Source organism: Colwellia chukchiensis (assembly GCF_002104455.1).
GTDB lineage: Bacteria > Pseudomonadota > Gammaproteobacteria > Enterobacterales > Alteromonadaceae > Cognaticolwellia > Cognaticolwellia chukchiensis.
The window spans coordinates 692,057-749,727 of record NZ_NBOC01000001.1; the positions used below are offsets into that span (position 1 = coordinate 692,057).

Here is a 57,671-nt window from a genome sequence, read left to right on the forward strand (position 1 = left end):
GTATTTAAGTCAATGACAGTGGGTTTGTTAGCCGTAGAGCTCGGCTCTTGCAGGCGTTTAGTATCAGCCGTTGCGTTAGTCGTTGTGAGCTCAGCTTTTGTGTTTGTTGGTACACTGTTAACTGCTGCAGACGATGGTGAATTAAAGCTTGATAAGTCGCGTCGTTGCCAAACGGTAATGCCCATCTCTTGTAAGAGTGTAAACTGTCTTTTGCTGATGCTCATTGTTTTTAGTTGTAGATAAAAGTCGTTGTTATCATGACAGAGTTTTTTCATTTAGCAACACAATAATCTCGTTATCAACGATTAAAGAACAGTCATTAAAAAGATAAATTAAAGAAAAAAACTAAGAAAGGAAATGGCAGGGGTGGAGAGATTCGAACTCCCAACCGTCGGTTTTGGAGACCGCTGTTCTACCAATTGGAACTACACCCCTGCAACGGATTTGAATTATACTGATGCCTTGCTAAAGGTAAAGAATTAAATAACAAAAAAAGACTGTTCGCTCAAATAAACAGCATATTTACTCTTTGTAGCCCACTTTACGCTAACCCATCATTATGTTTAGTGTGCTACTTGGCGTGAAAATAGCAAAAACGTGACGCCTCTGGGTAAGGGTAAACATCAGCAAGCACTCCCTGAGCAACTTTCGTTTGGCAGTCTTGCCAGTATTTGGCCTCAAGCAAGTCGGCATGATGACGTAAAAACGCTTGTCGATAACGATTATTTGCTAGGGCAAAAGTAGCGATCTCTTCGGGAAAAACATCGCCCGGTGCTACCGAATACCAAGGCTCGGCCGCATAAATTTGCTCTTCGGTGACTGGCTCTGGTTTGACGCGAAAATTTACTTCGTTCATATAAGTGATTTCGTCATAATCATAAAAAATTACTCGACCATGGCGAGTAACACCGAAGTTTTTCAGTAACATATCACCGGGAAATATATCTGCGGCAATCAGTTCTTTGATGGCTTTACCATAGCCATACATAGCGTTGTCAACTTCCTCGTCAGTTGCTTGCGCCAAGTACAAATTTAATGGTGTCATCTTGCGCTCTATGTACATATGTTTGATAACCACTAAATCATTTTCAACTCTAAGTAGCGAGGGCGCTACGCTATTTAACTCGCTCAGCAATTGCTCAGAAAAGCGTTTTTTCGGAAACGCTACTTCAGAATATTCCATGGTATCAGCCATACGGCCGACGCGATCATGCAATTTGACTAAACGGTATTTACCCTTGACATCATCTCTGGTCATATTTTTACTGGGGGCAAATTTGTCTTTGATGATTTTAAACACATACGGGTATGAGGGCAGGGTGAACACTGACATCACCATGCCTTTGATGCCTGGCGCTAGTTCTAATTTATCATCGCTATTGTCAAGGTGATTTAAAAAATCCCGGTAGAACTGGGTTTTACCTTGTTTGTGAAAGCCAATGGCGGAATATAAGTCGGCACTGGTTTTGTGTGGTATTAATCGGTTGAGAAACTCAACTAAGGCGTGTGGGTGCTGACAATCAACAAAAAAGTAGGCGCGGGCAAAACCAAAAACCACCGCCATATACTCACCGTCAGTAATTAAAGCATCAATAAATAACCCGTCTTGCTCAGTATTTAACAGCGAGATAATAAACGGGGTTTCACCCGCTGGAGAGATCACTCGGCCAATAATGTAAGCGCCTTTGTTGCGATAAAATACCGAGTCCAGAATATCAAACTGTAAATCGGCTAGCTGATAACGAGTTTTATCGGCTTGTTGGCGAAATTTCGCAATTAGTATATTAATGTCTTTTTTTAAGTGTTGAAATGGCACGGAAAAATTTTGACGCTTTAAAATATGCGAGATGGTTTGAAATAAGCCCTGCTCCGCCGGAAAGTAACTAGTATAAATGCGTGGGGTTGGCAACGCGTCTAAGCGTGTTGCAGTTGACTGAACAAAAATATAGGTGTTATGAAAATACTCTCGGTCAAACAAGTGGCAAAAAATGGAGTTATAAAAACTTTCTGCTAATTCAGGCTGGGGGTGTTTACTGAGCAGACCAATATAGCTGGCTTTTACTTGTTGCCAAAGCGTGTCATTGAGCTCGGCAATACAAAAGTCCTGTTTAATGGTGGCTAAGGTTTCCTTTATTCGCAGGTCATAAAAGTCGGTTCTGGCTTTCGCTGCTGCTTGGATATCATCCCAGCGATGCTGCTCAAAGCGCTGTTTCGCCGTTTGAGTGATTTCACTATAAAGATAAATGTGGCGTTCAAAACCATTAATAATGGTTTTAGCTATCGCGAAAGCAAGATTTTTCATCGGCTTACCTAGAATAAGTATTTGGTTTTAGCATACCGTAAAATCGACAGGTTAGCGGCTAATTTTTAACTTATAGTTATTATTGATGCCATTAATAGCGAGACAGCTGCCAAGCCAAAACGAGTGGATGATTTTTACGATTTTCCGTCGCTCAGTTTTACAAGTTAGTACTTGCTATTGCGCCCGTGCAGCACTAAAATTACGCGTTTTTTATCTTTAAACTAGTTATATTTTGCCATGCGCGTAGCCGATTTTTCATTTGATTTACCCGAAGAGCTTATTGCTCGATACCCAAAAGCGAACCGTTCAGGCAGTCGTTTAATGACGCTTGATGGCAATACGGGCCAACGTCAAGATCAACAATTCACTGATTTAATTCAACATATATCCCCAGGTGACTTATTAGTCTTTAATAATACGCGTGTAATTCCGGCGCGTATGTTTGGTCAAAAGGCAAGTGGTGGCAAGCTCGAAGTACTCGTAGAACGTCTATTAGATGAACATAGGGTGTTAGCCCATATTCGCTGTAGTAAGTCCCCTAAACCGGGTAGTGAAATACTATTAGAAGGTAAAGTAAAAGCGACTATGGTGGCGCGACATGATGCCTTGTTTGAGCTTAAGTTTCATGCTCAGCAGTCGGTGTTATCAATATTAGATGATATTGGCCATATGCCATTACCGCCCTACATTGACCGTCCAGATGAAGATAGCGATCGTGAACGCTACCAAACCGTTTATAATGAAAAGCCAGGGGCCGTGGCTGCGCCGACAGCAGGTTTACATTTTGACGATGAATTAATGGCGCAGTTAAAAGCCAAAGGTGTCGAGTTTGCCTTTGTTACCTTACATGTTGGCGCTGGCACATTTCAGCCCGTTAAAGTTGACCAAATTGCTGACCATATTATGCATGCCGAATATGTTGAAGTGCCATCACAGGTGGTGTCACAAATTAAAGCAACTAAAGCGAATGGCGGTAAAGTGATTGCCGTTGGCACCACATCAGTACGTTCGTTAGAAAGTGCGGCAAAAGTAGCACAAACGCAAGGCCAAGTGATGAGTGAGTTCTACGGGGATACGGATATTTTTATTACCCCAGGTTATCAATTTCAGGTTGTTGACGCCCTTATTACTAATTTTCATTTATCGGAATCAACATTACTGATGTTGGTCAGTGCCTTTGCAGGCTATGACAATATTATGGCAGCCTACCGGCATGCTGTTTCGCAAAAGTATCGTTTTTTTAGTTATGGCGATGCTATGTTTTTAACAAAACAAGAAATACAAACGCAAGCATAACTAAGGCCATGATGCTGATGTTAGCTGTGAGTAAACGATAAGCTACTAGCCTGTTTCGCTAGTGGGCGAAGGAAATAAAATGACAGAAAAGAAAGATAACGCAACAGCGCAAGCCATGCAATTTAGCTTGCTTAATACTGACGGTAAAGCTAGACGTGGCCGTTTAACGTTTGAGCGCGGCACAGTAGAAACTCCCGCTTTTATGCCGGTAGGTACCTATGGCACGGTTAAAGGCATGAAAACGGAAGAAGTTGAGGCAACCGGCGCTGATATTTTACTCGGTAATACCTTTCATTTGATGTTACGACCAGGCACGGACATTATTGAGCAACATGGTGGCTTACATGGTTTTATGAATTGGCAGAAGCCGATATTGACCGATTCGGGCGGCTTTCAAGTATTTAGTTTAGGTAAAATGCGCAAGATCACCGAAGAAGGGGTGAAGTTTAGCTCGCCCGTTAATGGTGAAAAAATTATGTTAACCCCTGAGCGCTCTATGGCAGTGCAAAACAGTTTAGGCTCGGACATTGTCATGATATTTGATGAGTGTACGCCATACCCTGCAAGCCATGAAGCGGCTAAAGTGTCAATGGAGCTTTCTTTGCGTTGGGCACAACGTTCAAAAGATGCCCATCAAGGTAATAAAAATGCCTTATTTGGTATTGTTCAAGGTGGTATGTACGAAGATTTACGCGAAGTGTCGGTTAATGGTTTAACTGATATAGGCTTTGACGGCTACGCCATTGGTGGCTTATCGGTAGGTGAGCCCAAAGAAGATATGATACGAATATTAGATCATACCGCGCCCTTGATACCAGAAAATAAACCCCGATATCTGATGGGAGTTGGTAAGCCTGAAGACTTAGTGGAAGGTGTACGTCGCGGTATCGATATGTTTGACTGTGTAATGCCAACACGTAATGCGCGTAACGGACATTTGTTTGTGACTAATGGGGTAATAAAAATTAGAAACGCACGTCACAAAACCGATACTGGGCCACTAGATCCTGATTGTGATTGCTATACCTGCAAAAATTATTCACGCGCGTACCTACACCATTTAGACAAGTGTAACGAAATTTTAGGTTCGCAACTGAACACAGTGCATAACTTACGTTTTTATCAGCGTGTTATGCAAGGCTTGCGCGATGCTATCGAGCAAGGCAAACTAGAGCAATTTGTCGCAGAGTTTTATGCTTTACGCGACTTACCTGTGCCTCCTTTAGCCGGCACAGACCCAGCAACACAATAACGCCTATACAGGTTTCGTTTTTCAACATGTTGGAAAATTAATTACAAGTAATAATAAGAGGAATTTATGAGTTTATTTATTAGCCAAGCACACGCCGCTGCCGCACCTGCACAATCAGCAGATGGTACGTCAATGTTAATTATGTTAGCGGTATTTGGTTTAGTGTTTTATTTTATGATCTATCGCCCACAAGCCAAGCGAGTTAAAGAGCATAAAAACCTAATGTCAGCGTTATCTAAGGGTGATGAAGTACTGACACAAGGCGGCATTGTCGGTAAAATTGTGAAAGTTTCAGATGAAAAAGACTTTATCGTAGTAAGTATCGCAGAAGGCACTGAAGTAACGGTGCAAAAAGGCGCGATTAATGCGGTATTACCAAAAGGAACCATGAAATCTTTATAATAAGATTTTTGTATTATTAGCGATAGTTGCGTGCCAAGCGCTGATAGATTAGCGTCTTTCACAACCTTGACAGTGCAATAACGATAAAAATTCTAATAAATTTCACGCGCTGTGCACTAGCGCGTGATAAAAAAGACTACAGGGTGATTTTGTGTTAAACAAATATCCATTATGGAAGACATTACTGGTGCTGGTTATTGTCGCCATTGGGGCACTATATGCCTCTCCTAACCTATATGGCGAGGATCCGGCGGTACAAATATCTGGCTTGCGCGGCATTCCTACGGATGCGGCAACGTTAGATATGGTTAAGTCGCATTTAGATGACAATAACATTTCCTACGCGAGTATCGTGATGGAAGATGAGCAAATATTGGCGCGCTTTCGAGATACAGAGCAACAGTTACGCGCACGCGATTTATTGGACGACAATATTGGCGACCAATACTCAGTTGCGTTAAACCTAACGCCAGCAACACCAAAGTGGTTGGCAAGTATTGGCGGCACGCCAATGAAATTAGGTCTAGATTTAAGTGGTGGTGTTAGCTTCCTGATGGAAGTGAACATGAACGAGGCCATTAATAAAGCACAAGAAAGCTTAATCGATGACTTTCGTGCCGGCTTGCGTGGCGAAAAAATTCGTTATCGCACCGTTAAAAGAGTCAATGATGCCATCGAAATACAATTTCGTAATGCGGCCGACTTAGCCAGCGCAGAGTCGTTTTTAGAGAAACAAAATCGTGATTTACTTTTTCAAAGTGATGAAGATAGCTTAACCTTGTCGGTTAAGATGACTGAGCAAAAGTTAAAAGAAACTCGCGAATATGCACTACAACAAAATATCACCATTATTCGTAACCGTGTTAATGAGTTAGGTGTTGCTGAGCCCTTGGTACAGCGTCAAGGTAAAAAGCATATTGTGATTGAGCTGCCGGGCGTACAAGATACTGCGAAAGCAAAAGAAATATTAAATGCCACGGCCACCATAGAGTTTCGTTTAGTCGATACCGACGGTGACTTATCGGCCGCTCTAAATGGTCGTGTTCCAGGCAGCTCGCAGTTATTAAGAGAGCGTAATGGTCAGCCAGTGTTATTGAAAAAGCGGGTAATGTTAACGGGCGATCATATTATTGACGCTGGCTCAAGCTTTGATGAATACAGTCGACCACAGGTCAATATAACTTTAGACTCAGCCGGTGGCAGCAAGATGTCAAATGGCACCAAAAATAACATCGGCAAGCCAATGGCGACGGTCTTTATTGAATACAAGCCAACCGACAGAGTCGATGCCAACGGTAATACTATTTTCGAAAAAATTGAAGAAGTGATCAGTGTTGCCACTATTCAAGCGCGACTTGGCAAAACTTTTCGAATTACCGGCGCAGGTAGTCAATCTGAAGCGCATAACTTAGCCTTGCTACTGAGAGCAGGTGCCTTGATTGCGCCAATTCAAATTGTTGAAGAACGCACGGTAGGGCCAACATTAGGTGCTGAAAACGTACAACTGGGTTTTCAAGCCATTATGATGGGCTTTGGCTTAGTGTTCTTATTTATGTTGGTTTATTATCGCGCATTTGGCATCGTCGCGAACTTGGCCTTAGGGGCTAACTTAGTGATGATTGTTGGTGTTATGTCGATGATCCCCGGCGCAACACTCACCCTACCTGGTATGGCGGGTATCGTATTAACCGTTGGTATGGCGGTAGATGCAAACGTGCTGATTTTTGAGCGTATTCGAGAAGAAATACGCGCGGGTAAGTCGGTACAACAGTCGATTCATCAAGGCTATGACGCAGCATTTTCAACCATTATTGACGCAAACATCACTACCTTAATTGCTGCTTTAATCTTGTTTGCTGTGGGTACTGGGCCTATTAAAGGCTTTGCCGTGACTTTATCCATCGGTATTGTTACCTCAATGTTTACTGCGGTTATAGGTACGCGTGCGGTAGTAAATGCGGTTTGGGGTGGAAAGCGCCTCGACAAACTGTCTATATAGGGCTTCAACATTATGCAAATTTTAAAATTAAAAGAAACGGTTGCCTTTATGAAATACCGCAAGTTTGCGGTAGTCTTTAGTGCTTTATTAATGGCGGCATCGATATTTTCTTTGGTAACCAATAAGCTTAACTTTGGTTTAGACTTTACCGGTGGTACCTTAATTGAAGTTGGCTTTGAGCAAGCGGCGGACTTAAATGAAATTCGTGGCATTATGTCGGCGAATGGTTTTGATGATGCGGTAGTGCAATTATACGGCTCAAGTCGCGATGTGGTCATTCGCTTAGCTACGCGCGCTGACGTAAAGGCAGAGATGTTAGGTAACCAAGTGCTTGAGTATTTACAAGCAGGCACAGGACAAAACATCGATATGCGTCGTATTGAGTTTGTTGGTGCTAGTGTTGGTGATGAGCTTGCCGAGCAGGGCGGTTTAGCTATGCTTACCGCTTTGATCTGTATTCTAGTTTATGTTGCGTTTCGCTTTGAGTGGCGCTTTGCTTTAGGCTCTGTTATAGCGCTGTTTCATGACGTGCTATTAACCTTAGGTTTATTCTCGTTTTTACAACTCGAGTTTGACTTAACGGTACTGGCAGCGATTTTAGCGGTAATAGGTTACTCATTAAATGACACCATAGTGGTATCAGATCGTATTCGTGAAAACTTTGTTAAAATTCGTGTTGGTAGCCCTGAAGATATAATCAATACCTCGTTAACGCAAACCTTGGCTCGAACTTTTATCACCTCAATTACTACCTTATTAGTACTTGCTGCCTTGTTTTTTAAAGGTGGCGCGCTGATCCATGGTTTTGCTACCGCATTGCTTATGGGGGTTTTTGTTGGTACTTATTCATCAGTGTATGTTGCCAGTTCAATCGCCTTGGCATTAGGGATTTCAAAAGAAGACTTAATACCAGAAGTGATCGAAAAAGAAGGCGCAGACCAAGAGCAAATGATGCCTTAGTGTCGATACCCTATGATCAAGCATAAAAAAAACCAGCTTAAATCGCTGGTTTTTTATTGCTTAGCCGTTGGTGCTAAGCCTTGGTTATTTAGTTGAAAGTATTATCTCGCGGCATTGCAAGTGGCAAATATTATGTTAGCAGCGCAGGTGCTTTTGCCGCTAACATAATTAAACTAATTCGCGTTATAACTGCGACTGAATGTAGTTTTCTAAGCCGATAGTTTTAATCAGGCCCAGTTGCTGCTCAAGCCAGAATGCGTGATCAACTTCGGTATCGTCTAGTAGCTTTTCTAAAATTTCACGGGTGACATAATCTTTTTCTTGCTCACATAAAGCGATAGCTGATCGTAAAGCTGCCGCTACCGCATATTCAACGTCTAAATCGCTTTGCAGCATTTCAGGTACGGTTTTACCAATATTGATGGCAGAGCGGGTTTGCATATCGGGTGTACCTTCTAAAAATAAGATACGTTGAATCAACATAGAGGCATGCAGTTTTTCGTCGTCAAACTCGTGGTCGATACGCTCGAATAACTTCATGATGCCCCAGTCTTCATACATGCGAGAGTGAATAAAGTACTGATCCATTGCTGCTAATTCATAGCTAAGCAAGTTGTTTAATGCCGAAATAATTTGGCTATTACCTTTCATGTTCATTGTTCCTTATAGCAGTGCTAGCAGAGTTATAATTGCGCCTGTAGGTATTTTTCAATACCCATGGTGTCGATTTGGTATTGCTGCGTTTCTAGCCAGTCTAAGTGCTCTTCTTCGTCATTTAAGATGTTATCGAGTATTTCACGGCTGACATAATCTTGCTCTTGTTCGCAAACGGTAATGGCATTGCGCACTATGGCGATTTGTGCCGTTTGAAAGCCAAGATCGCAATTAATCATCTCTTGAGGATGCTCGCCTATTGCCAGTGGCGATAACTGTTGCAAATTGGGTAAGCCTTCAAGAAATAGAATGCGCTCAATGACTTTGTCGGCTTGTTTCATGTCTAAAATCGATTTTTTATAGCAGGCGCTATTTAAAGCGTCGAAGCCCCAATTTTTATACATGCGTGCGTGCAGGAAGTATTGATTGATCGAGGTTAGTTCGCTGGTAAGAACTTTATTGAGTATTGCCAGAACGTTAGCGTTGCCTTTCATGAGAGCCTCAAGTTAAAGGAAATAAATATTGCCTGTAATTATAGGAGGTATCTAAAGGAATGCAATGACTATGTTTTAAAAATCCTTTTAAAACAAGCGCTTGATAATGCTAATTGTTATCAGTTACAGCTAAAACTTGGTTGGAGCAAGTAGTTAACCGACATTTTCAAACAAGGTTTCATCCACTATCGTGTTATCAATAATGTTTTGTGCCACTTTCACACAAGTACCACATTGGCTACCAAGCGGTAAATGTTGTTTTAGTTCACGCATCGAGCCGACACCGGATTCAGTGACTAATTGCTTAATTTGGTGATCTGTGATGCCCTTGCAAATACAAACAAACATGGTGAAACTTCGCTCTTGGTTGATAACGCGATTGATAATAGTTCTTATTTGGGTTCGTTTCAATAGTTTATTTGCTTAAAATTGATACTGAAATTTAGCTTATTGAAAAATAAAGAAATAAATTTTAGTCAAAAAGTTATCAATTTAAGGCTAGTCGATAAAACCGTAATATTTTATCGGCAAGTGCATTTATTGGCAGGGAAATACGGGGGTAAAAGCTAGCCGAGTTAATTGAGATTATTTGCATACAGCTACTATATATAATTTTTTTCGTATATAAGTATTTTCATATGTAGTGGGTTTGTTATATAGTAGCGATCATATTTAGCCAATGAAGATATTCTATGTTACCAAGCGTGTTTTTTAAGCAGCTAAGCGATGATATACGACTAAGGTGTATTTTGTTGATTGCCCAAGAAGGGGAGCTGTGCGTTTGCGAGCTTATGGTTGCTCTAGCCGAGCCAAGTCAGCCAAAAATATCGCGTCATTTGGCGTTATTAAAAAACGCTGGCCTGTTAGTAAGCCGTAAACAGCAGCAGTGGGTTTATTATGATCTTAATCCTGCCATCGAGGATTGGGCGCAACAAGTGATAGTATTGACTTTGCAAGACAATTTACATTTTATTGCCCAGAACGTGCAGGCCTTGCATGAGATGGGCACTCGGCCAGCGCGGCTGACGAGTTGTTGCACTTAGCGACAAGAAGATAAGCCTGCTGCCAGTACTCTGGCTACGAAAGGCAAGCAAATCCCCCCTTAACAGAGAGTTAGTTATGACAATAAAAATAGGCATTAATGGTTTTGGTCGCATGGGGCGATTATTCATGCGTGTTGCTTATCAGTGGCGTGACGTTGAAATTATTCGTATCAACGATCCGGCAGGCGATGCCGCTACCTTAGCGCATTTACTTAATTTCGACTCGGTACATGGCATTTGGCGGCATCAAGCTCAGCATGATGAAAATAATATTGTGATTAATGGCAAGCGTATTATGTGTAGTAAAAATACTGCCATTGCCGATACGGATTGGTCAGACTGTGATGTCGTGATTGAGGCTTCAGGGGTAATGAAAACGAAAGCGCTATTACAAGCTTACTTAGACCAAGGGGTAAAACGAGTGGTGGTTACAGCGCCCGTTAAAGAGCCGGGCATTTTAAATGTGGTGATGGGGGTAAATCATCAGCAGTTTGATGCCAAGCAACATCCTATTGTTACCGCAGCCTCTTGTACCACCAACTGCCTAGCACCTGTGGTTAAAGTGTTACATGAAAAAATTGGCATTAAGCACGGCTCGATGACCACAATTCATGATATTACTAATACCCAAACTATTTTAGATGCACCGCATAAAGACTTACGCCGCGCGCGTGCTTGCGGCATGAGCTTGATCCCAACCACCACAGGCTCTGCAACTGCGATCAGCCATATTTTTCCAGAGCTTGCCGGTAAGCTAAATGGTCATGCAGTACGAGTTCCTTTGGCGAATGCGTCCCTGACCGATTGTGTTTTTGAATTGGAACGTGAAACCACAGTGCAAGAAGTCAATGCGCTGTTTAAAAAAGCTGCCGCAGGGGAGTTAGCCGGCATTTTAGGCTTTGAAACTCGGCCTTTAGTATCGATAGATTATAAAACCGATGCCCGCTCATGTATTATCGATGCGCCTTCGACCATGGTGATCAATCACCGGCAAGTTAAACTCTATGTTTGGTATGACAATGAGTGGGGCTATGCTAATCGCACCGCGGAATTGGCGCGGATGGTAGGACGTGCAGACAAAAAACAAGTTAATGCCGCTATATAAGCAAAACTTAGGTGTTGAATAAGCCATGAAGGCAATAAGAAACTTATCTTCGCAAGCGCGACAATACTTACTGATCACGGCAAATTATTGTGCCTTTACTTTAACCGATGGCGCACTGCGGATGTTGGTGTTGCTGTATTTTCATCAGCTCGGCTACAGCCCGCTTGCTATTGCGCTGCTATTTTTGTTCTATGAAATATTTGGCGTGCTGACCAATTTAGTTGGTGGTTGGCTTGGTGCGCGCTTTGGTTTGAACAAAACCATGAATATTGGGCTTGCGTTACAAATTCTCGCCTTAGCCATGCTAATGGTGCCTAGCCACCTGCTGTCCGTCACTTATGTTATGGCAGCACAGGCGTTATCCGGCATTGCAAAAGATTTAAATAAAATGAGTGCGAAAAGCGCAATAAAGCTCTTAGTGCCAGAGCAGAATAATCATCAGCTTTATCAATGGGTTGCGCGGTTAACCGGCTCTAAAAACACCTTGAAAGGGCTTGGTTATTTTCTTGGTGGGCTGTTATTAGCTTGCTTAGGCTTTACTGGCGCAATTAGTTTAATGGCGGCCTTGCTAACGCTCGTTTGGCTTATCAGTCTGATTAAATTGCCGACAGAATTAGGTAAAGCGACCGCGAAAGCTAAATTTAGTCAGTTATTTTCTAATAGCGCGGCAATTAACTTATTGTCGGCGGCACGACTGTTTTTATTTGCCGCGCGCGACGTTTGGTTTGTGGTTGCTTTACCCGTTTATCTAGCTAGAGAGCTGACTTGGTCACATACTGCAATTAGCGCCTTTATTGCCGTATGGATTATTTTTTATGGTGTGATGCAGGTCCTGGCACCTAAAATGACATTTAAAGCGTCAAATCGCGCGCCTACCAGCAAAGATGCCAGCCTCTGGGGCGCGGTATTGGTTATTGTGCCGGTATCGATGATATCGGCGCTGCAGTTTGAGCTTTCTAGTCAGTGGACATTACTGCTTGGGTTACTGGTGTTTGCGCTAATATTTGCCATCAATTCAGCTTTGCACAGCTATTTAATTGTTGCTATGGCGCGACGCGATGGCGTATCACTAGATGTTGGCTTTTATTATATGGCTAATGCCTGTGGCAGGTTACTGGGCACTGTGTTGTCAGGTTGGGTTTTTCAAGCCTATGGTTTGAGTGCTTGTTTAGTAATATCAGCAATATTTATTGCACTAGCGGCGCTTTTTGCCGCCCTGATCAAGCGCTTTAGTCTAACATCAGCATAGCGCTAAAATCTCTAGGCTACTCACTCAAATAGGGCAATTTACTGGCGCGCCCTTTATTGGTGGAGTCGACCTTTAAGGGCGATTTGATATCTTTCCAGGCGGTCACTTTACCGCCGACATTAAGTTTTTCAAACTGTGTGGTATGTGTGCTATCCAGCGCTAAAAAGCGCTGAAGTTGCGCGTGACTTTTAGGCTCACTGACATCAATAGAAAGCAAGTCTGTGCCTCGGCTTTTAAAATAGCTGAGTACTTGCTGTTGATGACGCTGATAACAGCGCGCTAAAAAATCATGATCTTGTATATTTGCAAAGCTATACGGATTAAAAACTTCTTGGTAGCAGCGTTTAATAATCGGGTTAAAGCCGCCATCGTGGCGACTCAGGTTATTATGCATACGCGCCAGTAACTGTGCAATTGACGGTAGCCAAGTCGCCATACTGCGCGTTAAATAAATAAACTTGGCGTTAGGGTAAGCAATATCAAGTTGCCGGTAATCGCAAAAAGTTGGTGTATCTGCAATCACCTGAGCTTCGCTAAAGGCACGTTCAGTATAGGCGGTATGTGCGACCCGAAAACCCAACACTAACATCGCAGCGCAAACACTGGTGGTGCCGGTTCTAGGTAAGCCGATAATAAATATTTTGCTCATCGCCAGCCATTACCGATCAGTCATTACCACTGGTTGAAACCTTTAAGTCTTTTAAAATACCGTCGTGTAAGTTATAGACAAAGCCATGGACAGTCACATTTTGTTTGCGATCCCATGCTTTGGTTAAAATGGTTGTGGTTGAGACGTTGGCCACTTGCTCTATTACGTTTAATTCACACAATAATTTAAGTTGTTGTGTTTTATCGGCTACGGCATCAAGCTGTGTTTTATGGAAACGATAGACATCTTTAATGTGATGAAGCCAATTATCAATTAAACCGTAACTTTTATCATCTAATGAGGCACTAATGCCACCACAACCATAGTGGCCGCAGACAATAATATGCTTTACTTTTAAAACATCAACTGCAAATTGGATCACCGATAGGCAATTTAAGTCAGAGTGAATAACTTGATTGGCGATATTGCGGTGTACAAACACCTCGCCGGGTAACATACCCAGTAATTCATTGGCAGGTACGCGTGAATCAGAGCAGCCGATCCATAAGTACTCTGGCTTTTGTTGTTCAGATAAATTTTTGAAAAAATTAGGATCTTCTTTATTAATTTGTTCAGCCCAATGTTTATTATTGTCAAATAAATGCTGTATTGAATTCATGGCGGCAGGTCTTTAAGAGATAGATAGCGCAATTTTAAGTGGTTGTGCCCACAAGTAAAGAAAAAAACACTTTTGTCGATACGCAATCTTGCTTGCTGGTTAGATAAAGTATTTATTCTGCTAGGGTCAGAATTCGCTATAATGCGGGTTTTTATTATGGGTAGGAGAAAGTTATGGCTACGGCTTGTGCTCGTCATATTTTAGTAAAAAGTGAAAAACTCGCACAAGAGTTAAAAGCAAAACTTGCCAAAGGGGCTGACTTTGCACAACTGGCAAAAAAACATTCCAGTTGTTCATCGGCTAAAAGAGGGGGCGATTTAGGTGAGTTTAAGCCTGGGCAGATGGTAAAGGCCTTTGATAATGTGGTGTTTAAAAAAGCCGTATTAGTTGTGCATGGACCGATAAAAACCAAATTTGGCTATCATTTAATTGAAACCATTTACCGTAGCTAATTTACCAGTATTGAGCGATTACTTTTGTTGTTGATCTTTTTTGAGTTGTTCGGCTTTACGGCGCTCAACCTCAGCTTGTTGTTGCTCAGATAATTTAAACTTGCGCGCTGATTGTTTAATTAGCAAAATTCCAGCAACTACAGAACCAATGACAATCACTAGAATTAACAGGAAGCTAAAGGACATATTTTCTAACCTTATATAGTCAGTTTGACGGTAAAACTTTGTTAACGAGGGCAAAAAAACTTTATCGAGAACAAAAAACAGATAGTAAAATAACACATTTGCATGTAATTTATTGATAAACCTCGCCCGTGAGGCCTACTAAAAATGGCACCACTAGTGCCATAAATAAAAATAACTATAATTTAGAGTAGTTTAGATTTTGCAATAGTTAAAACTATTACGGTCAATGATAACGGCTCTATACACTGGAAATCACTATGTCAAATCGCCTCAGTATCAAACTTTTAATACCGCCGATGTTAATTGGTGTTATCGCGCTGCTCTGCTTATTTTTTCTTAAAGACAGTATCGAGCAAAGCACGTTCTTATGGCTTGTATTGGTGATGGTGGTTATACAAAGCATGGTTAGCTACTTCTACAGCCAGCGAAAACTTAGTCAACGTTTGTCGCGCTTGCAACAATACATTAGTCAAGTTGCGAGTACCGATGAAGTACCAACAAAACTTGCCACTGATAATAACGGTGATGATCTCGCTAAACTAACCAATGAGCTAACCCATTTTATTGCCAACTTAGCAGATGTTATTCAAGAAATACGTACCGAGTCAGACAGCTTAAAACAAGGCGCTACTTCATTAGCTGCGCAAATGGGGGGCTCGGTTGCCGCGGTTGATGAGTCGGCAAATCAAATAGAGCAAATGGCCAATTCTATCGATCAGGTTGCCTTAACCTCGCAAACATTGTCAGATAGCGCCAGCCAAGTGAGCGAAACCAGCAGCCAAGTGTTAGCGATATTAGCGCAAGGGACACAAGCATCAAGTACGAGCCAGCAAACGGTGGAAAATTTTGCCGAGGAAGTTACCGCAATGGCCGCAGATTTAGCCTTGCTGCAAGAAGAGTGTTCACGCATCGGCTCAGTATTAGAAGTGATCCGGGGTATTGCCGACCAAACTAACTTGCTGGCGTTAAATGCCGCGATAGAAGCAGCGCGCGCAGGTGAGCAAGGGCGTGGTTTTGCTGTTGTTGCCGATGAAGTACGCGCACTTGCCCATCGAACCCAAGAATCAACAGTAGAAATACATGCGATGGTTGAAGGTTTACAAGAAAAGTCCACCAATGCCGTGAATGCCATTAGTCGAGGGCAAAGCTTATCGCAAGAAAGCCTAACTCACTCTGAACAGGTGGTTGATGCACTAGAGCAAATAGGGCAGGTTTTTTCCGATGTTGATAACTTAACCTCTCAAATAGCCCAAGGTACTACCGAGCAACAACAATCGACGGCGTCAATAAACGAAAATATGGCAATGGTTGTTAAGCTAAGCCGAGAATTAAATACTAGCCTGTTATCCGTTGCCGAATTAGCAGAAATGCAGCAACAAACAGCAGCTGAAGTCGACACGACATTAAATCGAATTTGTGTTTAACCGCCCAATATACTGTGGTTACAGGTTAGAAGACTGAGTGTTGATAGTGATATAGAGACAGAAAAGGCTCGCATGGCGAGCTTTTTTATTGCTCAGCCTTGGCATTAGCTTAATCAATTCTGACTTTAAATTGCCTGTCGTTTTATCCCCAAATTTTATAGTTAAGTAGTGATTTTTTGCCGCTTTAAATAGACTTAAATATAAGTTTTAATCGTTAAGCTAGGTTTTTTGTTAAATATCAATAAAAAGCACTTACCCATAAAAGATTGAAAAATCAACTGGTTGGCGAATATATTGAGTTTGATAATAGGGGGCAGGTTAAAATTAAGTTCAATGCCGGCTGTGATGAGCTCACGACAAGAGAGGCTCTAAGTGGGTTTGCCGTAAATGTTTGCTTAATGGCTCACTGGCATAACGAAGTAGGTGGATTTGCGCGTTGCTTAAGTAATTAGCTTCCCGGCGGCAGCTAAAACGAACCCTATCGACTATCAACGGGGGGAAGGCTTATATGTGTTAGATAAATGCAACTCCATCGTTTTTTCAATCCACTTTTTGAAATAAGAAATACGAGCATAGTTCTCAATCACTCCATATTTCGCTTCTTGCCATCTTGTTGCTTCTGCGTTTTGCCATGAACTAACACCGACAATATAAAGCGTGTTATTCAACGCAATTAGTGCTGGGCCACCAGAGTCCCCTGGACCACTGATTCCTTCTAATGGTAGAGCCTCCTTGTCAATATCAAACTTAAACCGAATCCATTGTTCAAAAGTTGCAGTGACAACATTTTGCGCAGCCCTTAAACGATCATCTGCACCAATAATTCCCGCCTCACCAGTGCCAAAATCCCCACGACCGATAAAGGTCAAGGTTTTATTAAGCTCATCCTTTTTATGATATAAAGCAACAGTTTCACTGTTAAGGATTGGTGATTGTAACTGGATAAGCGCGATATCATTTGGAAACTGTTTATCCTTCCACTGTGGATGTTTAATTACTTTTTTGATCTGGTAATAAGAGTTTCTAAATCTGACTTTTCCATCAACTAATAAATAATTAGCAACATGAGCAGCGGTAATTACCCAATCTTTGGCAATTAAAGTCCCAGTACCTTCAACAACTTCCTTATCTTTATAATTGCCGTAGAAAGTAACTATCGATTTATTATTTTTTGCAAATTCGCGATACTTAGATTCATCTACATCATGTCTCATTATTATTGCACTGGATGAAAGTGAAAATACTAAAAGGATTAAGAAACTCCATTTCATGAGTTATTCCTCTTGCACCTAAATAACCGGCAAAGTAATGGTTGGATAAAATGTATAGTAAGGCATAACGTAGCCAAAGGTTACGAATCTGCCTTAAAGGCTTTGTTAGCGCACTCTCTTTGTAGGATCGCTACCATATTTCCAGTTTTACCTGTCCATACTCCCTGCGCTATTTCAGGGGTTAGCACTTGAACTAGCATCCAGCCCTTTTGGCCTTCTTTATTTAAGATGCCTACAAGATTTGGCAGTTTGTTTTTTTTAAACCGGAAAGAAACCCCTCGTTACTTTCAATTTCTATCGTTTTAAACTCATATTTTTTCATTTTTAATGATTCTTCATAATCGAGATCATTGATATTTATATCAAAAGCTGACGCAAGAGCTTTTTTAGATTGAAGCGATGCTGATGCCTCGTTTTCAATTCGTTGTACTGTTCTAAGATTGAGACCTGTTGCTATAGCTAACTCATCTTGAGACCAAGACTTTTTATTTCTTAATTCAATGACTAAATTTGCATTAATCTTCATAACTACCTTACAACCTATTCGTTTGAGACAATTAAATTATCCGCAAAAATATAAGATCCTTTTACGGCAACTCAACGAGATATTAACGACAACTATACGACACTTTAACGACATTGGCGGAATGAGTGCTCTAACATTAAGCGGAAAATACAGTTTTGCTTAAATACCTGAGACACAAACGAAAAGCTAACTGTTATTAATCGGTTTGAATGCCTTGGTCTGTTTATCTACCCTAGGTAGCTTAATTACTATTAGATATGTCATTGCAAACCCGACAATTAATATTTTTGCGATAATTATAGTAGCGCCTAATAGCAAAAACAGTTACCGATACCCATGCCCACAATACACCAAACTCGATCGAATACTCTAGCGTTCGACCTTTGAAATATTGGATGCTAGCTAGTAAAACAAAAATAATGGGCAGAGCTATAACATATTGAAATATCCATTTTTTTATCGGCATAATAATTCTCATAGATGCAATGCGGCATTTAATTCAACCTGACCCTTATTATTTTACATAGTAAATGGCTAGAGACATTAAAAACACGCTTACAATCCTGTAACCTGACTGGATTAACAGGAGTTTATTACCCCACCCACAAAACAAGCTATCTGAGAGAAAGGCTGGGAATATAATTAAAAAGCCAAGTATCAATCCAATACCACCTGCAGTAATTATATCTACGACATTTAAGAGAGAAAATAACAATGACACCCCGATAGCACTTAGTAAGCTGGCAAAAACACTGCCGATCATTGGTACTGTAGATTTGCCTAATGTTTCAGGGGTTTTTCCTATACAAGTCAGCCATGCATTACCAAATAAAACGGGAGAATACCAAAGCGCGCCAAGGACCATACCTATAACAGTTGCTACAATTATGGCTAATATATTTAATTCCATTATCTTTCACCTTTGCCAATATACTTGGGGTAATTCGTATAGCATTGTAATAGTGCGAGAATTGCGCATTTTCTTGCTAACGTAACGATCAGCTTTACACTTTTACTACTAATAGTAAAATAAAAAAGTTTGCTAGTTAAAGTACTTATAAGAATATTTAACAATAATTACCAGACAAATTGTGGGATTTACATATTTTCTTAAATATAAGGGGACGCAGGCTAAACAGTTTGTACACAGAATTTGTTGCAGACTCCATAACCTCGTGTTAGACACGCTAGTAGCGTCATTGTGATGAGCATGGGTGCCATTTTTAATTTATTAATTTTGCAACAATGTTGAAAAGTAAAACGCGCTTAGCTAGATAAAATTTAGCAAACTTTAGTTACTTCAAAGGGAAAACTGGCACTAATCATCTGGTTAGCGCCAATTATGCTATCTTGCTTTTTTGCAACTTAAGGTTATCAATCCTTAAGCTGTTGGTAATAACTTCGACTTTGCTCTGCTTGCTGACATAAATCTTGCAATGCTTGTAAGCTGCGGGTGGTCATGCGATGAACGACATCGGCATCTAGCATCAGTAACTGTTGATGCTTGACCGCTGGGAGAAGCGGCCATTGTTGCCAATTATAGCCATTGCTATTCGCTTGCTTTTTCGCAAAAGCTTGAATGACGACCTGAATATTTGCCTGTAAGACTTGTTCTATATTAACTTGTGGGTAGCCAGTGTTGACATGTTGAAACGGGTTTTCTATCCGGCATAGCGCTAAAAATTGTTGTGGCCAACTGCTGTTTGCGACTGTGGTCAGGGGTCTTGACCAAACTTCATAAAACCCGGTAATTAAGGGTTTGTCGGCATAATGCTGTTTAATATTGGCTAAGTCAGTTAAAAACTGTGCGGCAATGCGCTCAGCTTGTACCTTGTGACCGGTAAGTTCGCCAAATAAGCGTAATTCTTTGGCGACATCAGCAAAGGTATCAGGTTGTGAGTACACCACCTTAAAACCTAACTGTTGCAAACGGGCTAAGTCATCACTAGGGTTGCCACTTTGCCAGGCAATGATCAAATCCGGTTGCAGCTCAATGACCCGTTCTAATTGAATGCGTACCGAGCTACCTATTTTCGGAATGCTTTTTGCTGCTAACGGGTAGTCAGCGTGCTCCGTGGTGGCGATAATTTGCGCGCCGGCGCCAATATCAAAGAGCATTTCAACAATATGGGGCGCCAGTGCAATAATGCGCGGTTTCGGCGTGTCTGTGACGTTTGCATGCGCCTGTCCAAAAAACATCACGCTCAATAGGCTAATGCCAAGGTATGTGTAAAACTTCATGTTTTTCCCTAGAATTCTGCGCAGCTAGCGACTTACCAATCAATGCCTTTTTGCGCTTTGATACCATTGTCAAAAGCATGTTTTAACGGTTGTACTTCACTAACGGTATCGGCAAGTTCAATGATGCTACGATGACAAGCGCGGCCGGTAATTATAACGTGCTGCATAGCGGGGCGGTTGACAATGGCTTCAATCACTTCATCTAAATCGAGGTATTTGTATGACAACATATAAGTTAATTCATCAAGCAAAACAACGTCGACGCTTTCGTCTTTAAGTAAGCGCTTTGCTTCTGCCCAAACTTTAGTGGCAGCGGCAATATCTTTGGACTTATCTTGGGTATCCCAAGTAAAACCTGTCGCCATTACATGGAACTCAACGCCGTTTTTCTCCAGTAAATTGCGTTCACCGCAAGCCCAATCACCTTTGATAAACTGTAACGCGGCTGCTTTGTAACCATGGCCAACCGCACGGGTAAGGGTACCAAATCCTGATGTTGACTTGCCTTTGCCGTTGCCAGTGATCACAATCAATAGTCCGCGCTCTTCCTGTGCTGAATTAATACGCGCATCAACTTTTTCTTTAATGCGTTGCATACGCTCTTGATGTTTCTGGTTTTTATCTTGCTCTGTGGTCATGTTGATTTATCCTGTATTACGATTGCGATACATGATCGCTAAAAAGAAAATACTACCAATAGCTGAGGTAATAATACCAATGGGTACTTCGACATTACTGAGTGCACTGCGTGCGAGTACGTCGACCCAAACTAAAAAACAGCCGCCCACTAACGCGGAACCGAAAATGAGTGGCATGGTGGTAACGCCAACCAGTTGACGAACAATATGGGGGATCATTAAGCCTACAAAGCCAATGCCGCCGCAATAAGCAACAATAGTGGCGGTGACGGCTGCACATAAGGCCAGTAGAATGATCCGTAATTTATCGACATTAACCCCTAAACTTGCTGCGCTTTCATCACCCAATAGTAATGCGTCTATTTGCCGGTGTAAGGCGAATATGGTTATTAAGGTCAGCAGTACCATGGCACTGATCAGGTAAAAATGAAACATTTCAACGCGGGTTAAGCTACCCATTAACCAAAAGATAACGCGATTGGTGGCAAATGGATCGCCTAAGTAAAGAATAAAGTGGCTGATGGCCCCTAGCATGAAAGAAACCGCTACACCGGTTAGCAATAAGTGATTCATATTGCGCAATAAGGTGGCGATGCCAAATACTATCACCACAGCAAATAAAGCGCCAAGAAAAGCCGCCAAAGGTAAGGCTAACATTTGCTGCTCAGGAACAATTAGTGTGGCAATGGTTGCCCCTAAGCCTGCGCCTGAAATAATGCCAAACAAATAAGGGTCGGCCAGAGGGTTACGGGTGACATTTTGTAATATGGCGCCGGCGCAGGCAAGCCCCATACCCGCCACTAAGCCTACTAACACGCGAGGAATACGAATTTGCCATATCACCATCTCCTGTGTCGGTGTGGCGCAGTCTGCCAGTACGCAGTGTAAAATGTCACTGTTACTGATGTTGGCCGGACCAAACGTAATTGCCATTACCAGTGTGCACAGGGTGAGGAATATTAAGCCTGAAAATATCCAAGTATGTTTGCCTTTAAGGGCGCTAATTCGGGTCATTTAGTTGTGCCTGTTACCTGCCAACGCTGCGTCACAGCGTGATTATGGTTGTCATCGCTTGGCGGATAAAAATACACTCTTGGCACGCCGTTAGGTTGGGCGTCATCGCGATAGCAAGGCAGTGCAAATACCTGACTTAATAGTTCAGGGTTAAGTACCTTTGTGACGCTAGCATTGCTCACTAAATGGCCTTTATTTAACAGCAATAAGCGGCTGCAGTACTGCGCTGCTAAGTTGAGATCATGTATGGTCATAATCACGGTAATATTTAATGCTTTAACTAATTGTAAAATTTGGTGTTGATAAAATATATCTAAGTGATTGGTCGGCTCATCTAAGATTAATACCTGAGCCTTTTGTACCAGCGCTTTGGCAATTAAAACTCGTTGCTGCTCGCCGCCCGATAAAGTATTAAAAAATTGTTGCTGACTGGCTAACAAGCCCACTTTTTCTAACGCTTGTGTAATGGCTTTTTTATCCGCTTGGTTGTCATGGGCAAATAACGCTTTATATGGCAATAGTCCCATGCGTACCACATCATAAACCTTCAGATCAAAAATCGCTGGCGGATTTTGACCAACTAAAGCAAATATTTGTGCCAATTGATGAGGTTTATATTGTTTAAGGGCTTTATTTTTTAATTTTATCGTACCTTGCCAATTTTTATGTTGGTTCAGAAGGCACTTTAAAAGCGAGGTTTTACCCGCACCATTTGGGCCAATAATGCCAATAATGTCGCCCTGGCAAATATCAAAAGATATACCGTTAAGTATGTTGTGCTTGTTGACCGACCATGAAAGCGCGTCGACGCTAATCAGCTTGTTCATTAACGCTTGCCAAACACTGTGTTGTGCTGCGCATGTGTTAATAAGCGTCTTTTCCAGGAGTTCATTTTCAGTACCGCCTAATGTGCATTCAAACCAGGTTAGTTAAAATAGCGAGTTAATTAAGGTGCAGAAAAACAAGAGTCGAATGTCTTGAGGACAGTTGTAACTCACGTGTATTCCCGCACGGTGTTATCATCGTTTATTGGCTAAATTATAAGATACTAGGTGTCCTGACTTGTAACGTACAATATGACGCTACTTACAGTTGCGGGTACAGTCACGGCATTTCACCGTGTTCCCTATTAATTAGCCAGAGCTGAAACGTTGGCTGTTTGGCTAAAGGTATCTCTTTTAATTGCGCCTGATTTTACGGCTAAGTCCTGCGCTTTACAATCAAAACCTGACTCTCGGTGCTTGATAATGAAAAAATGGCGCCGATGCGCCATTTTTTATCTTTGCTGCTTGTGTTTAGGCTACCAAATTTTTACCCTTTGCTCTGGTGCAATATACATAGCATCACCGGCTTTAACGTCAAAGGCTTGATAAAATTCAGGCATATTCGATAGCGAACCTAAAGCGCGAAATTCGCCGGGTGAATGTGGGTCGGTTGCCACGCGGTTACGCAGCGACTCTTCTACCATTTTTACGCGCCAAATTTGTGCATAACCCATAAAGAAGCGTTGGTCGCCTGTTAAGCCGTCAATAACCGGTGCAGGTTTACCCTTTAATGAAGCTTTATAAGCTTTATAGGCGATAGTTACACCCGATAAGTCACCAATGTTCTCGCCTAAAGTTAAGGCACCATTAACGTTTAAGTCATCAAAAACGGCATAATTATCGTATTGGTTAACTAGATTATCCGTGCGCTCTTTAAAGGCGGCTAAGTCTTCGTCTGTCCACCAATTGCGCATATTACCGTCACCATCATACTTACTGCCTTGATCATCAAAACCATGGCCCATTTCATGACCGATCACCGCGCCAATACCGCCGTAGTTTACCGCGTCATCGGCATTTAAATTAAAAAATGGCGGCTGTAATATTGCGGCAGGAAAGACAATTTCATTTTTTGTTGGGTTGTAATAAGCATTGACGGTTTGCGGCGTCATGCCCCATTCTTGTCGATCAATAGGACCGCCTAGCTTGGCGATTTGCCTTTGATGCTCGACGGCATTAGCGCGCATTTTATTACCGACTAAGTCATCCGCTTTAATCACTAGCGCAGAGTAATCTTGCCATTTATTTGGGTAACCAATTTTCGGATCAAAACTGGCTAATTTGACTTGCGCCGCTTGTTTAGTGGCATCAGACATCCATTCAAGTTCGTTGATGCTATCGCCATAGGCGCTGCGCAAGTTTTCAACTAATTGCGTCATGCGTGCTTTCGCTTCGGGCTTGAAATGACGACTCACATAGACTTTACCAATAACCTCGCCTAAATTGCTATTGACGACAGCGACGCCACGACGCCACATAGCGCGTGGTTCTTGACGACCGCTTAATTGCTTGGCATAGAAGTCAAAATTTTCCTGATCTAATTCAGTGGTTAGGGCGTCGGCAAAGTTGCTTAAGGTGTGAAAAGTTAAATAGGTTTGCCAGTCTGCTAACGAGGTGTCAGCAAATATCTCGCCAAAGCCCTGCACGAACGAAGGTTGGTTGACGATTAGATCAGGCTGTTTTTCTGCTCCTTGTGCTTTCAGGTAGGCTTGCCAGTTAAAGGCATCAGTGACAGTGTTTAACTCATCGACATTAAATTTGTTATAACGCTTAGTGCTGTTGCGCGACTCCACTTTTGTCCAGTGAAAGCCTGCAAGTTTTGTTTCAAGCGCCATAATGGTTTCGGCGGCGGCTTTTGGGTTGTCTAACCCCGCTAGGGTGAACATGTTTTCTATATGGCTCAGGTAGCCGTTGCGCAAGTTAACAAAGCGCTCAGCCTCGTTGAAATAGTAATCTCTATCGGGCAAGCCTAAACCACTTTGCCAAACATGTGTGGCGTAGCGATTAGAGTCTTTAGCGTCAACACTGACATAGAAAATTAACGGGCTTGGTAAGCCAAACTTTTGGGTTTCGCCAAAAAATGCCGCAAGCTCATTTTTATCTTTTAAGTTGTTTATTTTTTCAAACATAGCTTGCAGTGGTGTAATACCTAAGGCATCGCGTGTTTCGGTATCCATAAAAGAACGAAATAAATCGGCAACTTTTTGTTCGTCGCTGCCCATTTTCAGATTTTTTGTTGCGGCAAGCTCTTCAATGATGGCTTTAACGTTATCATCGGCTTCATCGCGTAAGTCATAAAATGAGCCTATGGCGGTTTTATCACCCGGAATGTCATTGTTTTTTAGCCAAGTTCCGTTTACATAGCGATAGAAATTATCTTGGGGGCGAACCGTTAGGTCCAAGTTGGCTTTATCGATACCAGAAGCTAAGGCGGTTTTTTCTAGAACCGGCGTAGCGGTTGATGATTGACTATTATTGTTGTTAGTTTGTTCGCTACAACCGCTGATCAGCAGTATAGACGTGCAAACGGCACTTGTTATTATGTTTTTCATTCCACACTCACGAAGTTATTGAAAGTTAATGCTATAACAGAAAAGTTTTTGCTTAAGTACTCGATAGTAAAGACAATCTGCGAAATTTACTAGCGCAAGGCGGCATTTTTTAACAGTTTATTAACCTGTATTGTACGTTAACATTTACAAGAAAAGTGTCTGCTTCAAGCGCGTAGAATAACGTATGTGGTGTGAAGCGACAGACGTTGCAGCGATTAGATTAGTGTAATTAGCTGCTCTAAATGGGCTTTTTGATAAGCAAAGTTGAAAACTATGTCTCTGGTTCGTTAGAAAAATTACAGCGAAAACGCAATCAGCTGTGCTATGCTTCGACGCTCTATAATTTTGCTATATGCCATTGCCAGTTTAAGAAAAGTTTATGTTTCAGCCCGTTAGTGTTTTCATCGGCTTACGATATAGTCGCAGTAGTCAAGGTAAGGGGTTTATCTCTTTTATTACCTTTTTTTCCATTGTTGGTATTGTACTCGGGGTGGCATCCTTGATCACTGTGGTGGCGGTTATGGATGGTTTAGAGCAAGAGCAAAAGCGGCGAGTGCTGGGGTTAGTGCCTCATGTGCTTATGTCTAAACCTGATCAGCAACTGAGGAATTGGCGCACATTACAAGATGAAATTTCAGCCTCTGCTGAGCTAATTCACGTTACCCCCTATCAAGAAAGTGAAGCCTTAATTCAGTCAAAGTCGGCATTACAAGGGGTGTTGGTACACGGTATTATGCCAGAGTTTGAGCAACACAATATTATCAATGCCGCTATGGTGCAGGGGCAATTATCAGGGTTAACTGAACAGGGTTTTGGCTTGATATTAGGGCAATCACTCGCACGCAGTCTACAAGTTAACTTAGGGGATATTGTGCGTTTAACCTTACCCAACAAAACGCTTTTTACTCCCATGGGGCGAGTGCCGGTACATAGAAGCTTTACCATTGTCGGTATTTTTAATGTCGGCTCTCAAGTTGATGAGAATATGGTGTTTATTAACATTAAAGCCGGCGCGAAATTACAGCGCTTAACGGCTGATGGTGTCAACCAGTTACGCTTATACTTAGCCGATGCTTTTCAAGCGCCGACTGTGATAGCACAACTTTCAAAACAATACCCTGAGTTTCAGTTTGTTAGCTGGCAGCAAAGCCAAGGCGCGCTATTTGCAGCCGTTAGCATGGAAAAAAATATGATGTGGCTGATGTTAAGTTTAATTATCGCAGTGGCAGCATTTAATATTGTCTCGGCACTGGTGATGGTGGTTATTGAAAAACAGGGCGAAATTAGTATTTTACAAACATTAGGCTTAGATCGTGCAGGTATTATGAAAATATTTATCACCCAAGGGCTAACCAATGGCGTTTGGGGCGTGGTTATTGGTAGTGTGCTTGGCATTAGCCTGACCTTAAATTTAAATAGTTTGTTAAACTTTTTTGGTGTGTCTTTATTAGCCGCAGGCCAAGCGCTACCTATTACGCTAGCACCAGCTAATATCTTAGCCATTGTGATGGCAGCACTGAGCATGAGCTTGCTTGCTACGCTTTACCCTGCATATCGAGCCGCGCAAACGCAGCCAGCTAAGGTATTAAGAAATGAATAACATAGTAGAAAAAACCATGTCAAATTCCGCCCAACAGCACGAGACGGTAACAACGCCAAGCATAGCGTTAGAGTGTCGCCAATTATGTAAAAGTTATCAGCAAGGTCCGGTAAAAACTAAGGTGTTGTCAGATCTTAACCTAAGGGTTAAAACCGGTGAGTTAGTGGCTATTGTCGGTAGTTCGGGCTGTGGTAAAAGTACATTTTTGCATTTAGCTGGCGCCCTCGACTCACCTACAAGTGGTGAAGTGTATATTAACGGTTGTAATATTCATCAATTAACAGAAAAGCAGCGGGCCAAATTCCGCAACCAGCACATTGGCTTTATTTATCAATTTCACCATTTAATGATGGAGTTTACCGCCATGGAAAATGTCGCTATGCCTTTATTAATTCGTGGTGAAAAACCGAAAGCAGCCCAAGCAAAAGCTCAAGCTATGTTAGCGCAAGTGGGGCTTGCCCAACGTAGTCATCATCGTCCTGGTGAGCTTTCAGGTGGTGAGCGTCAGCGTGTGGCAATCGCACGCGCGTTGGTCACAAAACCTGCTTTAGTGTTAGCTGATGAACCTACCGGCAATTTAGACGTTGAAAATGCAGCGCAAATTTATCAATTACTACAAGAATTAAATCGTTCGGTAAATACTAGCTTTGTCATTGTTACCCACGATTTAAGTTTAGCGGCAAAAATGGATCGACAGTTACGCTTAGCAAGTGGCCACCTAGAGCCTTTGCTAGATCATAATGCTAGCAAAGGAGAGGATGGTTAAGTGTTACAACCACTTAGTGTATTTATTGGTTTGCGTTATGTCAGAAGTCGGCAAGGTAAAGGTTTTTCGTCCTTTATATCGGCTTCTTCAACCTTAGGTATTGCCATCGGCGTAATGGTATTGATTGTGGTCTTGTCGGCCATGAATGGTTTTGAGCGAGCACTGGCAAAACACTTGTTATCAATAGTACCACATGGCGAGATAGTGGCGGTTAATTCGCCAATTGCTCAGTGGCAAAACAAAGTGACGTCACTTGAGCAGCACCCTGATATTATCGCTGCCGCGCCATTTATTAAAACCCAAGCCATGATGCAAAAATCTGCATTGCTTAAAGGGGTTGAGTTACGCGCCGTAGATGTCAGCTTAGAGCAAGAGGTTTCGGCAATTTCACGCTATATGGTGGCAGGAAAGTGGCAAGATTTAGCGCAAGAAAACGGCGTGATTATTGGCGCTGGTATTGCTCAAAAACTTGCCGTGCAAGTGGGTGATAAGGTACAGCTTTTATTGCCACCGGCCAGCGCAGTAAACCCGGTGCAGGGGGCAAAGTCGCAATTTCCAGTGCCAGTTGTACAACAGGTACGCGTCGTTGGGGTGTTTAAATTTGGTGGCACTATCGATGAGCAGCAAGTCTTTATTAACCTAGCAAAAGCCAGTGCAGTTTTGGGGTACCAAAGTGGTGAAGTACAAGGTATTCGCTTGCAAGTAACGGATGTTTTTGCAGCACCTCAAATTGTTAGAGATGTTGCCTATACACTTGATTACTATGTTTATATGCTAGATTGGACTCGAAGTCATGGTCATTTGTTTAATGATATTCAGCTGGTGCGTTTAGTGATGTTTATCGTGCTTGTGTTGGTGATTGCGGTGGCGAGCTTTAATATAGTGTCGACGCTGATCATGGTGGTCAATGAGAAAAAATCAGATATTGCGATCTTGAAAACCATGGGCGCAACACCAAGCACCATTATGGGCAGTTTTATGCTACAAGGCTTGGTTAATGGCATTGTTGGTAGTTTATTGGGGGCGAGTCTAGGCGTGCTTATATCGTTAAATTTAACGGCAATTATTCGTGCCATTGAAGCGAGCTTAGCGGTAGAGTTTTTATCTGCCGATGTTTACTTTATCGACTACTTACCAACGCTGTTGCGAGAGCAAGACGTTATCAATACGGTGTTAACTGCCTTGCTGATGAGTTTGTTAGCAACGCTTTATCCGGCGTGGCGCGCAACTAAGGTAGAGCCAGCACAAGTGTTAGGGCAATCTTAAGGCTAGTGCTAGGAAAGCTTACGCATGACCTTGGACGTTAAATGCTTTTAGCGGCTTGCTTGGGTTTTGAGTTAGCCGGACTACGGGTGTTATCGTTAGTCGCGACTTTGCTGGCGCTTTTTCCACTCTTTACGCACTGAAAAGCGCCAAAAGCTGTTGATGGTGATAAAACCTAGAAACGAAAACAGCACAGCTAACACTCCGCAGCCAATAATAAAGGCGGGCCCGATAGTCGAAACACTTTCAACCAACCATTGCCAACTCGCCTCAAAGGCGAACTTTCTCGTTGGTACACCAATAATCCAAGTACCAACAAGGTAGCAGGCATAAAAAATAGCCGGCATTGTCAATGGGTTAGTGATCCAAACTAACGCAATAGATAAAGGAAGGTTGGCATGTACTATAATGGCAAGACCAGCGGCTAAAACCATTTGAAAAGGTACAGGGATAAACGCAAAAAATAAGCCAACGGCAAACGCTTTGCTAACAGAGCGACGATTTAGGTGCCACAAATTAGCATTATGCAAAAGTGCACCGAACACTTTTAAATGCTTATTGTTTTTAATCGTTTGATGATCAGGCATCAGACGCTGGATCATTTTTTTCGGCATAAAATAACTAACTTAACTGGTTAACTGGAAATTGTTCACTATGGAATGGTGGCTTCTCACATTTTTTATCAGTGCTATTTTGGCACTGTTCATGCCTATAGTACCAGAGTTTTCTGTGTTGCTCACGCTATTGCTTTGTGCATTGTTACTGCTATGGGTGCGAAAGTACCGAATACTGGCAATTGCTATATTTGCTTTTAGTTGGGTGTTGTTAGCGGGGCAGCAATATTTAACTCGCATAAGCACTAATAATATTAATATTGCATTGCTGCACAAGCAAGCTTATCTAGTGCAGGGGCAAGTTGAAAATATAGTACAAACTAAGGCTGGTACCAGTCGATTTAATTTTAAAATTAGTCATTGGCAAGGGCAAAAGTTGGCGAAAACGTTTATTGTTCGCTTAACTTGGCAACAGCCAACTCAGCACTTGTTGCAAGGGCAAAGGTGGCAGTTGTTAGTAAAACTAAAACCCGCGCATGGCTTGGCCAACACAGGTGGCTTTAATTATCAAACTTGGTTGCTACAGCAACAAATTGTTGCCACTGGCTATGTAAAAAATGATGCTAAGGCAAAGTCGGTTAGCGCTAAAGTTATGCACAATAAACAGCTCAAGGGGCAAGTAAGTTGGCGACAATTGCTGTATCAACAATTGAGTTTATTGTTAACCGATGAGCCGCTTAGCGGGCTAATTCTGGCACTAGGGTTTGGCGAGCGGGGTGAGTTAAGTCGCCATCATTGGCAGGTGTTATCAGCAACGGCAACCCAACACCTTATTGCTATTTCAGGGCTGCATATTGGTATAGTGGCCATGGCAACCTTAATCGTGATGCGCGCAGTTGTTTGTTATTTACCTTGGTATCGGTTGCTGAGCAAGCCTTGGCAAATAAAGTTAACGAGCAGGAACATAACCTTCTTACCTGTGCTTATTAGCGGTGTTATGGCGTGGTATTACGCTTATTTAGCGGGGTTTGCCATACCGACGCTTAGGGCGTTAATTATGCTATTGCTGTTTTGGCTATGTAAAGCCATGGCCATTAAAATGACGCTGATGCGATGGTTATTAAGCGCTATTGTAGCTATATTATTATGTTGGCCGTTAAGTTTATTAAGCGCTAGTTTTTGGTTATCCATTATTGCTTTAACGATTATTTTTATCACCATAACGCGTTATAAAGCTTTCCTCACAGGCACAGGCACAGACACAATTACAGCGCCGAGCTCAATTGCCGCGACGACTAAGTTGCAAAGCGTCGTTAAGGTAAAATACCTACCTATTAAAATGCGAGCCGTGAATTGGTTAAAAGGTTTATTGCTGATCCAGTTAGTGCTGACGTTAGCTATGCTGCCCATTGCCGCGTTACTGAATTATCAGCTGCCATTAGCGGCGTTCTTTGCCAATATTGTTGCTGTGCCTGTGATGAGTATTACCGTGATCCCTTGCACGTTATTAGCCGTTATTGCCTTACCACTTAGCAAAATAGTGGCTATGTTTTTTCTCGATTTGGCTTTGTTTTTCTTAGCTAAGGTTTGGCAGTATTTAAGCGTTATTGCTAGCGTACAATGGTTGCAACTGCCGGTATCTTTTCAACAAATTCAATTACTCTTGCTCGTGTTAGTTTTGTGTCTGGGGGCTATATTTTTTCGTGTAGGCTATGCTAAGCGCCTGTTATTGTCGAGTATGTTGTTGCTGGCGCTCGGTAGAAGTCATCTTTTGACAAAACAAAGTAGCGACTGGCAACTCACCGTCTTAGATGCAGGTCATGGGCTAGCCATTGTGATTGAAAAAGATGAAGGTGTTTTTCTCTATGATACAGGCGCAAGTTATGCCAGTGGTTTTAGTATTGCTGATGCCGCGCTGATCCCTTACTTGAAACATCGGGGCTTTAATAAAATTGATGGTGTGATTATTAGTCACAATGACAACGACCATGCTGGCGGGCTGGCACAACTGCGCAAGCAATTGAGTATAGCTAAGGTGATTGCCAATGATTTTGCGCTGTTACCTGATAGTGTTTGTTTAGCTGGGCAAGGCTTTGACTGGCAAGGGTTACGTTTTGAAATGTTATCGCCAAGTGTTATCAAAGGCGATAAAAATGATGACTCTTGTGTGTTGACCATTAGCGATGGTCTGCACAAAGTGCTATTGCCAGGGGATATCTCTATAAAACAAGAAAGACAATTGTTAGCGATGCCGGGAATGCGCGAAAAGCTCCGCAGTGACTTGCTTATTGCCCCGCATCATGGCTCAAAATCATCGTCTAGTGCCCGATTTTTATCGGCAGTGGCACCGCAATATGCGGTATTTAGCACTGGCTATTTAAATCGCTGGCAAATGCCTTCCAAGGAAATCATTAATCGTTATCAAGCACTTACAACAACCATGTTTAATACCGCAGAGCAAGGTATGATCAGCTTTACTTTTCGTTTAGCAAGTCCCAGTCAAGTATCCGGTTTTGAACAAGATATCGAAACTAAGAGCTATCGAGCGGATAGACGTCAGTATTGGTATGTAAATTCATACTGACGTTGGCAAATTGTGCGGGTTAATATCAGCTTTTAAATGTTTATCAGTTGGTTGATTGTTAAAATAAGGCTAAAATACGCGACAAAGGTATTGATAGCCATCTATTTTAGGCGTTGTTGGCTTAAGTGCTAGCGTCTCAATAAGCGGCTCTGATAACAATGAACAATTACACAACGACTGTCAGCAAATGAGCAACGCGTTGCAAAACACTATATTACTTAGCTTGCCGCAAGCATTATAATTAGCTGCTGCGACTATTTTTTATTTGCCCTTTGCTGGCACTTTTTTATTGAACACGCATTGAGAATTGAATGTCGACAACACAAGTACAAACGGCTAGTGACCACAGCACACGAGAAAACTTTAAACGCCTTTTAGCGTATGCTAAAGCCTATAAAGCCGCGGCACTTGTGTCGGTGCTAGGTATGTTAGGCTACGCGGCAATAGACAGTTTTGTTTTTTCACAATTACAGCCCTTAATCGATAAGGGCTTAGATGGCCAAGACCCAACGTTTATGAAATGGGCGCCATACTTTATCGTGGTTATGTTTATTTTGCGGGGGATTTGCCATTTTGCCGGCAACTACTGCTTAGCTTGGTTAGGTAATAATGTGGTAGCAAATATTCGCCAAGAGCTATTTGAACATGTCATGTCAATGCCGGTGGCTTATCACGATAAAGAGTCTACCGGCAGTTTAATCTCTAAATTAACCTTTGATACCGAGCAGGTACTCAGTGCCGTTTCTAAAGCCTTGTTAACCTTAGTGCAACAGGGGGCTTTTGTGATTGGGCTGCTGATTGTAATGTTCTATAACAGTTGGCAGTTAGCATCAATTTTTTTACTTATAACGCCCGTGATCGCCGGCATAGTCACCTTAGTGTCACGACGTTTTCGCAGTATAAGTAAAGGTATTCAAAATGCCATGGGGGAGGTTACTACTGCTGCAGAGCAAACCTTTAATGGTCATAAGGTGGTCTTAACTTTTGATGGTCAACAACGAGAGTTTGAGCGCTTTGAACAAATAAATCGCCACAATCGCCAACAGCGGATGAAAATGGTGGCGACACAAGCAGCAAGCGTGCCTGTTATTCAAATAATAGCCTCTTTTGCCTTAGCGTTTGTGTTATATGTGGCGAATTTAGAGTCGATGCGCGCCGATATAACCCCTGGTATTTTTATGACCGTTTTAATGTGTATGGTTACCTTGCTGCGACCTTTAAAATTGTTAACCACAGTCAATAGTGAGTTTCAAAAAGGTATGGCGGCTTGTGTCAGTATTTTTGGCGTACTCGATCAAGAAACCGAGCGTGATACCGGCACTGTGACACTAAAACGTGCCCAAGGCACATTGGCGTTTAAACATGTAAACTTTTTTTATAATGACGGTGAAGAAAAACAAGCATTAACCGACTTAAGCTTTACGGCCAATGTTGGTGAAACCGTGGCCCTAGTGGGGCGCTCAGGCAGCGGTAAGTCTACTGCTAGTGCGTTATTATTACGTTTTTACGATGCATCGTCGGGGCAAGTGTTAATTGATGGTCGCGATATTACCGAATACAAGCTAAAAGACTTGCGTAAACAATTTGCCTATGTTTCGCAACAAGTGGTGCTATTTAACGACTCGATTGCCAATAATATTGCTTATGGTAAACCAGAAGCGAGTCGCGACGAGATTGAAGATGCCGCACGAAAAGCGCATGTAATGGAGTTTGTTGCTGAGTTACCTGATGGGCTTGACACTAACATTGGTGACAATGGTGCTATGTTATCGGGTGGCCAACGCCAACGTGTTGCCATCGCCAGAGCGCTGCTTTGCGACGCGCCATTTTTAATTTTAGATGAAGCCACCAGTGCTTTAGATACCGAATCGGAACGTCATATTCAAGAAGCGCTTGCGCTGTTGCAAAAAAATCGCACCAGTATTGTTATTGCGCACCGTTTATCGACCATAGAAAATGCCGATAAAATTATTGTGATGGAACAAGGGCAAATAAAAGAACAAGGGGATCACCACACTTTGCTAGCCAAAGATGGTGTCTATGCTCAGCTACATAAATTTCAATTTGGCGCTTAGCTAAATAACGCGGTGACAATCAATGCGCTTAATTGAAAAAGTTTGGTTTCACGGACATGCAGCAAAATGGCTACTGGTTCCGGTTTTGTTACCACTGACAGTTTTATTTGCCTTGGTTAGTTGGCTGCGCCGCCTTGCTTATCAACTTGGGGTGTTGTCGCAAGTTACCAGCTCCGTGCCGGTGGTGGTGGTGGGTAATATTGGCATTGGCGGTAACGGTAAAACGCCATTAGTCTTGTATTTAGTAGAGCAATTAAGCCAGCAGGGGATAAAAGTCGGCGTTGTAAGCCGCGGCTACGGCGCCAAAGCGCCGCATTATCCTTATCATGTCACTGCCGAAAGTAGTGCGATACAAGCCGGCGATGAACCCTTATTAATACAGCGACGCAGTGGCGTTGACGTGGTGATTGGTGCTGATCGTGTACAAGCTTGTCAGCGGCTTATCGAACTGGGCTGTGAGCTCATTATTGCCGATGATGGCTTACAGCATTATCGCTTAGCACGGGCTTTTGAATTTATTGTTGTCGATGGCAGGCGCTTATTCGGTAATGGGCTCTTGCTACCTGCAGGGCCGCTACGCGAGCGCATAGCGCGGATAAAGTCAGCAGACTGTGTAGTGGTTAATGGTGAGAGCACATGGCCCGAGCAGGCAAGTAAGTTGTCGGTACCTGTGGTAACTATGCAGCTTAGTGCGAAAAACCTTGTGCATGTTAAAAGCGGACGGCATGTTAAATTAGCGGATTTTTTACAACAACAGCAAGTGCAGGAAAACGGCATTAATGCCATTGCCGGTATCGGCGATCCGCAACGCTTTTTTAACTCGCTAACCCAGTATGGTTTTAAGCTGAATGACAAACAAGGGTTTGTTGACCACCAAGCGTATACCGAGCAGGATTTACGCGCATTTGCCGCGGATATGGCGTTGTTAATGACAGAAAAAGACGCGGTAAAGTGTGCTGAGTTTGCGCAAGAAAATTATTGGTATGTACCGGTGGATGCTATGTTTACAGCGCATCAGGGTAGTGACACTATGACCCATATCGTAGCAACGCTTGCAGCACTTGCTGATAAGCGACACCAAGACAGTTAATTAATCGTTTGGCATGATGATGTTTCATCAAGCCAAGAGCTAACAAGTAAAGAGAGAATAAAATGGCATTTGATACAAAATTAATGGAAATTTTAGCTTGCCCAGTGTGTAAGGGTAAATTAGCGCATGATAAAGAGCAAAAAGAGTTGATTTGTAAGTTTGACCGCCTAGCTTTTGCCATTGACAAGGATATTCCAGTACTACTGGAAAGCGAAGCGCGACGTATTGCCTTAGACGATGCATAACGCAACTGATTGCAAATTTTTAGTGTAAACAAGATTTAAAGAGGTTGATATGTCGTTTGTGGTTGTGATCCCCGCGCGTTTTGAGTCATCACGCTTACCGGGTAAAGTACTGGCCGATATTGCCGGCAAGCCCATGATCCAATGGGTGGTAGAAAAAGCACGCGATAGTGGTGCCGAGCAAGTGATTGTTGCCACCGACAATGATGAGGTGGCGCGTGTCGTGCAGGGCTTTGGTGCTGAGGTGTGTAAAACCCGCGCTGATCATCAATCGGGCACTGAGCGCCTTGCTGAGGTCATGGAAACTTACCAATTTTCAGACCAACAGGTCATTGTCAATGTACAAGGCGATGAGCCGTTTATACCAGTAGAAAATATTGCCCAAGTAGCAGAAAATTTATCACGTCAGCGTGATGCTCGCATGGCAACACTAGCGATGAAAATTGAAGATGCTGCCGAAGCAGTAAACCCTAATGCGGTAAAAGTCATATGTGATAAAGCTGGTTATGCTTTGTATTTTAGTCGAGCCACGATTCCTTACGATCGAGGACGTTTTCTTAATAACGATGCTATTGATAGCATAGGTGATTTTTACCTCAGGCACATTGGCATTTATGCCTACCGCGCTGGCTTTATTAAAGACTATGTAAAATGGCCGGCAAGTCAATTAGAGCAAGTCGAGTCGTTAGAGCAATTGCGGGTGCTTTGGCAAGGAGAAAAAATTCATGTCGCGGTGGCAAAAACACGACTGGCGGTAGAAGGAGTTGATACCCCAGAAGACCTAGCAAAAGCTCGGGCATACGCGCAGTCATTATCAAATTAGCGTTGCTCAAATCGTTATCAAAACATCACATGGTGTTGTTAAGCAATGCAGTGATAATTTCGCGGCTATGTGGCGCGTAAACATGGCACATCATGCACTCAAACAGTAAAGTAAGCGCATAATTTAAGGTTAGGTGAACAGTTCATGGCTTTAAGCAAACAAAAAGCCCGTTGGTTAATGGCACAAAAAGGCTTTTTAGATATGCTGCCGCTAAATCTAGCGGTGTTACCTTGGGGTATTCTTTGCGGCTCTTTGGCAATTCAACGTGACTTTAGTGTGCTTGAAGCGATTTTGATGCCGTTAATTGTATTTGCCGGCTCAGTACAGTTGGTCTCTATTGAGTTAATAGCGAATCAAACGTCTTTGCTAACTGTGTTATTTACTAGCTTTATTATTAGCTCACGGCACTTTTTATACGGTCTGGCACTACGAGATAAATTAAAAAAACTGCCAAGCAAGTGGCGTTATGGTATTGGCTTTTTATTAACCGATGAATTGTTTGCGTTATCAGGGCATCGTAAAGCCTGTGTTGGTCAATTGCGGTTAATTTACGCGCTAGTTGCCGGCGGTAGTTTTTATATTTTCTGGCTGTTATGGAATATTGTTGGTGTAGTTGCCGGTAGCTACTTACCTGACTTGACCCACTTAGGCTTAGATTTTGCCATAGCCGTGACCTTTATTGCCTTAGTGATCCCGAGCATTATTAACTTACCGGTGTTAGTGACTGTGCTATGCGCCGGGGTTTTATCGGTATTGTTTAAATTATTACAGTTTGAGTTAGACTTAGTTGCCGCGGCACTCATTGCTATGTATGGCGGCTATTTGACCGACCGCTGGCTACAAAGACGTGCGGATAAAAACGGCAACGTTGTCGACAAAAATAAAACTAAGCAGGGGATATCATGACATTGCTGACCATTTGTTTAATGGCCTTGATCACCTTTACGACGCGTTATTTATTTATTCATCCGCGATTGCCGGTGCGTTTGGGCGCTAAAATGGCGAAATTTTTAAGCTATAGTGCCCCCGCCGTGTTAACTGCAATTTGGGTACCTATTATTTTTGTGCAGCAAGGGCAATTAAATGTTTCTTGGCAAAACCCATACTTAATTGCCGCTTCTTTGTCTGTGCTTGCCGCGGCTAAAACGAAAAGTATTTACTTTACTATGTTTGTCGGGCTAGTTAGCTTTGTTTTAAGTCGTTACTTATTAGCCCTTTAAATGTGATGGCGTTACATTAACGCATTGTGCTGTGCGTAAATGAGTCACTTTTCAGGGCTTGATAGTTAAAAATGCTCTGTTTATCGAATAAAGCTTGTCAGGTTATATTGCGAGCTTTTATTATGCCTTACCGCTTTTTCCACACAAAACATGATCAATATTATTATGACCTTTTTAAAATCATTAACCACGATCGCTATTGTCAGCGCACTTACTTTTATCCCCAGCCTTGAGATTCATGGCAAAGAAAATAAAGCCCAGTCAAATTCTAGCTGGCTAAATCTTAGCGCGAAAGAACTAAAAGCCGTTGAGCAATATGCCGATGAATATAAAGACTATATTTTTAAGACGCCCACCGAGCTAACCTTTGTCAGTGAAACTATTAAGCGCGTTGAACAACAGGGCTTTAAAAGGTTGACTGAGCAAAGTCAATTAACCCCAGGTGCGCGGTTTTATGATGTTAATCGCGATCGCGCCATTACCTTAATTGTGATTGGCAACAAGCCGTTGCAGCAAGGAACCCGCATTGTTGGTGCTCATATTGATGCACCGCGCCTTGAGCTTAAAGGTCGTCCTTTGTTTGAAAAACAAGAGTTTGCGCTTTTTCAAACCTATATTCATGGCGGCATAAAAACCTATCAATGGGTTAATATCCCATTAGCCTTAGTAGGCAGAGTCGATAAAAAAGATGGCAGTACCGTAAATATTTCAGTTGGCTTTGATGACGATGAGCCTATTTTTATGGTGACAGATCTGGCGCCGCACGTTGACTCACCGCACCGTAAACGCACGGCTCGAGAAGTGATCGGCAAAGAAGAACTTGATGTAATAGTTGCCGCAAAGCCGGCACTAGATAAAAGCATAAAAACGCAGGTACGCGAGTATTTAAAGGCGGAATATGATATTTCATTGGCCGATTTGGTTTCCGCAGAGTTAGCGCTTGTGCCGGCAACAAAACCGCGCGATGTTGGCTTTGATCGCAGCATGATCGCGGCTTACGGTCAAGATGATAAAGCGTCAGCTATTGCGGCGGTCAAAGCTATGACAGCATTAAAAACGCCAGAGCACACCGCGTTGGCTTATTTAGTTGATAATGAGGAAGTCGGTAATATTAATAATACCGGCGCGAGCTCAACTTACTTAGTCGACTTGATCAGTAGCTTGCTCTATAACAAACAAGGGGCTAACTATAATGACTATCACTTACGTCAAGTATTGCGTCATAGCAAAGTGATTTCTGCTGATGTTAACCCAGGTGTTAACCCAACCTGGCCGAATGTTTGGGAGTTAGGCAATGCGCCTCGTCTGGGTTATGGCGTTAACTTAAAGCTCTATGGTGGCGGCTTTAATGCTAATTCAGAATATATGGCCTGGACACGAAACTATTTAGATAATGCCAATATAAAATGGCAAACCTCGACTTATAAAGGTAAGGCGTCAGGCGGTACTATCGGAAGTGACTTATCTAATGACAATATGGAAGTGGTTGATTTTGGTATTCCAATTTTATCCATACATTCGCCATATGCCGTAGGCTCGAAAGTGGACTTATACGCTTTGTATAAAGCGATGTCAGCGTTTTATCAGGCAAAATAATCTTGCAGCACGCACACAGTATGCGTAAAAACGAAAAAGCCATAACGACTAAGTTGAAGTTATGGCTTTTTTATATCAGTGGAGCTTTTGCTGTGCCTAGCAGGTACGTAACGGTTAAAGTTGCTGCTTAGCGGTTACTGGGTTAGCGTACATGGTTAATAACCAGCGTTGTTGCTCAGCGTTTAAGTTTTCCATACGTTTATCAAGTTGTGCCATGACCTTGCTATCAGCGGCTTGCTGATTAAGGCTAGCGTGGGCAACTAGGTTACTGTCGTAAAGTTTGTAGTTGCCAATAATTTCTTTATCTATCGCTGCGGCAATCGCTTTACTATCGGCAAAGTCACCTTGTATGGGTTGGCAAAACTCGATATGTACGCGGCCTTTCTGTCCGATTAAGCCTTGGGTGATACTTTTTAGGTCTTCACCTTCTTGTTTTTGATAATGCCCTGTTGCTGCTCTTTCTGCCAGTTCAATGGCTTTATCATGATCACAAGGATCATACTCGTAAGATATTGATACCGGTACTATATTTAGCTCGCTAAGGTAATCAGCAATCGATGTTTGCTTATCTTTATTGAGCAATAACATGGAAATTAACGCGGCATTGGTTTTATCAATACCGTCTTTGGCTCGCCCTTCACGTTGCGCTATCCAGATGTTTTGTTGACGGTTGACTATGCTGTCGTGGATATAGGCGGATAGTTGTTTTGATGCCTTCAACATGGCGCGTTTGTTTTCTTCACTGCGCTTAACAATAAAACTTTTATTAATGCGCATTAAATCAGCCACCCAAGGTTGGTGTAGTAAGTTATCACCCACGGCGGCTTCAACCGTATTGAGGCCATTTTTATGCAGTGCTAAATTTACCAAGGCAACGTCTAAAACAATATCTCTGTGGTTGCTAATAAATAATGCCGGTTTACTGCTATCAAAGTTTGCTAAGCCATTAAAGCTAAAGCCAGCAGTACTTTTTTTGATTAAATGATGTAAATACTTCGCCACTTCCATTTGGATTTTATCGATACTATGAAACTTTTTGACACGAAATTTTAGTGACCATTTCACCATTGCACAGGCCAATTGCGGCAACAGTTGATAGAGGCGTGGCATTTTTAAACTTGCGATCGAGGCTTGTAAACCGGGCTGGTTAATTAGATTTTCGATTACAGCAACTACCTCATCATCACGATAAGGGCGAATATCATCAAACATTAAAAAAAATCTCTTTTATCGGGCCGAAAAAAATAATTTATCGAGCAAGGATTATAACGAGTCAACGCATAAAATGCGCGTTGTTTTTGTATTTGCTTGATATTTAAACTGGGTGGCATTATCTGCTAAATTGATGGCCGTTATGGCGTTTTTTTTAAAAACTTAAAGTGTAAAGTATTTTTTAAAATATTTTTACAAGCGATGGCGGCGTAGCTAACAATGCAGCCATAAGCAGTTCATCAGGCTGCGACCTTTTCTTTATTGTTTTACGGTAAAAAACGTTAATATTACGTCACTCAGCGAAAAGCGCACATTATGATAATATTTTGCGAATTAACTTGCGTTTTTAACTGTTAGCCCCGAGTATTGATATGAGTAACTAAAAAAAAGGAATACCGAATGAAAATAAATCTTTCAGGTCATCATGTTGACGTTACTGATTCAGTTAAAGAACATATCAATGAGAAGTTTTCTAAAATTGCCAGCCACTTTCCTACTTTAATTTCGCTCGATGTTAATCTGTCGCTCGTGCATAACAAGCATAATGTTGAGCTGCGCACAACATATGAAGGAGGCCGTATCTCTGCGTCGGGTAATGATCCTGTTATGTATCCTGCTATTGCCATTGCCGCTAAAAAACTTGATGCTGCATTAAAACATCGCAAGGGGTTATTGAAAGCAAACCTACATACTAAGCCCGAAACTACTGCACCCGATATTGCACATGAGAAAGTGCAAGAAATGAACCTGAAATAATGGCGAATTAATCACTCAATGTTTGACAAAAAAAGGAGGTTTTGCCTCCTTTTTTGTTTGCAAAATCTTAGGTACATTTAAAACCAATGTACTCATTGTTGCTCGCTTTTTAAGTAGCGTAACTACTATTTATAGCTCGCGCGCGATTAAATCCGTTTTAAATTGAATGCATTCTAATCCTGAAAAATCAACAGACCCTATTATTAGGCAGAGTTTGTATCAGCTTCAGCTAAGTTTTCGCGTTGGTAACACAAAAAGTTACTGGCCATGGTATAGTTGGGTTATTACCGTATATCATCAGCACATACCTTATGTTAGAAATCTCTAATACTGTCACGCTTGCCGATTGGGAAATCGAGCTAACCGGTATTCGCGCGACGGGCAATGGCGGTCAGCGCGTAAATAAAGTGGAAACCGCTATTCATTTACGTTTTGATATTAACCGCTCTTCTTTGCCGGCCATTTATAAACAACGATTACTCAAGCTCTCAGATAGCCGTATTTCGCAAGATGGCATTATTATTATTAAAGCGCAGTCATTTAGAACCCAGTCAATGAATAAAGACGATGCTTTGCAACGGCTAAAAGCCTTGATTTTATCGGCCATGCAAGTAAAAAAAGTACGACGTGCGACAACACCGACTAAAGCATCAAAGCGCCGACGATTGGATGCTAAAAAAAGAGTCAGTGCTAATAAGGCTTTGCGCGGTAAAGTTTTATAATTCTTGTTATAGCAATAGCTCATGGTTAATCGGTAGCAAACTTATGCACCTTAGTGCGTAAACCCTGCAGTAGACATGATTGGTGAGCACGCTACGCTTAAATTAGTGGGGACTTACAACACGATAATGCAAATGGCTTACTGGGTGGCTTAGGTGTTTTACAAAGCAACGAAAAAGCGCTAGTTTGGGCTCTGCTAACCACAGTATATAAGCATGAGTGATAGTAATGGAAATTAACATTTAATGAATAATAACCTTTTAAAACAGCAAGTGAAAAATAACGAATTAACCTTTTGTCAGATGCCACTTGAGCGTGCATCTATGCTGAGAAAAGACCCCGCTTGGTTACAGACGCAGCAAATGGCAAGCAGCAGTCGATTCTACTTTTTTTGGCGCGGACATTACCTCTATGCTCAGCAAGATATCGCCATTTTTAGTGAGCAAGGGAGTGGTGGTTTTACTAATAAACACAGTCAAATTAGGTTTTTAAAGCAAACGTTAAGCGATCACGCGCTGCTGTTTTTGGGGCTAGGCGCAATGGGCGCTGAATTTGTTTGTGACTTGTCTTGTTTAAGCGCAACTGAAATTGAAACATGGCGGTTAAATACTGACATCATTGACGCACACTTTCATGAATTTAGGGGCGCTTTGCCGCTATTAAGTTCACCGCAAGCGGCAATATTAAGTTATGCGCAAGCGTTAAGCCATTGGCAACAGACGGCGCTTTATTGTGGTAGCTGTGGTGAAAAAACGGACTCACTTGACGGTGGTCATCGCCGCAGGTGCCTTAATTCACAATGCCAAAAAGAGCAGTTTCCGCGTACCGATCCTGTGGTGATCATGTTGGTAGAGCACCAACCTGCAACAGGGCCGGCTATGTGTTTACTGGCCGAACATCACAGAACACCATCACAGGTGTTCTCAACACTGGCGGGCTTTATCGACCCCGGCGAGTCGCTACAAGAAGCGGTTTATCGAGAAGTGTTAGAAGAAGCGGGGCTTAAAGTATCTAATGTGCGTTATTTTGACTCACAACCTTGGCCATTTCCAAACTCAATAATGCTAGGGTTTATTGCTCAAGCGGACGACATGGCGTTGTCGATAGAACCCGATGAGCTGCGCAGTGCTCAATGGTTTACCGCGCAACAATTAACGGAATTTAATGAGTGGGGCGACGTCATGCTCGGCCCTAAGTTACCGCGAAAAGAGTCAATTGCGCGACTGTTAATTGACTCATGGTGTCAACAGCAATTAATGGTGGCAAACGATAAAGCTGAGGCATAATGCTGTACCAAGCTGTCCTTATTTGTGACAGCTTGGTGGATATAGCACTTTATCGACGATAAAATGTTATCGCTTTATGCTTGAAGTCGGCGCTTAAAAGCAAGGGTGGCAGCAAACAATAAGCCAAACCATGTAATTGAACCACTACCACTTGTGTCTTTTGGCTCTGTTGTTGGTGGCGTGACGGTAATGGCGGTATTTTTAACGGCTGCTAAATTGCTTGCGGTATTAACACTGGCATCAAAGATGGTCACAGATTCAATAGTGACGAAGTTTTCTACTCCGGGTACATAATTACTATCAGCACACTGCTCTGTGGTTAAGTCCGGCATGGGCATACTGGCACAAAGTGGTAAGTCAGCAATGGCGTCAATATTTTCCATGCCCTCGATCACTTCGCCAAAAACCGTAAAGCCACCGTTTTGTAAATCTAATTGCGCAGAGCCGCCACTATTGTCGGCTAAATTGATAAACCATTGGCTAGTTGCACTATGTTCATTGCCGCTGAATTTTGCCATGGCAATGGTGGCGCGAACATTAGAATACACGGGTTCGTTCTTGATGGCGCTTGCGGTAGGAATTGCCGTTAACGGTAAGCTACCGGTAAACTGAAACCCACCTGCTTGCATAACAAAGCCTGGCTCAACACGATGGACTAAGGTGTTGTTATAGCTGCCTTCGTTAACATAAGATAGAAAGTTCGCCACTGTGATAGGGGTGGTTTCATCATGTAAGTTGACTTTGAAGTTACCGTGAGAGGTGGTGAATTCTACTATGGTAGCGCTTGCAGAAAGACTGGCAAAAGTCAGGGCAAGAAATGATAATTTAGCGAACATGAATACATCCTAATGGGTTGTTTAAGTGTAAAAAAAACATGGATAATAAGTCGCTTAGCGTTAAACAACAAGTGCTATTAACGTTTTATTTAATGGCAAGTGAGCATACAACAAAGCGCGCTTTACATTCAGTGTAAAATTCTGCTGACAGAGGCTTCGCGTTTGATTGCAATCGGTAAACACCAACTATGATCTTGATCAGATTTTCGCGCTAACTTTCTTAGTACAGTGCCCAACCAATGAGCAATGTTTTTAAGGACTACTGGTGTTAGATTCGTATGAAATGAACTTAGGCACTGCCTACAACCAAAGTTTACCAAGCTTAGGTGACGTAATTGGCGATGTCATTCAGTTTTTTGGTTGTGAGCGTGTTTACGGCGTTGGTGGTGATTTCGCGGCCAATTTAATTGCTGCCATTGCGCCTAGAGTAGCAGTATGCCCGTCGAGTAATGAAATGCACGCTGGCTTTTCCGCCTGCGCTAAAGCAGAAATAGACGGTATTGGCTTTTGCTTGACCACTTATATGGTGGGTAGCTTACCCTGTACTTCAGCGGCAGCTTTAGCCGTGACAGAAGGCTTGCCTGTGGTATTTATTTCAGGCGCTCCAGCTGAAACAGAAGTTGCGCAAATGGCCATTCATCATACGCTACATCCAAGCACGGCATGGAAAACTCAATATGATAATGCCCTGGATGCGTTTGCTGCGCTCGGAGTTAAAGTCGAGCGTTTACAAGGGCAACGAACCCCTGGCTACCCAAATGTTTCTGGCGAGCGATTTTATCAATTAGTACTGCAGGCCTATAAAACTAAGCAGCCGGTGTTTATTGAAATACCGCGCGATCAAGTGATACAAAAAACTCAAGCCATTAAACTCCCCATTAGCATCGATGCGCCTTGTATTTGCCAGCATGTGCTTAGTGGCGCTGAGTTAGTAGTTGACGCCATAGTGACTAAACTTGCAAGCGCTCAATACCCTTTGTTGTATATTGGCGATCGACTCAAGCATAACCGCCAATTGCAGCAATTGTTACTGAATTTTGCTCGAAAATTTAACATTCCCTTCGCAACAAGCTGGTTTGCAAAAGGGCTATTCGATGAAAGTGAACCGCTATGTTTAGGGGCCTACAATGGCATTTTTAGCCAAACTTCAGGGCGGCTGTATATTGAAGAAAAAGTTGATTATATTATCGATATTGCCAGTAGCATTGTACCGCAAGACAGTAATATCGCCTTTGCAACAGGTACCCACAAAGTAGAAACCTTTGCTAATAAAACCCTGTTAAAAGGGGGAGCGTTATTAGAAAAAGACTTGCTAGAAATATTGCAATTACTCATGCAACGCCAGCAAAAAGTATTCAACTTTTCAGCCCCATCAGCGGCGAAAAGTACCTTAAACCTGCAGGATCCGCTTGATTTTAATAACCTTGCACAAACCCTCAATCATATTCAACGCCGTATCAGCACTCAGTTAGTGTATTTGCCCGAAGTGGGTAATTCATACTTTGCTAGTTATAGCCTACAGGTTAGGCAGTCGTCCGTAGGTCGAGGCTGGCTAACAAACCCTTGGTATGGTGCTATGGGCACAGCTTTACCCTATGCGCGCGTGGTTGCGCAACGTTTACAAGATAATGGTGAAGATGAGCGGGCGGTGGTGATTATTGGTGATGGTGGTTTTCACTTTCAGCTCAACGAGCTGATCCATTTTTTAAAAGACAATACCGATGTCACCATTATATATATGCGCAATAATGTGTTTCATTTAGGTAAAAGTGGCGATCAGGCCATTTATCATTGTAACGATCAGCGCTTTGATGTTGCGGCGCTAATGAGAAGTTATCAAGGGTATGCGCACACGGTTGCCAGTGTTGCAGAGTTTATCAGCGCTTTTAAGGCAACATTATCACGCTCTGGCATCTCCTTACTTGAAGTGCCCGCGCAGCCAACAGACGAGAGGCAATGCCATGAAATTCGCTTACTTAATTTGTACATTAAAGCTAAAAACGGTCACCCTCAAGCACAGCAAGAATGGCAGGCTTTAACGAACTAGCGGTTTAGGCAGTGTAATTTGGCAAGCGATACGGTTTCAGTTTTCCCTGTAGCGCAGTTTAGGCTATTGCCGTGCTAGATTAAATGGTTTTGAAAAATCGCTCACTGCGTGGCATAAAATATTGCTGATAATTTAATGAGAAGGCAACCCTTGTGCTGCGGCCAATAATTTCATGGCGGGGTACTAAGCCAATCACGCGAGAATCTGCGCTATGATCTCGGTTGTCTCCCATCACCAAGTAAGAGTTGTCAGGGATGGTTATTGATTTAAAATTTGCTAAAGCGGAAGTGCTGACAACGCCAGGTGCTTGTTGAGTGCGGATTAAATGGCGCTTGCCGGCGAAGCTTTCCTCGCTCAGCACATAGTTAGGGTATTTAGCGACAATCTTATATTGCGCCAATTGTTGATTGATAAATAACTGATTATTAATCAGCGCGACGGTATCGCCAGGCACAGCAATAACACGCTTTACTAATCGCTTATCAGCAGCGCGTGATTGAAAAATCACGATGTCATGGCGCTGAGGCTCATTAAGGGGTATTAAAACGTGCTGACTAAAGGGGAGTTTTAAATCATAGGCAAGTTTATTTATCAAAATACGATCGCCTTCGACTATGGTCGGTTTCATTGACCCCGTCGGTACGTCGTTCCAGTCGGCAATAGCACTGCGAAAAACCAACATCAAACTGATAAAGACTAATAGCGATTTGTTTGCTTTAAGGTGGTGGGAAATAGCGTTTTTCATGACATTCCTTTTCAAGTTTCTAACCATATTAATAAAATAACGACTTAGCTTTCGACTAAGTCGTTATTTTAAAGTTCGATTACCTTGCAGGAATTTATCCTGATAAATGTAATGATTTATTTCAGCGGCTTAACTCGCTGTCAGCTTTTATATTATTAATCAGTGTAACCCCAAGGTGCCGCTGGCGTTGCTATGGGTGTGGTTAAATCAAAATCTACGCGAAATTCTCGTCCTTGACGTGTTAAACGATAGGTGAATTGTTCGGGGTAGATAAACATTTGCCAGGTATTACCCATAGACTGAGGAATGCCGGTTTTGATAAACAATTGCTTCGAATATTCATCGGCGGGAAAAGCCTGCGCCTGCGCATAGCCCGCAACGACCGTATGGCCGCCATACATGGTTGAAACATCATAGCTGCCATCTTTTAGGCGATGGTCATGCTTTAATGACAACCCTGAGCCGGTTTTAGTAATGATCCATGTTCGAGAGGCATCATCACCAACATGAAAAGGAATTTCGAGTTTACTCTCAGAACAGCGCCTAACATGCATAATTAACTTTTTATTTGCAAAACCATCACCACTGGCGTTATCTAACGTTACTTTTCCTTGGTATGCCTTACCACAATGAGCTTTAATGCTATCGAAAAAGCTATCGTGCGTTGCGATAGATACTAATGGTGCGCTGGCAGCTACGACAGCGTTACTAAATATAAAGACACTGCTTGCTAGTGCAAGGGTTAACCGGTTGGATTTGAATTTCATTAAATACACCTTAAATGACAAAGTAAAAAGGGTTAACCGTTAATACTACCAGATAATGATTTAAAAAGGACAAGGAAATAGTTTGCTAATAAATCCGCCGACAAGCGTAAAATATGCTTGCAGATAAGATACGAGCAGCGCAAAATTATCGGCCTTTACTAAAACAACGTAAAATAGCCGGAGACTTGGCGTAAGCGATAAAATATTTGCATATGTGCAATCATCCTATCGATGCTGAGTTGGGGCATTTTATCTAATTGCTAAATTGTCGATAGCTAGTGCAGTTGCCGCGAAGCGGTTTGGGTTAGCGACCTAGCAAGTTACATAAATGTTAACGATTAAATAAAATGAAAAAAACACAGTTTGTCATAGGATTAACCGATCCAAAAAGCCCGAGCAATGTTGGCGCCGTTATGCGAGCAGCCGGTTGTTTTCAAGCAGATGAAGTACGCTATACTGGCGAGCGTTTTGCCAGAGCGGCAAAATATAATACCGACACTAAAGCCGCTGCCCAGCACATTCCGTTAAATGCCGTGACTTGCTTAACAACAGATGTAGCGCCAACACAAAAAATTGTTTGTGTTGACTTAGTCGAAGGGGCGATAGCACTGCCGAATTTTAAACACCCTGACAACGCCCTTTATATTTTCGGACCCGAAGATGGCACTATAGCGCAAGCGGTAATTGATCGCGCTGATGCTGTGGTATACATACCAACAGTTGGCTGCATGAACTTGGCGGCAAGTGTCAATGTTGTGTTATATGACCGTATGGCGAAGTCGGCGGATACATTAATGGGGGATGAGTTAATTAAGCGCAGTCGCGATACTAATAATCGGGTAAAAGTTAAAGTCAGTTAACGTGCGTTGACGCTGCAGCATATTGCTAGTTGTCTGCGATGGCATAGCCCGTGATCTTAATTTTGAAGTTAAGGTGACGCGTATAGTAAAGAAATATGACTTTTATACGAAACGGCTTGACTCTGTCTGAGAATTCGGTATTATCCCTCACAGCTAGAAAGTAAGACCTATATTTATGTACAAAGTATCGAAGTTATATTAGTAAGTAGCTCGTCCTGTTTAATAAGTAATAGCAACACTTCCTGCAACACCGCCTTAATTTTGAGGCATCAATTACGAATAAATAGGATATTATAATGTCTAATACAACTACTGGTACAGTTAAATGGTTCAACGAATCTAAAGGTTTTGGTTTTATCGAGCAAGAATCTGGTCCAGACGTTTTCGCACATTTCTCTGCAATTTCTGGCGACGGTTTCAAAACTCTTGCTGAAGGCCAAAAAGTACAGTTTACTGTAACTCAAGGTCAAAAAGGTCCTCAAGCTGAGAACATCGTAGCACTTTAATTAATAGGCTTTAGCTGACTTAACAAGCTTAAGTTAACTAGCATATTAACAGTGTTGAAAAAGGGGAGACGTTAGTCTGCCCTTTTTTGTGTCTCTAAGAAAATCTCATGTCACTGCTCATTCAATACCAAGCGCTTGTTAAGCAAAATAACCTCAAGTTAGATGTAGAACAGCTCAACGCTGTTCAGGTGCTAGACACACTGACCAAAAAACTCATCAATCGACAAAGTAAAACAAATTTTTGGCGGCCATTAACGCTATGGTTTAGCAAACCAACACCAATCAAAGGGCTTTATTTTCATGGTCGAGTCGGCCGTGGCAAAACTATGTTGATGGATTTATTTTATCAACAGGTAAGCCTAAAACGTAAAAAGCGTATACATTTTCATCATTTTATGGAAAGCGTTCATCAGCAGTTACATGCACTTAGTGGTGTAGATGACCCCTTAGTTTTGATTGCGAAGCAGTGGACGAATGACGTCGACCTACTGTGTTTTGATGAATTTTTTGTCAATGACATTGGCGATGCTATGTTATTGTCTGGCTTACTTAATGCTATGTTTGCTAATGGTTTGGTATTAGTTGCTACCTCAAATTGTCGCCCAGATCAGCTATACAAAAACGGGCTACAAAGAGAAAGGTTTTTACCCACCATTGCGCTTATTGAACGTTATTGCCAGATAATTTCTATCGATGGGCCGGTGGATCATCGTCTGCTATCTACAGAGCGAGTTAATGCGGGTCATCGTGATTATTATGTTTGCGCTGAACGTAGCGAATGTGGTTCAGACTTTCTATCACAGCACTTTTTAAAGCTCGCACAAGCCAAGGTAGTGCATAATAGCAGTCTTAAGATCTTAGGCCGAGATATTCAATTTGTCGCGCGCAGTGGTGATGTGATCTGGTTTGATTTTATGGCGCTATGCTCGGGGCCGAGAAGCCAACGAGACTATATTAAGTTAGCGGATAATTTTCGCGTTGTACTCATCAGTAATGTGCCACAGTTTAGCGGCGCTTTAATTCCTGCTGTGTTCTCAGGAGTTGAAGATAGCTATCAGCGCAGTGGTGTGGTGATGGGAGAGTTAAGAAGTTTAGACGATGAAGCACGGCGCTTTATTGCCTTAGTTGACGAATTTTATGATCGTAGCATTCGGCTTATTGTCGCCGCCGAGGTCGATATTTCAGCGCTTTATCAGGGCAGTCAACTCGCACATGAGTTTGCCCGTTGTCGTTCGCGCTTGTTTGAAATGCAAAGAATCAATTATCAAAGCTAACGGCTGTTGTTGTTTGTTATTAGCGATAACTAGCGCTAGTTAAACTCACTAAATAGTAGAAAATTTGACGAAATGTTTGTCTGTAAATTATTTGTTATTGCGGGTTTGTTACGTTAAGTTGCTGATATTGTTATGTATTTAAGGTTGGCATCGGTTTTGTAATCTAATTGTTATAGCTAACCATATTTGGCGCTAACTTAAGCTAATTTATCAAGGAAAAAATAAATGAAAACTTTGATCGCAACCGCACTATTGATCGCCAGCACGGCAAGTTACGCACACGACAACTCTTTTAGCAGTGAAGCTTGTCATGTTGACTTACATGGCGGCATTAATATTGATGCTAAGCAAATTACGTTCTCGAAGAATAAAGCGCCGCTATATACCATTAGCGATAACCAAACCTTATTGGTGCAAGGTCAAAAGGTGACATTGACTGCCCAGCAACAGGCACTTGTAAACGACTATGCAACTAAGGTTCGCGCTCTAGTACCTGAAGTTAAAAGTCTCGCTTTAGACGCCATTGACTTAGCCATAGATGGGGTAAATTTAGCCTTTAATGAATTATTAGGGCAAGGCAATAAGGTGAGCACTGAATTGACAACACAATTAACCACTATCCGCGCTGAGGTTGACCGCGAGTTTGACCAAAACAAGGGCTTCTATATCGATGAAGAAGGGTTTTCAGGTGATGACTACTTTAACGATGATTTTGAGCAACGCATAGAGTCGGCAGTAGAGAACACCATCAAAAACTCCATTGGCGGCTTAATGATTGCCCTTGGGCAAGAAATGCTAGCCTCTGGCGGCGATATGAGTGCCTTTGAAGATAAAATGACTCGCTTTGGTGAACATATAGAGCACGAAATGACCACCCGGAGTGCAACACTAGAGCAGCGTGCAGATGCGCTATGCCAAGAGGTTATTGCCATTGATAACTTAGAAGGGCAACTGCAAGCCAGTATTACCGAGCTTGCTCGCTATAACATGCTCACCACCAAGGCTTTAAAACAATAGCAAATCAGCACCAGCAGAGCCGCATTTTTAGCGACTAGCTGCGCGAAAATACAAGCTAAAATCACAGATAAAGCGCCAGGCAATGCAACTGGCGCTTTTTTGTTGCTAACTTAGTAGCTGCGCGTTAAAGTAGCGCCTTTTCAATTTCGCTGGTAGAAAGTTTATGCATGCGGTTCAACAACTTCACCAATACCGAAAAAGTCTCAGCACCACAACCTATAAGTCGCGTGGTCAGCGTGTTGTGCGTTGTGAGTTGTGTCGGTTAGCCAAGCAGTTTTGTATTTGTGCTTTGGCGCCCAAGGTTAAATCGCAAGCCGGCTTTTTATTATTGATGTATGATACTGAGGTGCTAAAGCCCAGTAATACCGGTAAGTTAATCGCAGATTTAGTCCCCGACTGTTTTGCCTTTCTTTGGTCACGCACCCAAGTAGATGACAAGATTATTCGTTTATTAAGTGATCCAAGTTGGCAGCCTATGATAGTGTTTCCTAAAGCCTATGCCGGCGAAGATCGACAAGTTTTTGATAATAAAGTTACATTAGTCGATGGCAAAAGGCCGTTATTTATCATGCTTGATGGTAGCTGGCGTGAGGCAAAAAAAATGTTTCGTCGCAGCCCTTACTTACAACATCTACCTGTGGTGTCGTTTACGCCACAAGCGATTGATAATGGCGCTGATATCAATTCACGTTACCACATCCGCATGGCGGCGAATAATACCGAATTAGCCACAGCGGAAGTTGCTGCACAAGTGCTTGCGTTGGCGGGGGAGCAAACCAATGCCGGCTTACTTGACCTTTGGTTTGATGTCTTTAGTTATCAGTATCAGCGTGGCGTTTGCCAGCCAAATAAAGCCAACCCTAATGCAGTTAATAATTACCTAGACTATACACGTTTACATGGTATTAGCTTAGCTAAAGATAATATACGTTAAGGGGTTTTTCCACGCGAATTTTAAATGCATGAAAACACTGCAGCTTTAGTAAAACTATTTTATAATAACCGACAACATTGAAATGAGGTTAATTTATGAAAATATGTGGTGTTGAATTAAAAGGTAACGATGCAATTATTTGTATCATGTCGCGGGAAAACGGGTTGTACGACATACCAAAGACGCGCGTACAAAAAATTAGTCTTGTTGATGCCGGCGATGCCGAGCAGGTACAAGCCTTTCAGTTTGCATTTGCTAAACTGATGGAAGATTACCATGTTGATAAGGTGGTAATTAAAGGTCGTGCCTTAAAAGGTAAATTTGCCGGTGGTCCTGTTGGTTTTAAACTTGAAGCGGCGATTCAATTAATTAAAGACTTACCGGTGGAAATATTAGCAGCAAGCTTTATTAAGAAGGCGCTCAGTCGTAGCCAAATCAATATTGATTTTCGTGATACTGGCTTAAAGCAATATCAACAACAGGCTTTTGAAACCGTATTTGGTTTTTTTGAAGGTAGTCTGTATTTACAATAGTTTAGTTTGGTTTATAGCTAACATAAAAGGGTCGCTAAATAGCGACCCTTTTTAATGTCATTTTATTGTGTTTTCGATGACTAGTTTGTGGTTAAACCTCGACGTTCTAATAATGGCTCTACGCTTGGATCTTGTCCGCGAAAACGACGATACATAATGGTAGGATCATCAGTGCCACCGCTTTCTAAGACATGTTTGCGGTATAATTCAGCGGTTTTTTCATCGAATATGCCATTTTCTTTAAAGGCTAACCAAGTGTCGGCATCATAAATGTTTGACCAAATATAGCCGTAGTAGCCTGCAGAGTAGCCACCAGCAAAGATATGAGAGTAATAACCCGTTTTATAGCGTGGTGCAATTTCATCAATTAAACCGATTTCTTGTATTACCTTGGCTTCAAATTGATTCGCATCTTGTAGCTCTGGAGTTTCTAGTGAATGCCAACTCATATCAAGTAACGCTGCCGCTAAATATTCTGTGGTGGCAAAACCTTGGTTAAACTTACCTGAGGCTTGAATTTTCTCAACTAAGGCTTGTGGAATAACCTCACCGGTTTGATAGTGTTTGGCAAAGTTTGCTAAAACTTCAGGCTCTGTCATCCAGTTTTCCATCACTTGTGACGGATATTCAACATAGTCTCTTGGTAATGCTGTACCGGTTTGTGAACGGTAGTAACCATTAGATAATAAGCCTTGAATGGCGTGACCAAATTCATGGAATAAGGTTGAGGCTTGATCAAAGGTTAATAGCGTTGGTGCATCGCCAACGGGGCGCGGGTAGTTTAAAACATTGTAAATGATCGGGGTTACGTCTTCACCGTTCATACGGTACTGTTTACGGAAGCTGCTCATCCAAGCGCCGCCACGTTTGCTTTCACGCACATAGTGGTCTGTCATGAAAATACCGACATAGCTACCGTCTTTATCAAACATTTCAAAAGTACGCACGTCAGGGTGGTATTTAGGTAAATCATCACGTTCGCTAAAGGTAACACCCCAAAGTTTTTCAGCAGTAAAGAACACGCCTTGTAATGTGGCTTCTAGTGAGAAGTATGGCTTAGTCTCTGCTTCGTCAATATCAAAGCGTTGCTTGCGAATCTTTTCCGCGTAATACCACCAATCCCATGCGGCAAGCTTAAAGTCACCCCCTTGCTGGTCAATCATTTTTTGCATGTCGGCCGCTTCTTCTTTAGCGCGAGCTAATGCCGCTGGCCATACTTTATTTAGTAAGCCAAAAACATTTTCAGGAGTTTTAGCGGTGGCATTTTCTAAAACAAAGTGGGCATGGGTTTTGTAACCTAACAGCTGAGCTTTTTGAAAGCGTAAGCTTGCCATTTCACTAGCGATTGCTTGGTTATTATTGGCATTATCGTTATTGCCGCGCATGGTGTAACCCTTGTAAATGGTTTCACGCAACTTGCGATTGTTTGAGTAAGTTAAAAATGGGTTTTTACTTGGGCGATGCGTGGTAAAGACCCACTTGCCATCATGACCGCGAGCGGTTGCTGTAACAGCAGCAGCGGCTATAATGTCAGCGGGCAAGCCATCAAGGTCAGCTTTATTATCGATCACCATTTCAAAGCTGTTCGTCTCAGCTAATAGGTTTTCGGCAAACTTTAAACTTAACTTACTAAGTCTTTCATTGAGTTCGCGTAATTTTTGCTTATCAGCGTCATTTAGGTTTGCACCACCTCTGACAAAGCTTTTATAGGTTGTTTCTAACAGTCGTTTTTGATCGGTGCGTAAGTCAAATTTATCTTGATTTTCATAAACTTCTTTTACACGCAAAAATAGGGCATTGTTTAGTGCGATATCGTCGTTTAATGCTGAAAGCTTAGGCGAGATCTCTTTGGCAATGGCGCGCATTTCTTCATCCGACATTGAACCGGTTAAGCCATAAAAGGTGTTGCTGACTTTATTTAGGAAGTCGCCAGACTTTTCCATTGCCACTATGGTATTTTCAAAAGTTGGCCGCGATCTCACCTTAGTGATAGCGTCAATTTCAAGTTTATTTTGCTCAATACCGTGATAAAAAGCCGGTAAATAATGACTTTTTTTAATTTTGTCAAATGGCGGTATACCATAAGGCGTATCGTAATCAGAGAAGAAGGGGTTGTTAGCCGTGTTGTTGGCAACTTGAGCTGCTTTTACCACATCAGGTGTCGTGGTAGGTTGCTGACAACCTGCTAAAGCAATTGCAATAGCCAATGGCGCGAGATAACGAATTTTCATTACATGACCTTGTTATTTTTTTCCAAAGGGAAGTACGTTTTATTCGATGTGAGCAAGTCACAAAGAGGCTTGTTTTGATTTTATGTCGCGTACGCACTGTGTACAAGGGCAGAGTATAAATATACGATGAATCGCCGACTATTGGCGGTAGAATTGTTGGTTGTTGTTTGTCTGTCGTGCGCTATTTATGGTTTTACTCCTTATTTTTGCCATGCTCCGCCAGAATCATATCTGAGCCTTTAGCGGCAATCATCATAGTTGGCGCATTGGTGTTACCACTAATCAGTGTCGGCATAATTGAGGCGTCAATAACCCGCAGCTGTTTAATACCGCGAACTTTCAGTTGTTCATCTACCACAGCGAGTTCATCTTGACCCATTTTGCAGGTGCCAACTGGGTGATAAATGGTATTAGACTTATTTTTTAAAAACTGTGTTAATGCTTGGTCTGAGGTGCAGTTTTCATCTGGAAAAATAAATTTAACATGGCTTACTGACAGTGGTGGTGTGGTTAAGATACTTTTAGCGATTTTTACGCCTGTAAGCATAGTCTCAATATCATCTTGATGCGCTAACATATTCAACTCGATACGAGGCTGGTGCAGAATGTTATTGCTATTAAGTTGGATACTACCGCGACTTTTCGGCCTTAATAGGCAAACGTGCAACGCCATACCATAACTAAAGAGAAGTTTATGATTTCTGCCGTGATCGTCCATAGCAGCGGGTACGAAATGTAGTTGCAAGTCGGGCTCAGTTAGCTGTGGCTGGGATTTAATAAAGCCACCACTTTCAGCAATGACTGTGGTTAGCAAGCCGGTACGTTTAGTGACAAACTTTACGGCTTCTTTTATGCCCCACCAAATGGCTTTTGGCCGATAGGCTAAAAGTTCCGTTCTATTATGCTGGGCAACGCAGAGTACATCGACATGATCCTGTAGGTTTTGACCAACGCCCTCAAGGATGTGCGCTGGCGTTATATTGTGTTTTGCTAGCTCAGCTTTAGGCCCTATACCCGAAAGCATTAAAATTTGTGGAGAGTTGATGGCGCCCGCGCTGACGATCACCTCTTTGTTGGCCATAATCTGTCGCCTTTTGCCGCGATATTGATAAATAACACCGCTGGCAACACCGTTATTAATCAGTATTTTTTCAACTCGTGTTTCTGTGATAACGGTTAAGTTTTTACGGGTTAAATTAGGCGTTAAAAAAGCTTTGGCCGCGCTGTGTCTTAGGCCGTCTTTTTGGGTAACTTGGTAATAACCAATGCCTTCTTGCGAAGCACCATTAAAATCGTTGTTTTCAGGATAGCCGGCATTAAGCGCGGCTTGAATAAAGTCGTCATTGGCGGCCGGTTTTGACACGGAGTCGGCAACATTGAGTGGCCCGTTAACGCCATGAAACTCATCGGCGCCGCGTTCTTGATGTTCAAGCGCCTTAAAGTAAGGCAAAACATCGTCATAACTCCAGCCTTGATTACCTAAGCTTTGCCAATGATCATAATCATGTTTTTGGCCTCGCGTGTACAACATGGCATTAATTGAGCTGCTGCCACCCAGCGTTTTCCCCCTCGGCATAAAAACTTCTCGTTGGTTGAGGTGTTTTTCAGCTTGGGTGTTAAATTGCCAATTGAGTGTTCGACTTTTCATTAAGCCAATAATGCCAATGGGTAAATGAATGAGCCAATTGTTATCCGCTTTTCCCGCCTCAAGCAGACAAACACTATGCTCTCCACTAGCGGATAATTTATCGGCGAGTACGCAGCCAGCTGAGCCGCCACCTATAATGATAAAGTCAAATGTTTTCATGCCTAGCCCTGTAGAGTTACTTAGTATTTTCTAGTAAACACATCAGACCACTATGATATAAAATTATGTGATATTCAAGTATCTCGGTGTCGCTGTGGTCAGTGATGTTATTTACCGTAGTTTCAGCCAAGGTTTGCAGGAAAATATTGATTCGCGTTGGGGGAAGGTATGTGATTTTATTGCCAGTAATCTTTGCTTACATTGTGTAATAAATCTAATAATATTGTCGAGTTTATAACAAAAAAGGCTAAACAACGTTTAGCCTTTTTTGCCGATTTATTGTAAAACCTTTGACTTATAAGCGCGTTTAATTGAAGTGCTTATTTTAGTTAAGTCCTAGGACTTTTTTGCCTTGTATAAAGGTTATATCAACAGGGATGTTAGCAGATGTTAGCTTGGCAAGATCAGATTGTAAATCTGGGCTTATAAGGCCTTTATCTGCCACAAGTTTAGCCACGCCCTGATAGTCTCCATTGCCTTGTAAGGTCAGGATTAAATTAGATAAACTATCAATAGCAGCACCCATTTTTTCAATGTTGACGCTATAGAAGCCTTGCTCGTTTCGTTCAAAAGCGCCTTGCTCTTGGAAGTAGTTAAAGCGAACCATGTTAGCTTTACCATGCGCAGAACTGGCACCAAAACGTACCGAGCGGAAGATGCCCGCCATAAAGGTGACATAGTAATCTTCAAGTTGACCTTCGGTGATCGCGCCTTTGTCTAAAAGTTGACTGATCATGTACAAACCAAGGATATCAGCTTTGCCTTCTTCTAGTGCTGAGGCGTGCTCTTTAAGTGCTTGACGAACCGTACCTTTATTGTTGACGGTATTTTTAATGCCAAGACCGTGCGAAACTTCATGAAACATGGTATTGGCGAAAAATGCATTGAAAGTAATATGCTTTCTTTGCTCTGGAACAATTAGCTGTTCAGCAAGAGGTACAAGGATATGATCAAATTTTGCCTGCATGGCATTTTTAAGCTGTAAGCGTCTGGTACCTTTTTCAAGTTGCACTTGTTCGTCATTTGGCAAATTAATGGCAATGGTTTTGCTGCCTGCATTTGAATGACCAGCGTAGTAAATTACATCATAGGCATTTAGGTCTGCATCTGATCCCGGGGTTTCAGCTTTGTATTTTTTATCGACCGGTAAGCCTTTTTGCAGTTCTGGTAGGTAC

General features: G+C 42.3%; 56 protein-coding genes, 1 tRNA gene and 1 riboswitch (2 of these 58 running past the window's edge). Of the genes, 31 read left to right on the forward strand and 26 right to left on the reverse strand.

The annotated features are described in order from the left end of the window. The 3 genes from B6K83_RS03090 to aceK form a co-directional block, all read right to left on the reverse strand. Positions 1-275, reverse strand: partial view of a hypothetical protein gene (locus B6K83_RS03090; RefSeq protein WP_085283100.1) — the 5' portion only. It extends 238 nt beyond the left edge of the window; 275 of the gene's 513 nt are visible here — the first part of the coding sequence; its start codon is at positions 273-275; the stop codon falls past the left edge of the window. 83 nt (positions 276-358) lie between these two features. Then, positions 359-435: transfer RNA gene (locus B6K83_RS03095), tRNA-Trp, on the reverse strand. A 136-nt stretch (positions 436-571) separates the two neighbouring features. After that, entirely contained in the window at positions 572-2,302 is a 1,731-nt protein-coding gene (gene aceK / locus B6K83_RS03100) for a bifunctional isocitrate dehydrogenase kinase/phosphatase (protein ID WP_085283102.1), read from the reverse strand. Between the two features lie 237 nt (positions 2,303-2,539). On the opposite strand from aceK, the gene queA reads away from it, so the two are divergent. The 5 genes from queA to secF all read left to right on the forward strand — a co-directional run bounded on the left by queA (position 2,540) and on the right by secF (position 8,211). Further along, positions 2,540-3,598: a tRNA preQ1(34) S-adenosylmethionine ribosyltransferase-isomerase QueA gene (gene queA / locus B6K83_RS03105; RefSeq protein ID WP_085283104.1), complete on the forward strand. Its 1,059-nt coding sequence runs from the start codon at positions 2,540-2,542 to the stop codon at positions 3,596-3,598. 115 nt (positions 3,599-3,713) lie between these two features. Beyond that, a complete protein-coding gene (gene tgt / locus B6K83_RS03110) occupies positions 3,714-4,850 on the forward strand; it encodes a tRNA guanosine(34) transglycosylase Tgt (RefSeq protein ID WP_085283320.1) in 1,137 nt (378 codons plus the stop codon). A gap of 66 nt (positions 4,851-4,916) precedes the next feature. Next, entirely contained in the window at positions 4,917-5,252 is a 336-nt protein-coding gene (gene yajC / locus B6K83_RS03115; protein ID WP_085283106.1) for a preprotein translocase subunit YajC, read from the forward strand. Positions 5,253-5,403: 151 nt separating this feature from the next. Beyond that, positions 5,404-7,251 carry a protein translocase subunit SecD gene (gene secD, locus B6K83_RS03120; RefSeq protein ID WP_085283108.1) on the forward strand — a complete coding sequence of 616 codons (1,848 nt, stop codon included), beginning with the start codon at positions 5,404-5,406 and terminating at the stop codon, positions 7,249-7,251. 12 nt (positions 7,252-7,263) lie between these two features. Continuing rightward, the gene (gene secF / locus B6K83_RS03125; RefSeq protein WP_085283110.1) at positions 7,264-8,211 is read left to right on the forward strand and encodes a protein translocase subunit SecF; all 948 of its coding nucleotides are present in this window, start codon (positions 7,264-7,266) and stop codon (positions 8,209-8,211) included. A 183-nt stretch (positions 8,212-8,394) separates the two neighbouring features. On the opposite strand, the gene bfr (B6K83_RS03130) is transcribed toward secF, so the two are convergent. From bfr (B6K83_RS03130) to B6K83_RS03140, 3 genes are all read right to left on the reverse strand, one after another. Next, positions 8,395-8,862, reverse strand: a complete 468-nt coding sequence (gene bfr / locus B6K83_RS03130; RefSeq protein WP_085283112.1) for a bacterioferritin — start codon at positions 8,860-8,862, stop codon at positions 8,395-8,397. Positions 8,863-8,894: 32 nt separating this feature from the next. Continuing rightward, positions 8,895-9,359: a bacterioferritin gene (bfr, locus tag B6K83_RS03135; RefSeq protein ID WP_085283114.1), complete on the reverse strand. Its 465-nt coding sequence runs from the start codon at positions 9,357-9,359 to the stop codon at positions 8,895-8,897. 153 nt (positions 9,360-9,512) lie between these two features. After that, on the reverse strand, positions 9,513-9,707 hold the full coding sequence (locus B6K83_RS03140) for a bacterioferritin-associated ferredoxin (protein ID WP_085283322.1): 195 nt from the start codon (positions 9,705-9,707) through the stop codon (positions 9,513-9,515). A 344-nt stretch (positions 9,708-10,051) separates the two neighbouring features. Between B6K83_RS03140 and B6K83_RS03145 the strand changes: the two genes are divergently transcribed. The 3 genes from B6K83_RS03145 (at position 10,052) to arsJ (ending at position 12,756) form a co-directional block, all read left to right on the forward strand. Beyond that, a complete protein-coding gene (locus B6K83_RS03145) occupies positions 10,052-10,402 on the forward strand; it encodes a metalloregulator ArsR/SmtB family transcription factor (RefSeq protein WP_085283116.1) in 351 nt (116 codons plus the stop codon). 76 nt (positions 10,403-10,478) lie between these two features. Then, on the forward strand, positions 10,479-11,507 hold the full coding sequence (locus B6K83_RS03150; RefSeq protein WP_085283118.1) for an ArsJ-associated glyceraldehyde-3-phosphate dehydrogenase: 1,029 nt from the start codon (positions 10,479-10,481) through the stop codon (positions 11,505-11,507). 25 nt (positions 11,508-11,532) lie between these two features. Beyond that, a complete protein-coding gene (gene arsJ, locus B6K83_RS03155) occupies positions 11,533-12,756 on the forward strand; it encodes an organoarsenical effux MFS transporter ArsJ (protein WP_085283120.1) in 1,224 nt (407 codons plus the stop codon). A 16-nt stretch (positions 12,757-12,772) separates the two neighbouring features. On the opposite strand, the gene B6K83_RS03160 is transcribed toward arsJ, so the two are convergent. Then, on the reverse strand, positions 12,773-13,405 hold the full coding sequence (locus B6K83_RS03160; RefSeq protein WP_085283122.1) for a sulfotransferase family protein: 633 nt from the start codon (positions 13,403-13,405) through the stop codon (positions 12,773-12,775). Positions 13,406-13,421: 16 nt separating this feature from the next. Beyond that, positions 13,422-14,024 carry a carbonate dehydratase gene (can, locus tag B6K83_RS03165; protein ID WP_085283124.1) on the reverse strand — a complete coding sequence of 201 codons (603 nt, stop codon included), beginning with the start codon at positions 14,022-14,024 and terminating at the stop codon, positions 13,422-13,424. A 173-nt stretch (positions 14,025-14,197) separates the two neighbouring features. Here can and B6K83_RS03170 point away from each other — a divergent pair, with 173 nt between their 5' ends. Then, entirely contained in the window at positions 14,198-14,476 is a 279-nt protein-coding gene (locus tag B6K83_RS03170) for a peptidylprolyl isomerase (RefSeq protein ID WP_085283126.1), read from the forward strand. Between the two features lie 18 nt (positions 14,477-14,494). Here B6K83_RS03170 and B6K83_RS03175 read toward each other — a convergent pair whose 3' ends face one another. Further along, positions 14,495-14,662: a DUF2897 family protein gene (locus B6K83_RS03175; protein ID WP_085283129.1), complete on the reverse strand. Its 168-nt coding sequence runs from the start codon at positions 14,660-14,662 to the stop codon at positions 14,495-14,497. 257 nt (positions 14,663-14,919) lie between these two features. Here B6K83_RS03175 and B6K83_RS03180 point away from each other — a divergent pair, with 257 nt between their 5' ends. Next, positions 14,920-16,086 carry a methyl-accepting chemotaxis protein gene (locus B6K83_RS03180; RefSeq protein ID WP_085283131.1) on the forward strand — a complete coding sequence of 389 codons (1,167 nt, stop codon included), beginning with the start codon at positions 14,920-14,922 and terminating at the stop codon, positions 16,084-16,086. Between the two features lie 488 nt (positions 16,087-16,574). Here B6K83_RS03180 and B6K83_RS03190 read toward each other — a convergent pair whose 3' ends face one another. From B6K83_RS03190 to B6K83_RS03230, 9 genes are all read right to left on the reverse strand, one after another. After that, complete coding sequence (locus B6K83_RS03190) at positions 16,575-17,357, reverse strand: S1 family peptidase (protein ID WP_085283135.1); 783 nt, start codon at positions 17,355-17,357, stop codon at positions 16,575-16,577. A gap of 80 nt (positions 17,358-17,437) precedes the next feature. Then, a complete protein-coding gene (locus B6K83_RS18510; RefSeq protein ID WP_408607168.1) occupies positions 17,438-17,605 on the reverse strand; it encodes a DUF4177 domain-containing protein in 168 nt (55 codons plus the stop codon). Then, positions 17,590-17,883 carry a helix-turn-helix transcriptional regulator gene (locus tag B6K83_RS03195; protein ID WP_085283137.1) on the reverse strand — a complete coding sequence of 98 codons (294 nt, stop codon included), beginning with the start codon at positions 17,881-17,883 and terminating at the stop codon, positions 17,590-17,592. Before B6K83_RS03195 ends, B6K83_RS18510 begins: the two co-directional genes overlap by 16 nt. Positions 17,884-18,397: 514 nt before the next feature. Next, positions 18,398-18,793, reverse strand: a complete 396-nt coding sequence (locus B6K83_RS03205) for a DUF1761 domain-containing protein (RefSeq protein ID WP_085283139.1) — start codon at positions 18,791-18,793, stop codon at positions 18,398-18,400. A 464-nt stretch (positions 18,794-19,257) separates the two neighbouring features. Then, positions 19,258-20,124: a cobalamin-binding protein gene (locus B6K83_RS03210; RefSeq protein WP_085283142.1), complete on the reverse strand. Its 867-nt coding sequence runs from the start codon at positions 20,122-20,124 to the stop codon at positions 19,258-19,260. Positions 20,125-20,156: 32 nt separating this feature from the next. After that, positions 20,157-20,762: a cob(I)yrinic acid a,c-diamide adenosyltransferase gene (gene cobO / locus B6K83_RS03215; protein ID WP_085283144.1), complete on the reverse strand. Its 606-nt coding sequence runs from the start codon at positions 20,760-20,762 to the stop codon at positions 20,157-20,159. A gap of 6 nt (positions 20,763-20,768) precedes the next feature. Then, the gene (locus B6K83_RS03220) at positions 20,769-21,776 is read right to left on the reverse strand and encodes a FecCD family ABC transporter permease (protein ID WP_085283145.1); all 1,008 of its coding nucleotides are present in this window, start codon (positions 21,774-21,776) and stop codon (positions 20,769-20,771) included. Continuing rightward, positions 21,773-22,603 (reverse strand): ABC transporter ATP-binding protein, encoded by an 831-nt coding sequence (locus B6K83_RS03225; protein ID WP_085283147.1) that lies wholly within the window; start codon positions 22,601-22,603, stop codon positions 21,773-21,775. Before B6K83_RS03225 ends, B6K83_RS03220 begins: the two co-directional genes overlap by 4 nt. 211 nt (positions 22,604-22,814) lie before the next feature. Continuing rightward, positions 22,815-22,957, reverse strand: a riboswitch (cobalamin riboswitch). Positions 22,958-23,076: 119 nt separating this feature from the next. Continuing rightward, positions 23,077-25,152, reverse strand: coding sequence for a M13 family metallopeptidase (locus tag B6K83_RS03230; protein WP_085283149.1), 2,076 nt, complete (start codon positions 25,150-25,152; stop codon positions 23,077-23,079). Between the two features lie 379 nt (positions 25,153-25,531). Here B6K83_RS03230 and B6K83_RS03235 point away from each other — a divergent pair, with 379 nt between their 5' ends. Genes B6K83_RS03235 through lolE form a run of 3 tightly spaced genes read left to right on the forward strand, consistent with a single transcriptional unit; the run spans position 25,532 to position 28,784 of the window. After that, positions 25,532-26,752 carry a lipoprotein-releasing ABC transporter permease subunit gene (locus tag B6K83_RS03235; protein WP_085283151.1) on the forward strand — a complete coding sequence of 407 codons (1,221 nt, stop codon included), beginning with the start codon at positions 25,532-25,534 and terminating at the stop codon, positions 26,750-26,752. 16 nt (positions 26,753-26,768) lie between these two features. Beyond that, entirely contained in the window at positions 26,769-27,518 is a 750-nt protein-coding gene (gene lolD / locus B6K83_RS03240; protein WP_085283326.1) for a lipoprotein-releasing ABC transporter ATP-binding protein LolD, read from the forward strand. Beyond that, positions 27,519-28,784 (forward strand): lipoprotein-releasing ABC transporter permease subunit LolE, encoded by a 1,266-nt coding sequence (gene lolE, locus B6K83_RS03245; protein ID WP_085283153.1) that lies wholly within the window; start codon positions 27,519-27,521, stop codon positions 28,782-28,784. Positions 28,785-28,879: 95 nt separating this feature from the next. Here the strand turns inward: lolE and B6K83_RS03250 are convergent, their stop codons facing one another. Continuing rightward, positions 28,880-29,395 (reverse strand): DUF2062 domain-containing protein, encoded by a 516-nt coding sequence (locus B6K83_RS03250; protein ID WP_085283155.1) that lies wholly within the window; start codon positions 29,393-29,395, stop codon positions 28,880-28,882. A gap of 40 nt (positions 29,396-29,435) precedes the next feature. On the opposite strand from B6K83_RS03250, the gene B6K83_RS03255 reads away from it, so the two are divergent. The 8 genes from B6K83_RS03255 (at position 29,436) to B6K83_RS03290 (ending at position 38,965) form a co-directional block, all read left to right on the forward strand. Continuing rightward, the gene (locus B6K83_RS03255; RefSeq protein WP_085283157.1) at positions 29,436-31,919 is read left to right on the forward strand and encodes a DNA internalization-related competence protein ComEC/Rec2; all 2,484 of its coding nucleotides are present in this window, start codon (positions 29,436-29,438) and stop codon (positions 31,917-31,919) included. 311 nt (positions 31,920-32,230) lie between these two features. Continuing rightward, on the forward strand, positions 32,231-33,994 hold the full coding sequence (gene msbA, locus B6K83_RS03260; RefSeq protein WP_085283159.1) for a lipid A export permease/ATP-binding protein MsbA: 1,764 nt from the start codon (positions 32,231-32,233) through the stop codon (positions 33,992-33,994). A 22-nt stretch (positions 33,995-34,016) separates the two neighbouring features. Beyond that, the gene (gene lpxK, locus B6K83_RS03265; RefSeq protein WP_085283161.1) at positions 34,017-35,084 is read left to right on the forward strand and encodes a tetraacyldisaccharide 4'-kinase; all 1,068 of its coding nucleotides are present in this window, start codon (positions 34,017-34,019) and stop codon (positions 35,082-35,084) included. 62 nt (positions 35,085-35,146) lie between these two features. Next, positions 35,147-35,329: a Trm112 family protein gene (locus B6K83_RS03270; protein WP_085283163.1), complete on the forward strand. Its 183-nt coding sequence runs from the start codon at positions 35,147-35,149 to the stop codon at positions 35,327-35,329. 49 nt (positions 35,330-35,378) lie between these two features. Beyond that, positions 35,379-36,149 (forward strand): 3-deoxy-manno-octulosonate cytidylyltransferase, encoded by a 771-nt coding sequence (gene kdsB, locus B6K83_RS03275; RefSeq protein ID WP_085283165.1) that lies wholly within the window; start codon positions 35,379-35,381, stop codon positions 36,147-36,149. Positions 36,150-36,293: 144 nt separating this feature from the next. Continuing rightward, the gene (locus tag B6K83_RS03280; RefSeq protein ID WP_085283166.1) at positions 36,294-37,055 is read left to right on the forward strand and encodes an AzlC family ABC transporter permease; all 762 of its coding nucleotides are present in this window, start codon (positions 36,294-36,296) and stop codon (positions 37,053-37,055) included. Continuing rightward, positions 37,052-37,369, forward strand: coding sequence for an AzlD domain-containing protein (locus tag B6K83_RS03285; protein WP_085283168.1), 318 nt, complete (start codon positions 37,052-37,054; stop codon positions 37,367-37,369). Before B6K83_RS03280 ends, B6K83_RS03285 begins: the two co-directional genes overlap by 4 nt. Before the next feature lie 165 nt (positions 37,370-37,534). After that, a complete protein-coding gene (locus tag B6K83_RS03290; RefSeq protein WP_198951650.1) occupies positions 37,535-38,965 on the forward strand; it encodes a zinc-binding metallopeptidase family protein in 1,431 nt (476 codons plus the stop codon). 114 nt (positions 38,966-39,079) lie between these two features. On the opposite strand, the gene B6K83_RS03295 is transcribed toward B6K83_RS03290, so the two are convergent. Continuing rightward, on the reverse strand, positions 39,080-40,177 hold the full coding sequence (locus B6K83_RS03295; protein ID WP_085283172.1) for a 1-acyl-sn-glycerol-3-phosphate acyltransferase: 1,098 nt from the start codon (positions 40,175-40,177) through the stop codon (positions 39,080-39,082). 399 nt (positions 40,178-40,576) lie between these two features. Here B6K83_RS03295 and hpf point away from each other — a divergent pair, with 399 nt between their 5' ends. The 3 genes from hpf (at position 40,577) to nudC (ending at position 42,939) form a co-directional block, all read left to right on the forward strand. Beyond that, positions 40,577-40,933: a ribosome hibernation-promoting factor, HPF/YfiA family gene (gene hpf, locus B6K83_RS03300; RefSeq protein ID WP_085283174.1), complete on the forward strand. Its 357-nt coding sequence runs from the start codon at positions 40,577-40,579 to the stop codon at positions 40,931-40,933. A gap of 311 nt (positions 40,934-41,244) precedes the next feature. Beyond that, complete coding sequence (arfB, locus tag B6K83_RS03305; protein ID WP_085283327.1) at positions 41,245-41,655, forward strand: alternative ribosome rescue aminoacyl-tRNA hydrolase ArfB; 411 nt, start codon at positions 41,245-41,247, stop codon at positions 41,653-41,655. A 243-nt stretch (positions 41,656-41,898) separates the two neighbouring features. Next, the gene (gene nudC / locus B6K83_RS03310; RefSeq protein ID WP_085283176.1) at positions 41,899-42,939 is read left to right on the forward strand and encodes an NAD(+) diphosphatase; all 1,041 of its coding nucleotides are present in this window, start codon (positions 41,899-41,901) and stop codon (positions 42,937-42,939) included. A gap of 74 nt (positions 42,940-43,013) precedes the next feature. On the opposite strand, the gene B6K83_RS03315 is transcribed toward nudC, so the two are convergent. Then, positions 43,014-43,775 (reverse strand): peptidylprolyl isomerase, encoded by a 762-nt coding sequence (locus B6K83_RS03315; protein ID WP_085283178.1) that lies wholly within the window; start codon positions 43,773-43,775, stop codon positions 43,014-43,016. A gap of 265 nt (positions 43,776-44,040) precedes the next feature. On the opposite strand from B6K83_RS03315, the gene B6K83_RS03320 reads away from it, so the two are divergent. After that, positions 44,041-45,822, forward strand: a complete 1,782-nt coding sequence (locus tag B6K83_RS03320) for a thiamine pyrophosphate-dependent enzyme (protein WP_233143785.1) — start codon at positions 44,041-44,043, stop codon at positions 45,820-45,822. A gap of 79 nt (positions 45,823-45,901) precedes the next feature. On the opposite strand, the gene lepB is transcribed toward B6K83_RS03320, so the two are convergent. Together lepB and B6K83_RS03330 are read right to left on the reverse strand one after the other, a co-directional pair. Beyond that, positions 45,902-46,567, reverse strand: coding sequence for a signal peptidase I (gene lepB, locus B6K83_RS03325; protein ID WP_085283180.1), 666 nt, complete (start codon positions 46,565-46,567; stop codon positions 45,902-45,904). Positions 46,568-46,722: 155 nt separating this feature from the next. Beyond that, positions 46,723-47,334 (reverse strand): hypothetical protein, encoded by a 612-nt coding sequence (locus tag B6K83_RS03330; RefSeq protein WP_085283182.1) that lies wholly within the window; start codon positions 47,332-47,334, stop codon positions 46,723-46,725. Positions 47,335-47,681: 347 nt separating this feature from the next. Between B6K83_RS03330 and B6K83_RS03335 the strand changes: the two genes are divergently transcribed. From B6K83_RS03335 to B6K83_RS03360, 6 genes are all read left to right on the forward strand, one after another. Then, positions 47,682-48,194 carry an RNA methyltransferase gene (locus tag B6K83_RS03335; RefSeq protein ID WP_085283184.1) on the forward strand — a complete coding sequence of 171 codons (513 nt, stop codon included), beginning with the start codon at positions 47,682-47,684 and terminating at the stop codon, positions 48,192-48,194. 296 nt (positions 48,195-48,490) lie between these two features. Next, positions 48,491-48,700: a cold-shock protein gene (locus tag B6K83_RS03340; protein ID WP_077287100.1), complete on the forward strand. Its 210-nt coding sequence runs from the start codon at positions 48,491-48,493 to the stop codon at positions 48,698-48,700. A gap of 107 nt (positions 48,701-48,807) precedes the next feature. Then, complete coding sequence (gene zapE, locus B6K83_RS03345) at positions 48,808-49,974, forward strand: cell division protein ZapE (RefSeq protein WP_085283186.1); 1,167 nt, start codon at positions 48,808-48,810, stop codon at positions 49,972-49,974. 225 nt (positions 49,975-50,199) lie between these two features. After that, on the forward strand, positions 50,200-50,991 hold the full coding sequence (locus tag B6K83_RS03350; protein WP_085283188.1) for a DUF2884 family protein: 792 nt from the start codon (positions 50,200-50,202) through the stop codon (positions 50,989-50,991). Positions 50,992-51,154: 163 nt separating this feature from the next. Continuing rightward, the gene (locus B6K83_RS03355) at positions 51,155-51,925 is read left to right on the forward strand and encodes a tRNA-uridine aminocarboxypropyltransferase (RefSeq protein ID WP_085283189.1); all 771 of its coding nucleotides are present in this window, start codon (positions 51,155-51,157) and stop codon (positions 51,923-51,925) included. A gap of 95 nt (positions 51,926-52,020) precedes the next feature. After that, positions 52,021-52,458: a DUF3010 family protein gene (locus tag B6K83_RS03360; RefSeq protein WP_085283191.1), complete on the forward strand. Its 438-nt coding sequence runs from the start codon at positions 52,021-52,023 to the stop codon at positions 52,456-52,458. 80 nt (positions 52,459-52,538) lie between these two features. Here B6K83_RS03360 and B6K83_RS03365 read toward each other — a convergent pair whose 3' ends face one another. The 3 genes from B6K83_RS03365 to B6K83_RS03375 form a co-directional block, all read right to left on the reverse strand. Then, the gene (locus B6K83_RS03365) at positions 52,539-54,689 is read right to left on the reverse strand and encodes a M3 family metallopeptidase (RefSeq protein ID WP_085283193.1); all 2,151 of its coding nucleotides are present in this window, start codon (positions 54,687-54,689) and stop codon (positions 52,539-52,541) included. A 193-nt stretch (positions 54,690-54,882) separates the two neighbouring features. Continuing rightward, positions 54,883-56,496: a GMC family oxidoreductase gene (locus B6K83_RS03370; protein ID WP_085283195.1), complete on the reverse strand. Its 1,614-nt coding sequence runs from the start codon at positions 56,494-56,496 to the stop codon at positions 54,883-54,885. A gap of 325 nt (positions 56,497-56,821) precedes the next feature. Next, a protein-coding gene (locus B6K83_RS03375) for a dipeptidyl-peptidase 3 family protein (RefSeq protein WP_085283197.1) crosses the window boundary here: on the reverse strand, positions 56,822-57,671 show its 3' portion. It continues 806 nt past the right edge of the window; 850 of the gene's 1,656 nt are visible here — the last part of the coding sequence; its start codon lies off the right edge, out of view; the stop codon is at positions 56,822-56,824.

Coding starts and splice junctions, on each gene's coding strand:
- lepB (WP_085283180.1), bottom strand. CDS start 46,567: ATGAAAAACGCTATTTCCCACCACCTTAAAGCAAACAAATCGCTATTA.
- B6K83_RS03145 (WP_085283116.1), top strand. CDS start 10,052: ATGTTACCAAGCGTGTTTTTTAAGCAGCTAAGCGATGATATACGACTA.
- B6K83_RS03285 (WP_085283168.1), top strand. CDS start 37,052: ATGACATTGCTGACCATTTGTTTAATGGCCTTGATCACCTTTACGACG.
- B6K83_RS03355 (WP_085283189.1), top strand. CDS start 51,155: ATGCATGCGGTTCAACAACTTCACCAATACCGAAAAAGTCTCAGCACC.
- B6K83_RS03150 (WP_085283118.1), top strand. CDS start 10,479: ATGACAATAAAAATAGGCATTAATGGTTTTGGTCGCATGGGGCGATTA.
- arfB (WP_085283327.1), top strand. CDS start 41,245: ATGTTAGAAATCTCTAATACTGTCACGCTTGCCGATTGGGAAATCGAG.
- B6K83_RS03315 (WP_085283178.1), bottom strand. CDS start 43,775: ATGTTCGCTAAATTATCATTTCTTGCCCTGACTTTTGCCAGTCTTTCT.
- kdsB (WP_085283165.1), top strand. CDS start 35,379: ATGTCGTTTGTGGTTGTGATCCCCGCGCGTTTTGAGTCATCACGCTTA.
- B6K83_RS03195 (WP_085283137.1), bottom strand. CDS start 17,883: ATGAAGATTAATGCAAATTTAGTCATTGAATTAAGAAATAAAAAGTCT.
- B6K83_RS03255 (WP_085283157.1), top strand. CDS start 29,436: ATGGAATGGTGGCTTCTCACATTTTTTATCAGTGCTATTTTGGCACTG.
- B6K83_RS03180 (WP_085283131.1), top strand. CDS start 14,920: ATGTCAAATCGCCTCAGTATCAAACTTTTAATACCGCCGATGTTAATT.
- B6K83_RS03210 (WP_085283142.1), bottom strand. CDS start 20,124: ATGAAGTTTTACACATACCTTGGCATTAGCCTATTGAGCGTGATGTTT.
- B6K83_RS03270 (WP_085283163.1), top strand. CDS start 35,147: ATGGCATTTGATACAAAATTAATGGAAATTTTAGCTTGCCCAGTGTGT.
- B6K83_RS03250 (WP_085283155.1), bottom strand. CDS start 29,395: ATGCCGAAAAAAATGATCCAGCGTCTGATGCCTGATCATCAAACGATT.
- bfr (WP_085283112.1), bottom strand. CDS start 8,862: ATGAAAGGTAATAGCCAAATTATTTCGGCATTAAACAACTTGCTTAGC.
- bfr (WP_085283114.1), bottom strand. CDS start 9,359: ATGAAAGGCAACGCTAACGTTCTGGCAATACTCAATAAAGTTCTTACC.
- zapE (WP_085283186.1), top strand. CDS start 48,808: ATGTCACTGCTCATTCAATACCAAGCGCTTGTTAAGCAAAATAACCTC.
- B6K83_RS03330 (WP_085283182.1), bottom strand. CDS start 47,334: ATGAAATTCAAATCCAACCGGTTAACCCTTGCACTAGCAAGCAGTGTC.
- B6K83_RS03225 (WP_085283147.1), bottom strand. CDS start 22,603: ATGAACAAGCTGATTAGCGTCGACGCGCTTTCATGGTCGGTCAACAAG.
- arsJ (WP_085283120.1), top strand. CDS start 11,533: ATGAAGGCAATAAGAAACTTATCTTCGCAAGCGCGACAATACTTACTG.
- B6K83_RS03350 (WP_085283188.1), top strand. CDS start 50,200: ATGAAAACTTTGATCGCAACCGCACTATTGATCGCCAGCACGGCAAGT.
- B6K83_RS03230 (WP_085283149.1), bottom strand. CDS start 25,152: ATGAAAAACATAATAACAAGTGCCGTTTGCACGTCTATACTGCTGATC.
- lolD (WP_085283326.1), top strand. CDS start 26,769: ATGTCAAATTCCGCCCAACAGCACGAGACGGTAACAACGCCAAGCATA.
- B6K83_RS03170 (WP_085283126.1), top strand. CDS start 14,198: ATGGCTACGGCTTGTGCTCGTCATATTTTAGTAAAAAGTGAAAAACTC.
- B6K83_RS03290 (WP_198951650.1), top strand. CDS start 37,535: ATGACCTTTTTAAAATCATTAACCACGATCGCTATTGTCAGCGCACTT.
- queA (WP_085283104.1), top strand. CDS start 2,540: ATGCGCGTAGCCGATTTTTCATTTGATTTACCCGAAGAGCTTATTGCT.
- B6K83_RS03280 (WP_085283166.1), top strand. CDS start 36,294: ATGGCTTTAAGCAAACAAAAAGCCCGTTGGTTAATGGCACAAAAAGGC.
- msbA (WP_085283159.1), top strand. CDS start 32,231: ATGTCGACAACACAAGTACAAACGGCTAGTGACCACAGCACACGAGAA.
- secF (WP_085283110.1), top strand. CDS start 7,264: ATGCAAATTTTAAAATTAAAAGAAACGGTTGCCTTTATGAAATACCGC.
- yajC (WP_085283106.1), top strand. CDS start 4,917: ATGAGTTTATTTATTAGCCAAGCACACGCCGCTGCCGCACCTGCACAA.
- B6K83_RS03340 (WP_077287100.1), top strand. CDS start 48,491: ATGTCTAATACAACTACTGGTACAGTTAAATGGTTCAACGAATCTAAA.
- aceK (WP_085283102.1), bottom strand. CDS start 2,302: ATGAAAAATCTTGCTTTCGCGATAGCTAAAACCATTATTAATGGTTTT.
- hpf (WP_085283174.1), top strand. CDS start 40,577: ATGAAAATAAATCTTTCAGGTCATCATGTTGACGTTACTGATTCAGTT.
- B6K83_RS03295 (WP_085283172.1), bottom strand. CDS start 40,177: ATGTTTGATGATATTCGCCCTTATCGTGATGATGAGGTAGTTGCTGTA.
- B6K83_RS03370 (WP_085283195.1), bottom strand. CDS start 56,496: ATGAAAACATTTGACTTTATCATTATAGGTGGCGGCTCAGCTGGCTGC.
- B6K83_RS03205 (WP_085283139.1), bottom strand. CDS start 18,793: ATGGAATTAAATATATTAGCCATAATTGTAGCAACTGTTATAGGTATG.
- lpxK (WP_085283161.1), top strand. CDS start 34,017: ATGCGCTTAATTGAAAAAGTTTGGTTTCACGGACATGCAGCAAAATGG.
- tgt (WP_085283320.1), top strand. CDS start 3,714: ATGCAATTTAGCTTGCTTAATACTGACGGTAAAGCTAGACGTGGCCGT.
- B6K83_RS03360 (WP_085283191.1), top strand. CDS start 52,021: ATGAAAATATGTGGTGTTGAATTAAAAGGTAACGATGCAATTATTTGT.
- B6K83_RS03160 (WP_085283122.1), bottom strand. CDS start 13,405: ATGAGCAAAATATTTATTATCGGCTTACCTAGAACCGGCACCACCAGT.
- nudC (WP_085283176.1), top strand. CDS start 41,899: ATGAATAATAACCTTTTAAAACAGCAAGTGAAAAATAACGAATTAACC.
- B6K83_RS03220 (WP_085283145.1), bottom strand. CDS start 21,776: ATGACCCGAATTAGCGCCCTTAAAGGCAAACATACTTGGATATTTTCA.
- B6K83_RS03365 (WP_085283193.1), bottom strand. CDS start 54,689: ATGAAAATTCGTTATCTCGCGCCATTGGCTATTGCAATTGCTTTAGCA.
- B6K83_RS03190 (WP_085283135.1), bottom strand. CDS start 17,357: ATGAAATGGAGTTTCTTAATCCTTTTAGTATTTTCACTTTCATCCAGT.
- B6K83_RS03140 (WP_085283322.1), bottom strand. CDS start 9,707: ATGTTTGTTTGTATTTGCAAGGGCATCACAGATCACCAAATTAAGCAA.
- can (WP_085283124.1), bottom strand. CDS start 14,024: ATGAATTCAATACAGCATTTATTTGACAATAATAAACATTGGGCTGAA.
- cobO (WP_085283144.1), bottom strand. CDS start 20,762: ATGACCACAGAGCAAGATAAAAACCAGAAACATCAAGAGCGTATGCAA.
- B6K83_RS03235 (WP_085283151.1), top strand. CDS start 25,532: ATGTTTCAGCCCGTTAGTGTTTTCATCGGCTTACGATATAGTCGCAGT.
- B6K83_RS03175 (WP_085283129.1), bottom strand. CDS start 14,662: ATGTCCTTTAGCTTCCTGTTAATTCTAGTGATTGTCATTGGTTCTGTA.
- B6K83_RS03335 (WP_085283184.1), top strand. CDS start 47,682: ATGAAAAAAACACAGTTTGTCATAGGATTAACCGATCCAAAAAGCCCG.